Raw genomic sequence first — 56,029 nt, 5'->3', positions numbered from 1 at the left:
TAAACAGCGCCATGTCGGGACGGCCCCAGGGGCCATATACGGTAAAGAAGCGCAGGCCGGTCGTTGGCAGTCCATACAGATGCGAGTAGGTGTGCGACATCAGTTCGTTAGCTTTTTTAGTCGCGGCATACAGCGATACCGGATGATCAACGGAATCGTCGGTAGAGAAAGGCATCTTACGGTTTAGTCCGTAAACGGAGCTTGAAGATGCATATAGCAAGTGTTGCACCTTATTATGACGACAGCCTTCCAGCACGTTCAGATGACCTACCAGATTGGCTTCGGCATAGGCATGTGGGTTGTCCAGGGAATAACGTACGCCCGCCTGAGCGGCGAGATGGATCACGCGATCAAATTTTTCCGCAGCGAAGAGAGCAGCCATACCTTCACGATCTGCCAGATCAAGCTTATGGAAAGTAAAGTGCGCGGATGTTAGCAGATCAAGACGCGCCTGCTTCAGGTTCACATCGTAATAGTCATTGAGGTTGTCAATACCCACAACCTGATGCCCGGCGTCCAGCAGCCGCTTGCTGACATGTGCGCCGATAAAGCCTGCTGCGCCAGTGACCAGAAATTTCATAACTGTCCTCATCTGTTACTTATCATGCCCGGTGCGTTAAACACCGGATTTAAGGTATGATAACGCGATGCGCAGGGTTCCCAAACATCATATTTTCGATATGGCTAATCGGATTCCTATAGAAAATCCGTCAACAATCGATAAACTATATCTGAAACTTTATTATTTGCGCTTTTTGGCCTTCTAAGGATTATATGACGCAGAACAACAATAACGTGGTCACGCGAAGCAGTGACCCTGAGCAGATTGATTTGATTGATCTTTTGGTACAGCTGTGGCGTGGGAAATGGTTAATCGCTGCGTTTGTCGTTATCGCTCTAGTGGTTGCCGGTGCCTACCTGGCTTTTGCCAAAGAGAAGTGGACATCTACCGCGATCATCACCCAACCTGATGCAGCCCAAATTGGCAATTACAGCAACGCGCTAAATATCCTTTATGGTAGTAATGCGCCGAAATTAACCGATATTCAGGTGAGCGTGATCACTCGCTATAATGCCTCTTTCTCCGCATTATCCCAGACGCTGGAAAACAGGGCTGACGCTGAAAAGCTGACTATCGAGCCTACGGTAAAAGGCCAGGATATCCCTTTAAGTATCAAATATGTGAGTAGTTCGGCCGAAGCGGCTCAAAAGCAGGTGGCGCAATATATTCAGCAGGTTGATGAACAAATTCAAAAAGAGCTTGAAGTTGATCTTAACGATAACATCAAACAGCAAGTCATTAGCTTAAAGGATGTACTGAGTAACCAAGAGACGATTGCTCAGGAGCAGAAAGATTTGCGTATCAAGCAAGTTGCCGAAGCATTGAAGTATGCTGAGGCGGCAAACATTACCACTCCTAAAATCCAACAAACGCAGGATGTTACTCAGGAAACGATGTTCCTGTTAGGTACCGAAGCGTTGCAATCCATGATCGCCCATGAATCTTCGCGTCCATTAACGCTGTCCGACAGTTACTACCAGAATAAACAGAAATTGCTGGATATTCAGAAGCTGAAAATCGACCCGGCGTCAATTCATGCGTATCGCTATGTTATGAAGCCGGATCTGCCGATTCATCGTGATAGCCCCAAACGTTCATTAGTGCTGGTTCTGGCGGTACTGCTGGGCGGGATTATCGGCTCTGGCATTGTGTTAGGACGCAATGCCCTAAGCAATTATCAGAGCAGGGCGTAACAGCTAAAAAAAACCGGGTTTCCCCGGTTTTTTTATTTGTGTCGCTGTCGCAGATTCTCAATCACCGTCGTTAAATCCAGGTCCTGATCCTGCAGCAGCACCAGCAGGTGATACATCAGGTCAGAGGCTTCATTTGTCAGCTCAGCCCGGTCGTTAACGGTCGCGGCCAGGGCTGTCTCTACGCCTTCTTCGCCCACTTTCTGCGCTATGCGCTTGGTGCCGCTGGCATAGAGCTTCGCAGTGTAGGAGCTTTCCGGGTCGGCAGTTTTGCGCTCGGCCAGCAGTTGTTCCAGCTGATACAGGAACAGCCACTGGTGGCTGGCATCGCCAAAGCAGCTGCTGGTGCCCAGATGGCAGGTCGGCCCGATTGGGTTCACCAGTACCAGCAAGGTATCGTTATCGCAGTCCGGGGTGATGCTGACCACGTTCAGAAAATGGCCGGAGGTTTCGCCCTTGGTCCACAGACGCTGTTTAGTGCGCGAGAAAAAGGTCACTTTGCCGCTGTCGATGGTCTTCGCCAGCGCGTCCTGATTCATATAACCCAGCATCAGCACTTCACCGGATACCGCGTGCTGCACGACCACCGGCATTAAGCCGTCAGTTTTTTCCCAGTCCAGCTGCGCACGTTGTTGCTCTGTTAACATACCCTGATCTCCACGCCCTGATTTGCCAGGAACGTTTTTAACTCACCAATATTAATAATCTGCTTGTGGAACACCGAGGCCGCTAGCGCGCCGTCAACGTCGGCATCGCGGAAGGCTTCAAGGAAGTGCTCCATCGTACCCGCGCCGCCAGAGGCGATCAGCGGCACATGGCATACCTCGCGCACTTTTTTCAGCTGCGCCAGGTCATAGCCGTTACGTACGCCATCCTGGTTCATCATGTTCAGCACGATCTCACCCGCGCCGCGCTTCTGCACTTCCTGCACCCAGTCCAGCGTCTCCCACTGGGTGACGCGGGTACGGCTCTCATCGCCGGTATATTGATTGACGTGATATTTGCCGGTGGCGTCGTCAAACCAGGTATCAATCCCGACCACGATACACTGTACGCCAAAACGATCGGCCAGACGGGTGATGAGCTCAGGATCGGCCAGGGCAGGGGAGTTAATGGAAATTTTGTCGGCGCCGAAGGAGAGGATCTTTGACGCGTCGTCTGCCGATTTAATCCCACCCGCTACGCAGAAAGGAATATCAATCACTTCCGCAACGCGCGCGACCCAGCTTTTATCCACCACACGGCCATCGCTTGAGGCGGTAATATCGTAGAAGACCAGCTCATCCGCACCTTCCTCCGCATAGCGTTTTGCCAGGGGAACGATATCGCCGATAATCTCGTGGTTGCGAAACTGCACGCCTTTTACGACCTGACCATTACGCACGTCGAGACAAGGAATTATCCGTTTTGCCAGCATTGAATCGCCTCCTTAACCGTAAATTTTTCTTCCAGCAGGGCGCGCCCAACGATGACCCCACGTACACCAGTCCCGCGCAGGGCGGCAATATCATTCAAATCACCAATGCCGCCGGATGACTGGAACGCCACCTGCGGATAACGGGCACAGACCTCTTCATACAGCGACACGTTAGAACCGGCCAGCGTGCCGTCGCGGGAGATATCAGTGCACAAAACATGCTTCAGACCCACCGGCAGATAGCGCTCCACCAGCGCTTCCAGGGTCACGCCGGAGTTCTCCTGCCAGCCGCTGACCGCGACCTGTTTGTTACCCTGTTCGTCGATACGCACGTCCAGCGCCAGCACCAGCGCGTCGGCGCCAAAGCGCCTGAACCAGCCCTGTACCGTCTCAGGATCTTTTACCGCCGTAGAGCCCACCACCACGCGCGCTACGCCGGCTTCCAGCAGCGCTGCTACGTCCTCTTCGGTGCGCACGCCGCCGCCAACCTGGACCGGAACGTTCACGCCCGCGACCAGTTTTTTCAGCAGTGGGATCTGGCGTTTGGCCGGATCTTTCGCGCCGGTCAGGTCAACCAGGTGCAGCACCTCGGCTCCCTGCGCGGCATACTCCTGCAGACGCGGCAGCGGATCGTTGCCGTAGTCGCGTTGCTGGCCGTAATCGCCCTGGTGCAGACGGACAACAGTGCCGTCAATTAAATCTAAAGCGGGAATAATCATCACATCTCCAGGAAGTTTTTCAGCAACTGCGCGCCAGCGGCCCCGGAACGCTCCGGGTGGAACTGCACGCCGTAGAAATTGTCTTTCTGCACTGCGGCGGTGAAGGGCTCGCCGTAATGGCACTGGGCGATGGTATTCGCGTTTACCGGCATCGCGTAGCTGTGAACAAAATAGAAATACGCTCCGTCCTCAATACCGCGGAACAGTCGATCGCCCGCTTTGGGATAGACCCGGTTCCAGCCCATGTGTGGCAGTGGCAGGCCGTGGTCGGTCATTTTCGGCACGTCCTCGTCGATGATGCCCAGCAGATCCACGCCGTTGGACTCTTCACTGCGACGCCCCAGCAGCTGCATGCCCAGACAGATACCCAGCACCGGCTGGGTACAGGCTTTAATCAGATCCACCAGCTCACGCTGATGGATCTGATCCATCGCCGCCTGCGCCGTACCGACGCCCGGTAAAAAGAGTTTGCTTGCGTGCAGCACCACATCCGGATCGCGGCTGACCAGCGGGTCGTAACCGTGGCGGGCAATCGCGGATTTCACGGAGTTGAGGTTGGCGCAGCCGGTATCGAGGATCACCACGTTCATTACAGCACTCCTTTCGACGACGGCAGGGTATCGCCTTCCACGCGAATGGCCTGGCGCAGGGTGCGGCCGAAGGCCTTAAACAGGCTCTCCACGCGGTGGTGATCGTTCTTACCTTTGGTTTTCAGGTGCAGCGTCAGGCCCATGGTGTAGGAGAGGGAGCGGAAAAAATGCTCAACCATCTCGGTGCTCAGGTCGCCCACGCGCTGATAGGTAAAGTCGGCTTTATATTCCAGGTGCGGACGGCCGGAGATATCCAGCGCACAGCGAGCCAGGCACTCATCCATCGGCAGTACAAAGCCAAAACGGCTGATGCCGCGCTTGTCACCCAGCGCCAGCTTCAGCGCTTCGCCCAGCGCCAGGCCGGTATCTTCCACGGTGTGGTGATCGTCAATGTAGAGATCGCCTTTAACGCCGATCTCCATGCGGAAGCCCCCGTGGGTGGCGATCTGATCCAGCATATGATCGAAGAAGCCCACGCCGGTGTGGATCTTGCTGCCGCCTTCGCGATCCAGCCACACCTTGACGTCAATCTGCGTCTCTTTGGTATTGCGCTCCACGTGGGAGTAGCGGTCCCGTCTGGTCAGCTGATCGCCAATCATCGCCCAGTTCAGACCCTCACGCTGATAGCGCAGGCCGGTGATGCCCATGTTGGTCGCCAGCTCGATATCCGTGGCGCGATCGCCGATGACATAGCTATTGGCTTTATCCAGCGCCGTGTCTGCCAGGTACTGCTCAACCAGCTTCACTTTCGGCTTACGGCAGTCGCAGTTGTCGGCAGGCAGATGTGGACAAATCAACACCTCATCAAACACCACGCCCTGAGAGGTGAGGATCTGCATCATCAGATCGTGCGGGCCGTCAAAATCAGCCTGCGGGAAGCTATTAGTGCCGAGGCCGTCCTGATTAGTGATCATCACCAGCTTAAAACCGGCTTTCTGCAGTTTCAGCAGCACCGGAATAACGTCGGCTTCAAAGGCCAGCTTGTCGAAACGATCGACCTGATAATCACTGGGTGGTTCCGAAATGATAGTGCCGTCACGATCGATAAAGAGGTACTTCTGGCTCATACTTTCTCCGCATTCAGGGCGTCGATAACGCGCTGGCTCTCTTCCCGGGTGCCCACGGTAATGCGTAAGCAGCCACTCAAAGAGGATTGTTTGTTCTGGTCTCGTAAGATAATGCCCTGATCCCATAAAGATTTAAACACTGCACTCGAGGCGGTAAAACGCGCCAGAATATAGTTGGTTTCCGAGTCGAAAACCTGCTCCACGCAGGGGATAGTTTTTAACTGGCTGACTAGATACGTACGCTCGTCGACGATCTGCGCCACACGACGCCGCATGGCGGTGATGCCGTCTGGCGACAGCGCCTGGGCGGCGATATCCGCTACCGGCGTCGAGAGCGGATAAGGCGCAATCACCTTCATCAGCAGATCAATCACCTCTTTATTCGCCAGCGTAAAACCGCAGCGCAGCCCGGCCAGGGCGAAGGCTTTTGACAGGGTACGCAGGATCACCAGGTGCGGATACTCCGCCAGCCAGCCGGCAAGCGTCGCCTGCGGGCAAAACTCAATATAGGCTTCATCGGCCACCACCAGCGCTTTACCGCGGGTCATCTCCAGCAACGTGCGGATATCCTGCGGGTTAATCAACTGGCCGGTGGGGTTGTTCGGGCTGCAGACAAACACCACCTTCACGCCGTCGAGATTGTCGGCAATGCCCTGCAAATCGAGCTGCCAGTTTTCCAGAGCAGGCACTTTACGCAGCTCAACGTTAAAGGTTTCGGCGCTGACGCTGTACATCCCGTAGGTCGGCGGGCAGTAGAGCACTGCGTCTTTACCCGGCTCGCAGAAGGCGCGGATCAGCAGTTCGATGCCTTCATCCGCTCCGCGGCTGACCAGCACCTGCTCCGGCTGTACACCGGCATAGGCCGCATAGTTCTCGATCACCGCTTTCGGCTGACACTCCGGGTAGCGGTTCAGCGTCTGCTGGGTCAGCTCGAAGCTGACGGCAGTGGGGAATTCATTGGCGTTCAGCCAGACATCGCCATTACCACCCAGACGGCGGGCAGACTGATATGGGGTCAGGGCGCGAACGTTGTCGCGGGCTAACTCTTCAATACTCATGCTTGCTCCTTCAGGGCGGCAACGCGCAGCGTCACGGCATTTTTGTGGGCGGTCAGCCGTTCGGCGGCGGCCAGCGTTTCGATGGTAGAGGCCAGTGAGGCAAAGCCCTCGCGGGAAAGTTCCTGCACGGTCATGCGCTTCTGGAAATCCGCCAGTCCCAGACTGGAACAGGTGGCGGTATAGCCGTAGGTCGGCAGCACGTGGTTGGTTCCGGAGGCGTAATCGCCTGCGGATTCCGGGGACCAGTCACCAAGGAACACCGAACCGGCGCTGGTGATGCTGTCCACCAGCTCACGGGCGTTGCGGGTCTGAATGATCAGGTGCTCAGGGCCGTAGAGGTTGGAGATAGCGATGCACTGGGCCAGATCCCGGGCCACGATCAGGCGGCTGGCGGAGAGCGCCTGGCGGGCGGTTTCTGCGCGCGGCAGATCGGCCAGCTGACGTTCAACCGCTTCGCCCACGCGTTTTGCCATACCGGCATCCGGCGTCAGCAGGATCACCTGCGAGTCCGGGCCGTGCTCTGCCTGGGAGAGCAAATCGGAGGCCACGAAATCCGGCGTCGCGCCGCTGTCGGCGATGACCAGCACTTCCGACGGGCCGGCCGGCATATCGATGGCCGCGCCGTCCAGCCGCTGGCTGACCTGACGCTTGGCTTCGGTCACAAAGGCGTTGCCCGGCCCGAAGATTTTATCCACCCGCGGCACAGATTCGGTGCCCAGCGCCAGCGCCGCGATAGCCTGCGCCCCGCCGACGTTGAAAATCTCCTGCACGCCGCACAGCTGCGCGGCATACAGAATTTCATCGGCAATCGGCGGTGGAGAGCAGAGCACCACTTTGCGACAGCCGGCGATACGGGCAGGGGTCGCCAGCATCAATACGGTTGAGAAGAGGGGGGCGGAGCCACCCGGAATATACAAGCCCACCGAGTCGACCGGACGAGTTACCTGCTGACAGCGCACGCCGGGCAGGGTTTCCACATCGACGGTTTGCAGCTTCTGCGCGGTGTGGAAGGTATCAATGTTCTGCACCGCGACGGCCATTGCCTGCTTTAACTCATCGCTCAGACGCGCGGCGGCTTCGGCAATCGCCTGCTCGCTCACCTTCAGCGCGCCGACCTCGGTTTTATCGAATTTCGCGCTGTACTCCCGCAGGGCATCGTCGCCACGGGTTTTCACATTTTCCAGAATTTCCGCCACGGTGCGGGTAATGCTTTCCGACGCAGAGATGGCCGGGCGCATCAGCAATTCACGCTGCTGTTCTGCGCTACAGGTGTTCCAGTCGATAACGGTGTTAAAGGTCATGGTTGTTACTCCATCATCTTCTCAATCGGCAACACCAGGATTGAGCTGGCGCCCAGCGCTTTCAGTTTTTCCATAGTTTCCCAGAACAGGGTTTCGCTGCTGACCATATGCATCGCCACGCGCTGCTGATCCCCTGCCAGCGGCAGAATGGTTGGGCGTTCAGCGCCCGGCAACAGGGCAATGACTTCATCCAGACGCTCGGTCGGGGCGTGCATCATGATGTATTTCGATTCGCGGGCCTGGATCACCCCCTGAATACGGGTCAGCAGGCGGTCAATCAGCTGCTGTTTGGCTTCCGGCATCTCGCCGTCGCGCTGGATCAGGCAGGCTTTGGAGCGGTAGATCACTTCCACTTCGCGCAGGCCGTTGGCTTCCAGGGTGGCACCAGTGGAGACCAGGTCACAAATCGCGTCAGCCAGGCCGGCACGCGGGGCCACTTCGACAGAGCCATTCAGCAGGCAGGATTTGAACTGCACCCCTTTCTGATCGAGGTAACGCTTCAGCAGGTGAGGGTAGGAAGTCGCGATACGCTTGCCGTTCAGGGAAGCCGGACCGTCCCAGGGTTCGTCTGCCGCGGTCGCCAGCGACAGGCGGCAGCCGCCAAAGTCCAGGCGACGCAGGGTAAAGTAGCGCGGGTCTTCTCCCTGCGCGCGGCGGGTCAGGAGCTCTTCTTCCAGCACGTTTTCGCCAATAATGCCCAGATCCACTACGCCGTCCATGACCAGGCCCGGAATGTCGTCGTCACGCACGCGCAGAATATCAATCGGCATGTTCTCTGCCAGCGCAATCAGGCGCTGAGTGTGCAGGTTAATTTTAATGCCGCAGCGGGCCAGCAGTTCGCGGGAATCGTCGCTAAGACGACCTGATTTCTGCATAGCTATGCGTAAACGTGAATTATCTAACATTGTCGGTTCCTCATGATCCTGTTGTAACTTGCCTGAATACGGTCCAAGAAAAAGCCCCCGGAAGATGATCTTCCGGGGGCTTTTTCTTGCGTTCATGCACCGCTGGAAGATCTAACTGTCTTCCAGCACACATCGCCTGAAAGACTAGTCAGGATGATGGTGATGATGGTGGTGTTTAAATTGAACGCGTGTCATAAAATTCTCGATGAATGCTTATTCATGTGATGTCGTTTAACCTAAACCACTTGCGCTACATAAAGCAAGGGCTTTTTTTAATCATTAAATGATTTCATATTGGTGCTATCAATTGTCAGTTGCGTATGGCTGGCGTAGCCTTAAAGCAGAGGCGTAAACGTCAGGAGAAAACGCATGAAAAAGGTCGCAATTGTCGGTCTGGGATGGCTTGGAATGCCGCTGGCCATGTCGCTACTGGCGCGGGGCTGGGAGGTCACCGGCAGTAAAACCACAGCGGATGGGGTCGAAGCGGCGCGAATGTGCGGCATCGAAAGCGTTGAATTGCGCCTGGAGCCAGAGCTGGTGTGCAACACCGACGATCTGGATACGCTGATGAGTGATGTGGATGCGCTGGTGATCACGCTGCCGGCGCGTCGCACCGGGCCGGGGGAGTCTTATTATCTGCAGGCAGTCCAGGAAATTGTCGACAGCGCCCTGGCGTACCATATTCCCCGCATTATTTTCACCAGTTCCACGTCGGTATATGGCGATGTGGAAGGCGCGGTGAAAGAGAATATGCCGCGCCAGCCGGTAACGGCCAGCGGGCGGGTATTAAAAGAGCTGGAAGACTGGCTGCATAATTTACCCGGCACCCAGGTGGATATATTACGCCTGGCGGGGCTGGTGGGGCCCGGTCGTCATCCCGGTCGTTTTTTTGCCGGAAAATCAGCGCCTGATGGACAACATGGCGTCAATCTGGTGCATCTTGAAGACGTGATCGGCGCAATTACCCTGCTATTACAGGCCCCGAAGGGCGGGCACATCTATAATATATGTGCGCCCTCTCATCCAACACGCAGTACATTTTATCCGGTGATGTCGCGTCAGCTCGGCCTGGCACCGCCGCACTTCCACGATGCCCCCGGAGAGGGGAAGGGCAAATTGATTGATGGGAACCGCATCTGTCATGAACTGGGATTTGAGTATCTCTTTCCCGATCCGCTGGTTATGCCTATGGAGTAACGCCGCTGGCGGAGCGTAAGCGCACCACAAGGGGGTGAGCATGAAACCGCTGCTGGATGTCCTTATTATCCTTGATGCACTGGAAAAAGAGGGGAGCTTTGCTGCGGCCTCGGCGAAGCTCTTTAAAACCCCCTCAGCGCTCAGCTACACCGTTCACAAGCTCGAAAGCGATCTTAATATTCAGATCCTGGACCGCTCCGGCCACCGGGCGCGCTTTACCCGAACCGGGCAAATGCTGCTGGAGAAAGGGCGGGACGTACTGCATACGGTACGTGAGCTGGAAAAGCAGGCCGTTAAACTGCATCAGGGCTGGGAAAACGAGCTGATTATCGGAGTCGATGATACCTTTCCGTTTTCCCTGCTGGCACCGCTTATCGAGGCCTTCTACGAGCGACACAGCGTTACCCGTCTCAAGTTTATCAATGGCGTGCTGGCCGGCTCCTGGGAGTCGCTGGTGCAGGGGCGGGCGGATATTGTCGTCGGCGCACTGCATGAGCCGCCGCAGCTCAGCGATTTTGGCTTTGCCTGTCTCGGGCAACTGGAACAGGTATTTGTCATCGCTCCACACCATCCGCTGGCCCAGGAGCCGGAGCCGGTGAATCGCCGGACGATCAAAAATTATCGCGCTATCGTGGTGGGTGACAGTTCCTTACCCGGCTGCGCGGTCTCTTCCCAGCTACTGGACGATCAGGAAGCTATTACCGTATTTGATTATAAAACCAAGCTGGAGCTGCAAATTAGCGGCTTAGGCTGCGGCTATCTGCCACGTTATTTAGCCCAGCGCTTTATTGAAAGCGGTGCGCTGGTAGAGAAACAGGTCATCGCGCAATCCAGCTATGATTCCGTATGGATTGGCTGGAATGAGCAGACTGCGGGGCTTGCCAGTGCATGGTGGCGACAAGAAATTTTAGCAAATAGTGCTATCGCTGCCGTTTATGCACAGGGCGCCGCTGAGAAATCAGGCGATTAAATAAAAATTTAACTTTAGGATGCCTTTCGATCTCTTGCATTTTCACTATCATTTAGGGAAAATGCGCCGCAGCAAACATGGAATAATCGACGATATAAAAGGCGTCGGTTATTTTTTTTTGCATGTAAGAAAACCATTAAATCCAAGAGGCCGGGCTTCGTACCGGATAGATATTTACTAAAATCCGACAGTTGTTGTCGCTGAGGAAGAAAGAAATGGGGCAATCATTCGCTTACGTGGCGGTATTCACCGTAAAGGAGAATAACTATGTCGCATAACGCAACTCCAAAAACCTCTCGCGTGGAATTACGTAAAACGCTTACGTTGATTCCGGTTGTTATGATGGGCCTTGCCTATATGCAGCCGATGACGCTGTTCGATACGTTTGGTATCGTCTCAGGCCTCACTGACGGTCACGTTGCAACGGCATATGCCTTTGCGCTGATCGCGATCCTCTTTACCGCGCTGAGCTACGGCAAGCTGGTTCGCCGCTTCCCGTCCGCAGGCTCTGCGTACACCTATGCTCAGAAGTCCATTAGCCCGGCTGTCGGCTTTATGGTGGGCTGGTCATCCCTGCTGGACTACCTGTTCATGCCGATGATCAACATCCTTCTGGCGAAAATTTACTTCGAAGCGCTGGTGCCTTCCGTACCGTCGTGGATCTTCGTTGTGGCGCTGGTGGCCTTTATGACCATCTCTAACCTGCGCAGCATCAAGACCGTTGCCAACTTCAACACCCTGATTGTTATCCTGCAGATGGGGATTGTTGCGGTGATCGTAGGTCTGATCATTTACGGCGTTTCTCACGGTGAAGGCGCAGGTACGCTGACCAGCACCCGTCCATTCTGGTCTGAAGGCGCGCATGTGGTGCCGATGATCACCGGTGCGACTATCCTGTGCTTCTCGTTCCTCGGCTTCGACGGTATCTCTTCTCTGTCTGAAGAGACCAAAGACGCTGAGCGTGTGATTCCGCGCGCTATCTTCCTGACGGCATTGATTGGCGGCATCATCTTTATCGGTGCTTCTTACTTCCTGCAGCTGTACTTCCCGGATATCTCTCGCTTCAAAGATCCGGACGCGTCACAGCCAGAAATCATGCTGTATGTTGCCGGTAAAACCTTCCAGTGGGGCGTGCTGATCTTCTCCAGCGTCACCGTACTGGCATCCGGTATGGCGGCACACGCAGGCGTTTCCCGTCTGATGTACGTGATGGGCCGTGATGGCGTGTTCCCGACTCGCTTCTTCGGTTATGTTCATCCGAAATGGCGTACCCCGGCATGGAACGTGCTGCTGGTGGGTGCCATTGCGCTGCTGGCGATTAACTTCGACCTGGTTACCGCGACTGCGCTGATCAACTTCGGTGCGCTGGTTGCCTTTACCTTTGTTAACCTCTCCGTGATCTCTCAGTTCTGGATCCGTGAGAAGCGCAACAAAACGCTGAAAGACCACTTCAACTACCTGCTGCTGCCGGTATGTGGCGCGCTGACTGTAGGTGCGCTGTGGATCAACCTGGAAGAGAGCTCAATGGTTCTGGGTCTGATCTGGGGTGGTATCGGCCTGATTTACCTGGCATGCGTAACCAAAAGCTTCCGCAACCCGGTTCCTCAGTACGAAGACGTAGCATAACAAACCTCCAGGCCCGGCAAGCGTAGCGCCGCCGGGCAAAGCAAAAAAAACCGGAGAACATCGCCTCCGGTTTTTTTATATCCTGCGCTTACACAATCTCCTGCGCATACTGATACAGCGCCTTCAACAGCGCCTGCTTTTCAGCATTGCCTTCATACTCGCCGTAGAGCATCTCCAGCTCCTGGGCGTAAGCCTGCAAATACTCCGGCGTAAACACATTGCGGCGATGCTGCAACCACCGTTCCTGCTCGGCCTCATCCAGCGTGCCGGGGAAATTACGCGCCCGGTAGTTAAAGATCAGCTTGTTGATGCGCTGGTCGGCAAAGGTGATATCCAGTGCGGGCAGGTTACGGGGATCGGTCTGCAAAACGATATTCATGGCAGAGCGGTCAGCATCGCTGAAAAAGCCGTTATAGAGCTGGGCATCAACGTTCTCTGACGGGACAAACGGCTCCGCCTCGGCAAAAATCGCCACCACCTTTTCGCGCACCTGCGGGTTCTCACGCAGCCGTTTCAGGTTGTCCAGGCAGTGCTGACGGTCGATACCCAGCCGTTCGGCATCTTCCGGACGCAGGGTATTGGCGGGGGCCAATACCGGGCACTTGTTAATATGCACCAGCTTCACCGGCACGGCAGCATCGTCGCCCAGCGCCTCTTTCGGCGTGTACAGCCGCTCGCGCAGGGCGTCGCTTTCAAGCGTCAGCAGGGGGGTAATATCCCCGGCCAAATCCACCATAATCACCGCGTTGCGGTTTTCCGGGTGCCAGGCCAGCGGGGCCACCCAGCTGGTATTCCCGCGCCAGGCGCCAAACATCCCGGAGATGTGCATCAGCGGCTTCATCTGCGGCACGTCTATCAGGGTGGTGAGTTTCTGTTTACTGCGATGGCTGAGCAGGTACTCAAACAGCTTCGGCTGCCGGGTCTTCACCAGCTTCGCCATGGCGATCGTGGCGTAGACATCCGCCATCGCGTCATGGGCGTTGCTGTGTTCAATGCCGTTCGCGCGGGTCAGATGTTCCAGGCGGAAGCTGGGTAGCCCGTCTTCATTATCAGGCCAGATGATCCCCTCCGGGCGCAGGGCATAGCAGGCGCGCATCACGTCCAACAGATCCCAGCGTGAGTTCTTATTTTGCCAGCTCCAGGCATAGGGATCGTAGAAGTTGCGGTAAAAAATATGCCGGGTCACTTCGTCATCGAAGCGCACGTTGTTGTAGCCCACCACGCAGGTGTTGGGCACGGTAAACAGGTCGTGAATGCGACGGGCAAACTCCGCTTCATTCACCCCTTTCTCCCGGGCTTCCTGCGGCGTAATGCCGGTGACCATCACCGCACCGGGCTGGGGCAGATAGTCATCTGCGGGTTTGCAAAAGAACACCTCCGGCTCGCCGATGATATTGAAATCGGCATCGGTGCGGATCGCGGCAAACTGAGCAGGGCGATCCAGCGAGGGGCAGGTGCCAAAGGTTTCGTAATCGTGGAATAAAAATGTAGGCAGCGCGGCGGAGTCAGACACCAGTAATACCATCCTGTTTATGAGTGACACCACTATGGTAAACCATCCGGCCTGGCACGCCGAAGGAAAAGCGCCCTCAGCCTGCAAATTTGCGAGGCATCGTCCGGGAAAAACCTGCGTGCTGTCACATTTTTTTGCAATTATTCCAGGTATCCAGCGGAAAACTTCCGTAAAAAGGGCAACGATTTTAAATGACCTGAGGATATACCGTTGAAACGCCGTCTGTTTATTGCTGTTTCTTTACTCACTTTGAGCATTTCTTCCGCGCTGGCTGCCGATCCGATTAATTATGCGCCGCAGCCGCCAGCCATCCAGGCAGGCTCCTGGGTGCTGATGGATTATACGACGGGGCAGATTTTAACGGCGGGCAACGAACATCAGCAGCGTAATCCGGCCAGCCTGACCAAGCTCATGACCGGCTACGTGGTGGATCGCGCCATTGACAGCCATCGCATCACCCCGGACGATATGGTCACGGTTGGACAGGATGCCTGGGCCAAAGGCAATCCGGTGTTTAACGGCTCCTCGCTGATGTTCCTGAAGGCGGGCGAGCAGGTGTCGGTGCGCGATCTTAGCCGCGGTTTGATTGTCGACTCCGGCAACGACGCCTGCGTGGCGCTGGCCGATTACGTGGCGGGCGGACAGCCTCAGTTTGTCACCATGATGAACGACTACGTTAAAAAGCTGAATCTGCGCGATACCCATTTTGAAACGGTTCACGGTCTGGACGCCCCGGGCCAGCACAGCTCGGCGTACGACCTGGCGGTGCTTTCCCGTGCCATCATTCACGGTGAGCCGGCGTTTTATCACATGTATAGCGAGAAGAGCCTGACCTGGAACGGCATCACCCAGCAGAACCGTAACGGCCTGCTGTGGGATAAGTCCCTCAGCGTTGATGGCCTGAAAACCGGGCACACATCCGGTGCCGGCTTTAATCTGATCGCCTCTGCCGTGGACGGTCAGCGCCGCCTGATTGCCGTCATTATGGGGGCCGAGAGTCCAAAAGGTCGTGAGGATCAGGCGCGCAAGCTCCTGCACTGGGGACAGCAGAACTTCGATACCGTGCAGATCCTGCGTAACGGTAAGCAGGTAGGCATCGAGCGTATCTGGTACGGCGATAAAGAGCAGATTTCGCTGGGCACCGATCAGGACTTCTGGCTGGCGCTGCCGAAGGCGGAGCTGCCGAACATTAAAGCCAAATATGTGCTGGATAAAAAAGAGCTGGAAGCGCCAATTGCCGCGCATCAGCGGGTCGGGGAGATCGAGCTGTACGATCGCGATAAAGTAGTCGCCCACTGGCCGCTGGTGACCCTGGAAGGGGTGGGTAAAGGTGGGATGTTCTCACGCCTGAGCGACTATCTGCACCACAAAGCCTGACGGCAGGATGAGCAGGCTGGCGACTGTGCGAGCCTGCTCGCATAATAGACAGATCATCATTGTTAAACCGCTTTTCTCTGCATTACAGTGTATGTATATACAGTAAACAATCGGAGGCAGCATGGACTACAGCATCAAGCACCAGAATAAACGCAAAATCGCCGGTTTTCATATGGTTGGCCCCTGGGAGCAAACGGTTAAGCAGGGTTTTGAGCAGCTGGTGATGTGGGTAGACGGCAAGCATATTCAGCCGCTGGAGTGGGTGGCCGTCTACTATGATAATCCGGATGAAGTGCCCGCTGAAAAGTTACGCTGCGACACGGTGGTCACCGTGCCGGACGATTTTGTCATCCCCACCAACAGTGAAGGGGTGATCCTCACTGAAGTGGCCGAAGGCGAGTACGCGGTAGCCACCGCCCGCGTTGAGAATTATGACTTCGCCACCCCCTGGAACCTGTTTTTCGACAGCCTGCTTGAAGATGGCGATTACCAGATCGCACCGAAACCCTGCTTCGAACGTTACCTGAACGACGGTAACGCCGACGGCTACTGGGATATCGAGATGTTTATTCCGGTACAAAACCGGGTCGCGTAACGCTGCAGGTATGCTCAGTCTTCACAGGGTTTTTCTGCCGGGTGCCACCACTCCGGCAGAAAACGCAGTACAATCAGGGTTTGCCGTAATGCTGGAGAGCGTGTGCGCCCCGACAAAACTCTGACGCCTTTTGAAATTCGACTGTATCGCCATTACCGCACCGTACACGGGTGCCGTATCGCGCTGGCGTTTGTCCTTACCTTTTTACTGGTGCGTCTGCTGGACGTGCCGGAAGGGACATGGCCGCTGATTACCCTGGTGGTCATCATGGGGCCCATCTCCTTCTGGGGCAACGTGGTGCCGCGCGCGTTTGAGCGCATTGGCGGCACCATTCTGGGTTCGGCACTGGGGTTGATTGCCCTGAAGCTGGAGCTAATCTCTCTGCCGCTGATGCTGCTGTGGTGCGCGGCGGCGATGTTCCTCTGCGGCTGGCTGGCGCTGGGTAAGCGGCCCTATCAGTCGTTGCTTATCGGGATCACCCTTGCGGTGGTAATAGGCGCGCCCACCGGGGATATGCATACCGCCCTGTGGCGAAGCGGCGACGTGATCCTCGGTTCCCTGCTGGCGATGCTGTTTACCGGTATCTGGCCGCAGCGGGCGTTCCTGCACTGGCGTATCCAGATGGCGAACTATGTCACCGCCTTCAATCGGGTCTATCAGGCGGGCTTTTCCCCAAACCTGGTGGAACGTCCGCGGCTGGAAAAACATCTGCAATCCATCCTCAACGACGTGGTCAAAATGCGCGGACTGATTACTCCTGCCAGCAAAGAAACCCATATCCAGAAATCCATTTTCGAAGCTATCCAGACCGTCAGCCGCAACCTGGTCTGCATGCTGGAGCTGCAAATCAACGCCCACTGGGCCTCCCGGGCCAGCCATTTTGTGATGCTGAATGCCCGGACCTTAAAAGAGACGCAGCAGATGACGCAGCAGACGCTGCTCACCATCGCTCATGCGCTCTACGAAGGTAATCCGCAGCCGATTCTGGCCAATACCGAGCGGCTGAACGAAATCGTTGCCGAGCTGCGCCAGCTGATCAAGGATCAGTCCAGTGAAAACGTGGCGGAAACGCCCATTCACGGCTATGTATGGTTGAGCATGGAGCTTGCGCGTCAGCTGGAACTGTTGTCACATCTTATCTGCCGGGCATTGCGCAAATAAAAAGCGGCTATGCGTGGTTGTGTTGCCTGCTGCTTCGATTCAGCAGAAATTGAGGTTATGATAGGGACAAAGGAAAAATTATTGTCATCAGCAATCGCTGTCAGTAAGGTTAACGGCATCGCGGTTGTTTAAACGAATCCGAATCTCACATTATCAGGGGTGTAAAAATGGAAACTACCAAGCCTTCTTTCCAGGATGTTCTGGAATTCGTCCGCCTGTTCCGCCGCAAGAACAAACTGCAACGTGAAATCCAGGACGTTGAGAAAAAGATCCGTGACAACCAGAAGCGTGTTCTGCTGCTGGACAACCTGAGCGATTACATCAAACCAGGCATGAGCGTTGAAGCTATCCAGGGCATTATCGCCAGCATGAAAAGCGACTACGAAGATCGCGTAGACGACTACATCATCAAAAATGCTGAGATCTCTAAAGAGCGTCGTGAAATCTCGAAAAAGCTGAAAGTCATGGGCGAGATGAAGCACGCTGAAGCCAAAGGCGAATAAGCGTCGCTGAACAAACTAAGCCCTCCGACCTGTCGGGGGGCTTTTTTTTGTCCGCGGTTTGCCGAACCCGGAAAAGCAAAAAGCCTGCTCGAAAGCAGGCTTCTTAAATGTGGCTCCTCTGACTGGACTCGAACCAGTGACATACGGATTAACAGTCCGCCGTTCTACCGACTGAACTACAGAGGAATCGTTGTGGAGCGTTATCTTAGCGGCGAAAAAACTTTTGTCAAACCTGATCTTACCTGATTTCGATCAACTGCTGATTCCGTCGTCAGTTTGACGTAATTACCAACATATTTTTGTGGGAAATACTTTGCAGGATCTGCATTTCTCCCTCATCATTTGAAATGGAGTTTCAACTTTTCTCGCTAAGGTCCATTTTGAACGTCACCTCCGCTTTACGCCAGGCCGTGATGCGCACGCCCTGGTATACCAAACGTAAGAGCTACAAGGTTCTCTTCTGGCGCGAAATCACCCCCCTTGCCGTGCCTATCTTCCTGGAAAACACCTGTGTCCTGCTGATGGGGGTGCTTAGCACCTTCCTTGTCAGCTGGCTCGGCAAAGAGGCGATGGCGGGGGTTGGGCTGGCCGACAGCTTTAACATGGTGATCATTTCATTCTTTGCGGCGATCGATCTCGGAACCACGGTGGTGGTGGCCTTTAGCCTGGGGAAACGCGATCCACGACGGGCGAGGGCTGCTGCCAGGCAGTCGCTGGTGATCATGACCCTGTTCTCCATTGTGCTGGCGGCGGTGATCCACTATTTCGGTGAAGAGATCATCAACGTGGTGGCTGGCGAGGCCACCGGCGAGGTGAAAGCGCTGGCGCTGTCGTATCTCGAGATGACGGTGTTGAGCTATCCGGCCGCGGCAATTGCGCTGATTGGCAGCGGGGCACTGCGCGGAGCGGGGAACACCAAAATTCCGCTGCTGATTAACGGCGGGATGAACATCCTGAACATTATCATCAGCAGCGTGCTGATTTACGGCCTCTTCTCCTGGGACGGGCTCGGCTTTGTCGGGGCGGGTCTGGGGCTGACAATCTCGCGCTATATCGGTGCCATCGCCATCATCGTAGTGCTGGCGGTCGGTTTTAACCCGTCGCTGCGCATCAGCATTAAGAGCTATTTCAAACCGCTCAACTTCGCCATTATCTGGGAAGTGATGGGCATCGGCGTGCCTGCCAGCATTGAATCTGTGCTGTTTAACGGCGGCAAACTGCTGACCCAGATGTTCGTAGCAGGAATGGGTACCGACGTGATTGCCGGTAACTTTATCGCCTTCTCCATCGCGGCACTGATCAACCTGCCGGGCAACGCCCTCGGCTCGGCCTCCACCATTATCACCGGTAAACGGCTCGGTAAAGGCCAGATCGGCCAGGCGGAGCGTCAGCTGCGCCACGTCTTCTGGCTCTCGACCATCGGCCTGACCGCCATTGCGTGGGGAACCGCGCCGTTCGCCAGCCTGATGGCCTCGTTCTACACCCATGAGCAGGACGTTAAGGATGTGGTAGTGATCCTCATCTGGCTGAACGCCGCCTTTATGCCGATCTGGGCCGCCTCGTGGGTATTGCCTGCCGGGCTGAAAGGGGCGCGCGATGCCCGCTTTGCGATGTGGGTCTCGATGCTTGGGATGTGGGGCTGCCGCGTTGTGGCGGGTTACACCCTGGGGATCATGCTGGGGATGGGCGTCGTCGGGGTCTGGCTGGGGATGTTCCTCGACTGGGCGGTACGCGGAGCGCTGTTCTACTGGCGAATGGTCAGCGGCCGCTGGCTGAAGAAATACCCACGACCGCAGCGTGACAATGTGGCGGTTGTAGCCTCAAAACGGGTAGCAAATGCGCAAAGTGGGGAATAAATCGGCAAACGATGCAAAATCTGCATTCTGCCTTTGACAACGCCAGGTGGCATCGCTAATATTCGCCCCGTTCACACGATTCCTCTGTAGTTCAGTCGGTAGAACGGCGGACTGTTAATCCGTATGTCACTGGTTCGAGTCCAGTCAGAGGAGCCATATTTAAGAAGCCCGCTTAAGGAAACTTAAGCGGGCTTCTTGCTTTTGCAGGTTCGCCCTCACCCGGTGGGTGAGGGCGTCAGCCAGACTACCTCTGTACCGGTGCCGTCGCCGCAACCAGCCACGGTAGCGCATCGCTGTTAACGTGCGGCGAGAGCGTCTCGCGTACCTGCTGGTGATACGCATCCAGCCACTGGATCTCTTTTTCGCTCAGCAGATGCAGCTCCACCTGGCTCAGGTCAATCGGCGCCAGCGTCAGGGACGCGAAGCGGCAGAAGCCCGGCAGGCTCTCCACAATCTCCACCTGATTTTCAATGCGGATCCCATACGCATCGGCCAGATAATAGCCCGGCTCGATGGTGATGATATTGCCTGCCACCAGCGGCCACGGATTGACCTTCTTCGCAATACGCTGTGGATTCTCATGGATCAGCAGCTGATGGCCTACGCCGTGTCCGGTGCCATGATCAAAATCGAGCCCCAGCTCCCACAGCCCACGCCGTGCGAACGCATCTATCTGATGTCCGCAGGTCCCGGACGGGAACTGCAGGGAGATGAGCGATAAAAAGCCTTTCAGCACCGCGGTGTAGTGCAGACGACACTGGGCGCTCAGCGGGCCGAAGGCCAGCGTACGCGTGGCATCGGTGGTGCCGTTATGGTACTGGCCGCCGGAATCGTTCAGATAAAAGTGGTCGCGGGTAATGGCGGCATTGGTCTGCTCGCTGGAGTGGTAATGACACATCGCCGCATTGCTGGCCGAGGCGGAAATGGTGGCAAAACTCTGCTCGATAAAGCCTGGTCTCTGCTGGCGGAATGCCAGCTGCTGGGCCTGCGCTTCCAGCTCCGTAAGGGGATTGCCCGCGGCTTCACGGCGGGGCACCTCGTGCGCCAGCCAGGCCAGGAAGTTGACCCACGCCACGCCGTCCTGCTGATGGCTGTCGCGGTAGCCCGCCAGCTCGGTCGGGTTTTTATGGGCTTTCATAGCGGTGATCGGGTCGGCGTGCCAGACGATCTCCCCCTTCGGCTCAACGGCAAAGCGCAGGGCGACAGGCGCTGAATCGGCGTCCACCATCACGCGTTTCCCCGCACACAGCAGCTGGCTGCACGGCAGAAAATCGGCTTCAGGAGCCAGCACCAGGCTCTCCAGCAGCGATGCTGACAGACCCTGAGTTTTCCCCGGGATGACAAACCACTCCACCGCGCCCTCGCGGCTCAGCAGGGCAAACGAGTTAGGCACCGGACTGGTCGGAATATCGCTGCCGCGCACGTTCAGCAGCCAGGCAATGTTGTCCGGCTGGGTGATGGCCAGATAATCAGCATTCTGCCCGGCGAGAATGGCGGCGACGCGCTGGCGCTTGTCAGCGCTGCTCTCGCCGCTGATTTCCACCGGCATCTCGCGGATCGCGCCGACGGGCGGGGCCGGGCGATCCTGCCACAAACTGTCGAACGGCGAATCATTCAGGGCAATCAATTCGCAATGGCTGGCGTTCAGCGCCTCATACTGGGCATTGGTCATCAGCAGCGCTTCAAAGGCAATACGGGAGCCTGCTTCAACATGTCGATCCAGCCACTCCGCGAGCGGATCGTTGTGCAGATGCAGGATCTCAATCTTAGCCAGATCCACCTGTTCGCGGGCCTGTACCTGATAGCGTCCATCGACAAACAGCAGGGCGCGATCGCGCAGGATCAGGGCGTGGCCCGCCGAGCCGTCAAAGCCGGTCAGCCAGGCGAGAACATCGTCATGCGGGTGGCAATATTCGCTCTGAAAGGCATCGGTACGCGGAACGATAATGCCATCCAGCGCCTGGGTTTCCAGCCACTGGCGCAGGGCAGAGAGCGGGGATGTGGTTTGCATAACTTTCCTTTTTTATGATTAGCGGAACGGCGGCTCGTTGAAGGTACGCAGTTTGCGCGAGTGCAACCTATCGCCTTCGGCACGCAGCAGGTCGATGGCGCGAATGCCAATCTGCAGATGCTCAGAGATCGCCCCCTCGTAAAAACGGTTCGCCTGGCCGGGGAGTTTAATTTCACCGTGCAGCGGCTTATCAGAGACGCACAGCAGGGTGCCGTAAGGCACACGGAAGCGGTAGCCCTGGGCGGCGATGGTGGCGCTCTCCATGTCGATAGCCACCGCGCGACTTAAGTTAAAGCGTAGCGCCGAGGCCGAGTAGCGCAGCTCCCAGTTCCGGTCGTCGGTCGTGACCACCGTTCCGGTGCGCAGTCGCTGCTTAACTTCTTCGCCCGGCATGCCGCTCACCTCTTTGGTGGCGTCGTACAGCGCCCGCTGCACTTCAGCAATGCTCGGGATCGGAATGTCCGGCGGCAGCACCGCATCCAGGACGTGGTCGTCACGCAGGTAGGCGTGGGCCAGCACGTAATCGCCAATCAGCTGGCTTTCACGCAGCCCGCCGCAGTGGCCAATCATCAGCCAGACGTCCGGGCGCAGCACCGCGAGATGATCGCAGATGGTTTTGGCGTTCGAGGGGCCAACGCCGATGTTGATCAGGGTAATGCCCTGACCATCGGCGGTCACCAGGTGCCAGGCCGGCATCTGATGCTTCTTCCACGCCAGGTCGGAGATGGCCTGCTCCGGGGCTTCGGTTTCAGCGGTGATCCAGATCCCACCCGCGCAGGAGAGGGCGATGTACGGGCTGTCAGGATCGAGGATCTGGCTGCAACCCCAGCGCACAAACTCATCCACATAGCGGGTGTAGTTGGTGAACAGCACGAACGGCTGGAAATGTTCCGCCGGGGTGCCGGTGTAGTGACGCAGGCGCGCCAGGGAAAAATCGACGCGGCGGGCGTCAAAGTGCGAAAGCGGGGAAAACTCCGCCGGATGGTAGATCCCGTCGGCGGTCTCATCCCCGATCTGCGACAGCTCGGTGGTCGGGAAGTGGCGCGTCAGGCCCGCGCTCATGGAGCGGTCCAGCGTCAGCTCTGAGCCGTCGATAACATACGGATAGGGGATCTCATGGCGCGACGGCTCCACGGTGATATGGGCGCCGTAATCCTGATACAGCAGCGTCAGCTGCTCTTCCAGATACGGGCGAAACAGCGTCGGGCGGGTAATGGTGGTGGAGTAGCATCCCGCGTGGGTGAATCGCGCATAGGCGCGGGTCTTCGGCGTATTGGTGGCGCTACCATCCCAGGTCACTGAAAGCGATGGATAAACAAAGAGGCCATTGATTCTGGCCTCTGCATCGGGGAGCGTTCCGTCTTTAATATAGTCGCTGATGGCGCTGCGCAGGGCGTTGACCGCCTGGTCGTACAGCGCATCCAGCGTTTCCAGTGCCTGAGTCGGGGTCAGGCTGGAGCCCTTATTATTCATCTCTGTCTCCTTGTTCCACAGGTGTACGGCTTTCACCGATAGTATGTCACCTGGATGTGAAACTAAAGTATCAGGATGAAGCCTGTTTCATCAGCAGGGCCGTGGCGGCAGAGAGCAGACAACCGGCCAGCAGATAGATCGCCACGCTGTGCCAGTCGCCGCCGGAGAAGGTCACCAGCGCGGCGGCGATAAATGGCGTAAACCCGCCGCCCACCACGCTTGCTACCTGATAGCCAACGCCCGCGCCGCTGTAGCGGTAGCTCGCGCCAAACATCTCGGTGAACATCGGCTGCTGGACGCAGACCACCATGTCATGGGCGATATTCGCCAGCAGGATAGCGAATACCACAATCCAGACTATCGACTGGGCTTCGAGCGCCATAAAGAACGGGAAAGTGCTCAGGGCGCCGGTGAGCGCACCGGTGATATAGACCCGGCGGCGGCCAAAGCGGTCCGCCAGCCAGGCGAAACAGGGGATGGTCAGGCAGCTGATACCGCCCACCAGCAGACCAATATTGAGGAACAGCTCGCGGGGCAGGCCGAGATTCTGGGTGGAGTAGCTCAGGGCAAAGGCCGTGACGATGTACATGGTCAGCAACTCGCACAGGCGCAGGGCGATGATTTTTAAAAAGGCGCCCGGATGGCGGATCAACGCGTCCATCACCGGCAGGCGGCGCTTCTCAGCGGGCTGCTGACGCTGCTGCTCGAATTCGGCGGACTCGTCCATCCCCTTACGCACCCATAAAGCACCCAGCACCAGCACGATGCTGAACAGGAACGGGATCCGCCAGCCCCAGCTCAGGAACTGCTCGTCGGTGGTGAGCGTGCTGATCAGCGACACCAGCCCGGTGGAGAGCAGCAGGCCAACGCCATATCCCACCTGCACGCCGCTACTGTAGAACGCTTTTTTTCGTGCCGGGGCGCTTTCCACCGACAGCAGCGCTGCGCCGCCCCATTCGCCGCCGACGGCGAAGCCCTGAACGGCGCGCAGGGTGACCAGCAGAACCGGTGCCCACCAGCCAATCGTAGCAAAGGAGGGCAGGATACCAATCAGCGCGGTGGCGATGCCCATCATCCACACCGTCAGCATCAGCATCCGTTTGCGCCCCAGCTTGTCGCCAAAATGGCCAAAGATCACCCCGCCGAGCGGGCGGAACAGAAAGCCGACGCCAAAGGTGGCAAAGGCAGCGAGCGTACCCATTGCCGGGCTAATCTGCGGGAAAAATTCGCGGTTAAAGACCAGCGCGGCGGTAATGCCGTACAGCAGAAAATCGTACCAGTCGACTACCGCACCGGCAAAACTGCCGAGGGCCGCGCGGCGCGCACGATTTAGCGATGGTGTTGCCCCGTCGGGGGACGAGGATGCGAGGGTGGTGTCCATAGTGGTCCTGTCTGACGTTATTTTTTTATTGGTATAGGAAGAAGATCACTCACATTGCGGTCGCCTGAAAATAGCGACGGGTATGAGACTACCCCGACAGCGGGCAGGTGAAAACGTTTTTATCCCCGAGTGAGCTAAACGGGTGATATTTATCGACATGATGATTTGTTATCTGGCGATAAACGCAGCAACAAGGCTATGCTTGTCTGATACGTGGAGCGACAGAGGAAGGGAATGATGCGTCGTAGTACTATTTTGGGCTGTTTTGCAGCATTACTGGTCAGTCAGAGCGCGCTGGCGGTGAGCTACCCGTTGCCGCCTGAAGGCAGTCGTCTGGTGGGAAGCCCACAGACGATCACCGTTCCGGCTGACAACAGGTTGCCGCTCGAAGCCTTTGCGGCGCAGTACGGGCAGGGGCTGAGCAATATGCTGGAGGCCAACCCGGGAGCCGATCCGTTTTTACCTAAATCAGGCTCGCAGCTGATCGTCCCACAGCAGATCATCTTACCGCCGACCGTGCGGGAGGGGATTGTGGTGAACGTGGCGGAAATGCGCCTGTACTACTACCCCAAAGAGGGCAATACCGTTGAGATCTTCCCTATCGGCATAGGCGAGGCCGGACGGGAAACGCCGCGTAACTGGGTCACTGCTGTCGAGCGTAAGCAGGACGGGCCAACCTGGTCGCCAACGCCAAACACCCGTCGCGCCTACGCCAAAGAGGGCAAGACCCTGCCCGCATTTGTTCCCGCGGGCCCGGACAACCCGATGGGGCTGTATGCTCTCTATATCGGCAGGTTGTATGCCATTCATGGCACCAATGCGAACTTTGGCATCGGGCTGCGCGTCAGCCAAGGCTGTATTCGTCTGCGGAACGACGATATTAAGTATCTGTTCGATAATGTCCCGGTCGGAACCCGTGTCCAGCTGATCGATCAGCCGGTGAAAGTCACCACCGAGCGGGACGGCAGTCGCTGGGTGGAAGTCCACGAACCGCTGTCGCGTAATCGTGCAGAGTTTGAATCGACGAATAAAGTGCCGCTGCCGATGACGCCAGGATTACGCGCGCAGATTAACGGTGGGGATGTGGACGCCGTGCGCGTTAGCGAGGCGCTGGAGCGCCGGTCGGGAATGCCGGTGAATATCAGTTGGGGTGCCCGGAGTGCGCCACTGCTATAGGAGTACTCGCTGAGTCGTCGCCTGAATTCAGGCGACTCATGCCGCGCTTGTACCCACGATTGCCTATTTCCAGGCACGATTAAGAATTCATACATATTGATTACGGCGTATAGCTGACGGATATCTATTATTCAGAATTACCGTTGGCTCCTCTTTCTCACCTTAAATCGGTGGGCCACTCTCATTACGTCATTTTTAGCGTTGAGATATTGCAGGTTGTTTGTCAGCTGTTGGAACTGACGGCATCGCAAGTATTCCTCTACCACATCAGTGAGAAGAGATACGATGAAAAGTTACCAGCCGATCTCCCCGCTGCCAAAACCCCCTGTGCGGCGACTCAATGTTTATGCTTTCGATCCACAATCTTCCGTGGAGCTTAAAACCGCGGTTATTAACAATACGGTTATTGAGCTTCCCTGGGAAACCCGTTGGGAGGATCAGTTAGAAACCGGCCCCATCAATGATTATCTTGAAGTAATTGATTACGATCCCAGCTCAGGACTCTTTTACACTCCAACCGATCTCAATGATCCTTTTTTGCTGGCACAGGATGGATTACCCCCTTCCGAAGGCAACCCGCAGTACCATCAGCAGATGGTATTCGCCGTTGCAATGCGAACTATACGTAATTTCGAGCGTGCGCTAGGACGTCTTGTTTTGTGGGCGGGCGATCGTAACGCACCGAAATCCTCACCGGAACGTAATTTTACGCGACGGCTACGTATTTATCCCCATGCTCTGCGTGAAATGAATGCCTATTACAGCCCCACTAAGCGGGCTTTATTATTTGGATACTTTAAGCACCCGGAAGGCGATGTCGCCTCCTGCTCCTGGGTTTTTACCTGCCTTTCGCAGGATATCATTGCCCATGAGACCACACATGCCATTCTCCATGGCATGCAACAGCGTTCGATTGAAGCCTCCAATCTGGACTCTCTGGCTTTTCATGAAGCCTTCGCAGATATCATCGCATTACTACAGCATTTCAGCATGACAAACGTCGTCCGGCACCAGTTGGCGCAGAATAAAGGTTCGCTGCGTGAACCTGGATTATTAAACGGACTTGCGCTTCAGTTCGGTCATGCAACGGGTTGTCACGGTGCTTTACGTTATGCGCTGCAATACTTGAGTACCTCTGCGACAGCGACTGAAGGAGGAGAGCATAACGCTCTCAGCCCGCCCAAAAAATTGTCTGAAACCTTTGAGTCGCATGAGCGGGGCGGGTTTCTCGTTGCTGCTATCTTCGATGCCTTCGTCACGATTTATGAGCAAAGGACCGCCGACCTTTTTCGCCTGGCGTTCTCTGGGGCCGCCTCAAACCAGGATTATCTCCCAACGGAATTGGTTAATCGCCTTGCCATTGAAGCAGCAAAAGCTGCGGATCAAGTGCTACGTATGTGTGTGCGTGCCCTGGACTATATTCCGCCCGTCGATTTACATTTTGGCGAATATTTACGCGCAATTATTACGGCTGATACCGATCTGGTGGCGCATGATCCAATGCGCTATCGCATTGCTTTCGTTGAAGCCTTTAAAAAACGAGGCATAACTGTGCCTGGCTGCATTTCGATGGCACCTGAGAGTCTGTTATGGGATGAACCTGATCTTACGGAAGCTCCCGAATTTGGTTCCAGGGGTCGTAGCCCTGAAGAGGGGTTGAGTAATGTTTTCTCCGGGCTGCTGAATACACTCGAATTATCAGGTTCGATCAAGCCAGGGGAGCCGGGAGCGACGGGCGGCGGGAGACGTAATCTCCGGGAAGCCGCAATGTTATCAATCCAGCGCAATCAGGCACGCATTCACGCCTGGTTCGAGCAGGATAGCCCGTTTGACGAAGGATGGGAAAAGCTGTTGGGTATGCGGCTCATTGCTTTCGATAATCCTATACGTAAGTCGCCCGTCCCCCTTGTTGCTACCCTGTGGACGGGGAGAGCAACACAGAATGGTGAATTTTCTAACGTCCCCACTTTCGAGGTTCATTCTGCACGTATTGCGCGTCGTGTTGGGCCGGAAGGTCAAGAGACGCATCAACTTATCATACAGATCACCCAGAAACGGCGTGGATTTGATGATCCGGCCGATCAGGAGAAAGCGGATGCGGGGAATATCGCACTTTTAACTCGGGATCCTGATTTCTGGTTCCGCGGCGGTGCGACGATCCACATCGACCTGCGAGATGGAAAATTAATCCGCATCATTAGAAAGAATGTTTGCGACAACAAAAGGTTAGCGGTTCAGCGGGCATTCAGGACGGGGCAAACCCTGGGGCTGGCACCAGGGTTATATTCACATGCGAACTGCGAGCCATTCGCCTTCCTGCACAGGGGGCTATGATGACGCAACCAACAATAACGGTTCGCATGTACCGCGCATTAGGCGGTGAGGGTAGTGATTATCGCGGTTATCTGGGCGATTGCTTTCTCATTAGGGTGGCGAACGAACTTAATCCCCCTGCGCATATATTGATCGATTTTGGCGTTCTGATGGGCACGACACAAGCCCATGAGCGAATGCGGAAAATCGCGACTGATATCGTCATTATGACCGGGGGAAAATTCGATGATGAGGGCAAGATAACCCAAAAAGGGACTTTGGATCTGTTAGTGATAACCCATGAACACTGGGATCATCTCTCAGGCTTTTCACAGGCGCAGGATATTATTTTTAGCGGTCTGGCGATCCAGCAACTCTGGATGGCCTGGACCGAGGATGATAATGATGCCTTAGCCAATCAGTTACGTCAGGAGCGGGACCGACGCACACTTTCATTAGCCGCTCTTTCTGAAATGATCCAAAAGGTTGCGGAGGGTCTGAATCCCTCACCACTGGCGGCTGACAGGCAGATTGCGCTTTCCGGGCTTGATGCCTTTTTAGGTCCTTTGGTAGAACCGGTTGAGCAAGAAAGGGCGGATAACGGGCTGGCCGCCAGAACTACCGCACCACGACGCCTTCAAAGCCGGGAGATTATCGCTAAATTAAAAACCGAGGCGGTAAGTAAGGCATTCCTGTCGCCCGGTCAGGTGGTTACCGCACCGGGAGGAATAAAAACCTATGTGCTGGGGCCACCACGTAATATTTCTCGACTGAAAAAGGACAAGCCGTCAGGTACAGCAAAAGAGACCTATTTCGATAATCAGGCGTTAGAGGAAAGGCTGTTCCGAATTGTTGACAATACGCCTCTCGATCCGGATAACGACCAGCCTTTCGCCAAACGTTTCAATTGTTTCCATGTTGAGCAGGTGCATGCGTCGAATGAGGCATCTGCAGGCAGCGACTGGAGTACCTTTCTCTGGTTCAAAGAACACTATTTCGCTCAGACATCCGAAGACGGATGCGATCTGTCGCGCCGAACGATTGATTCGGACTGGATGGGCGCAGCGGGTCAACTGGCCCTCAAGCTCGACGCTGATACCAATAATACCAGCCTTGTCCTGGCTTTTGAGCTTCCTGACGGAACCTTTATGCTTTTCCCGGGGGATGCTCAGGTAGGTAACTGGTTATCGTGGCACGACCAATCATACCTATATGGACATCAGGAGCTTACTGCGGCTGACATTCTTGGCCGCGTGCGATTTTACAAGGTTTCGCATCATGGCAGCGATAACGCCACGATCAAGGAGAGAGGCCTTGGCCTGATGACTCACCCCGATCTGGTCGCGGCAATCTCTACGGATGAGGCTTTTGGCAAGCAACAGGGTGTTAAGGGATGGCATATGCCAGACGCGCGGTTAAATGATGCTCTTCTGGCAGCAACGAAAGGGCGAGTTTTTCGTAACGATGACCCAACAGATACGCTTTACCCGCATTTCGATAATCGGCTGAGTTCCTGCGAACTCTACCTTGAGTACACCGTGTATAACGCAACGGAGTAGACATCATGGTCTTCGATCAAGAGTATGCACAGCGTTTTATTGTGAATGCCTCTTTACCCTCAAAACCCGAGCTGTTCGGTATTGATAAAGGAATGGGAATGCCGGATTTAAAAACATCCAGCAAACAGTCGCTGGTTGTCGGCTCAAATGTTGTTTCTTTCATGGCTGGGGTAGAGGCGGAATTGCGGCAGGCCATTACAGACTCGTCCCTTTTCGCACAGCTCGCCGCGGCGAAAAGCGTTAACGCGGATCCTGATCCGCTGAAGTTCTTTGATGCCTATTTCACCAATCTGGCGGTACTTGGCTGGGTTATTGAGGAAAAAGAAAGTATGGAGCTTCATTATGAGGGAGATACGCTCGACGTTCATCAGGCGATAATTGGCGTGATTACTTCTTTTTTAAGCCCTGTAGCCGGAGCAGTAGAAGCTGTTCTCGCTGTATTGAATGGATTGCGTAGCATGACCAACCATGCGCCATTCATCACCCTTTTTAATCAACAAAGTCGACATGACAATATTGGCCGTTTCCAGTTCACCTGTATATATTCCAGGCCGAATCAAGGTCTCACAGCAAGTGCAATGGCTTTTTCTCTTCGAGCGGATAATACCTTGACGCAGGTTCTGTTTTTTAAACTGCAAAAAGGTCAGGCCTCATTGCGCCAACGCACAGGCGTGCTTTCTATTGATGCTTACGCAATGAAAACGCTGCAATCACAACTGAAAGCGAAATTGGGAGCATATCGCAGCGCGTATATAGCTAATGTTGAACTTGGCACTCTTTGAGAGGAGAAAGATCATGGCAATTTGCCCATTTTCTGAACAGCATACCATCACCGGTAGCAGTGGAAAATATACGGGAGGTATATTCAAAATTGTTCATCACACGACAGAAGGCGGAAGCGCTGAAGGTGCATTTGCTGCGTTTAAGGCTCATCGATCCGATCCGCACTTCACCGTTGATGCCAACAAAATCTATCAGCACATTGATACTGACGTGGCGGCGCGCTCATTACGAAATGCGGCCGGTGGGGTAGAGACCAACCGGGATCGTGCATTACAGATTGAAGTTGTAGGTTTTGCCGGGAAGACAAAGAACAAGGCGACGATGAAGAATCTTGCTCGTCTGTGCCGTTGGCTCGAAGAAACGCATCATATTCCTTTAGTTTGGCCTGCTGGCCTCCCCAAACCAGCCCGGAATGGCAAAGATCCGGGGGGACATGTGCGTAGCACCGAGGCATGGGCAAAAGGCGGGCATTTTGGTCATTGCCATGTGCCTGAAAATACGCACTGGGATCCCGCCTATACGAAGACTGAAGCCGCTTATCTGATGGCCGCAAGATTTGACGCTGCCGGGAAACTCATCAATGCGCAGGATCCCGCCGTACTCGCTCTGGAGCAGCAACCGATCGCGATGGACGGCGACGCAGCGTTCGCGATCATGAACGATCATGCGGACGTTGGCGATGCGAATACGGACACTGTCGAACCCGTTAATGCTGCCGTGCATAAACAGCCGGAACAGGTGCCGCTTTTAATACAACCCGGCGGCGGTCTGTGCCTGTCAGGTGGTGGCTACCGGGCCATGCTTTTTCATGCGGGAAGTTTGCTTCGGCTTTATGAAACGGGTCATCTTTACTCCCTGCAACGTATTTCTAGCGTTTCAGGGGGATCAATCACCAGTGCAGTTCTGGCGCTGGCCTGGAGGCATCTCCCGTTTGATGGCGAACGAGCGTCATTCGAAGCCCGGATAATTATTCCGATAAGAGATCTTGCCCGACGGACCCTCGATGCTGAAGCAATCCTGACGGGACTGCTGCTACCTGGTACCATTGGCGAGCAAATCGCTGCTGCGTACGACAAGTACCTGTTTCATGGTGCAACATTGCAGAACCTGCCCGTCACGCCGCGTTTTATTATTAATGCAACGAATGTGCAATCCGGCATACTGTGGCGTTTTTCCAGGCCCTATATGGGAGACTATCGGGTTGGCCGTATTGAGAATCCTGAATTCTCGCTAGCCAGCGCAGTTGCCGCTTCCTCCGCATTTCCGCCTGTGTTATCACCGCTTACTATTGGACTTTCTCCAGCCTCCTTTAAATCCGGTTCGGGCGATGATTTGCAGCGGTTCCCGTATACATCTGATGTCGTACTGGCAGATGGCGGCGTTTATGACAACCTGGGCCTGGAGACGGTCTGGAAACGTTACGAGACGGTACTGGTCAGTGATGCGGGGGCCAAAATAAAACCGGAGGAAGAGCCTAAAAAAGACTGGGCACGTCATGCTTATCGTATTCTTGATATCATTGATAATCAGGTACGTAGCTTGCGAAAACGCACGCTCATTGCAAGCTATCAGGCCCTGCCTGACGATCCCGCAAAACGCAAGGGGGCTTACTGGGGGATCGGTGCGGAATATGATCATTATGACAAGCGAGCGCTGAACCTGCATTGTACGCCGGAACGTGTTCAGGAGCTGGCTACTATCGCGACGCGTTTAAAGAAACTGGATGATGAACTGCAGGAGAGGTTAATTAATTGGGGCTACGCCATAACCGATGCTGCATTACGCACTTATGTTGATCCCGAATTGCCTGAACCTGCGGCCTTTCCCTATCCAAAGAGTGGTGTCTGACTCTTGCATCACAATCAGGGGACAAGATTAAAGGATGGGTAAACGCGTAATGTAAAAGCAAAAAGCCCGCTTAAGTTTCCTTAAGCGGGCTTCTTAAATATGGCTCCTCTGACTGGACTCGAACCAGTGACATACGGATTAACAGTCCGCCGTTCTACCGACTGAACTACAGAGGAATCGTGTGAACGGGGCGAATATTAGCGGCGTCACCTGCACTTGTCAAAGGGTGATCCCGCCTGCGTGGATCGTTTGCTGACAAAATCAGCAAGGTGGCGGTTTCAGCAACAAATTGCACGTTTTTGGTGCGCCTATACCCCGAATGGGGCAGATCATAAACCGCTGTTTCATGTTTGAAACCGACGGCAGTGATTAGATTTCCTTATTTTCCGCCGCTTAGCGCACATATCGGACCTCTTCGCAAAACTGGCAAGCATCTTGCAAAACCCTCAGTACATTCGCGCCGGAACCGGCAACGCATTTCGTACAGGGGGCAAAATGAACTTAAGACGACTGAAATACTTCGTAAAAATCGTCGATATCGGCAGCCTGACCCAGGCCGCTGAGGTGTTGCATATCGCACAGCCGGCACTGAGCCAGCAGGTGGCCACTCTGGAAGGTGAGCTGGATCAGCAGCTGTTGATCCGCACGAAACGCGGCGTGACTCCTACCGAAGCGGGCAAGATCCTCTACACCCACGCACGTACCATTCTGCGCCAGTGCGAACAGGCGCAGCTGGCGGTGGGTAATGTCGGGCAGACGCTGAGCGGGCAGGTGTCGATCGGACTGGCACCGGGCACGGCAGCCTCGTCAGTCACCATGCCGCTGCTGCAGGCGGTGCGCGCGGAGCTGCCGGAGGTGCTGGTCTATCTGCACGAGAACAGCGGTTCGGCGCTGAACGATAAATTGCTCGGCGGGCAACTGGATATGGCGGTGCTCTACGATCGCTCGCCCGTGGCGGGGATCACCAGCCAGCCGCTGCTGAAAGAAGATCTCTTCCTGGTGGGAACGCGCGACTGCCCGGGGCAGAGCGTGGATTTGACCGCGGTGGCCGAGATGAATCTGTTTCTGCCTCGCGATTACAGCGCCGTGCGGTTACGCGTCGATGAAGCTTTCTCCCTGCGCCGTCTGACGGCCAAAATCATTGGTGAGATTGACTCTATCTCCACGCTGACCGCCGCTATCGCCAGCGGGATGGGCGTGACTGTATTGCCTGAATCGGCAGCCCGATCGCTCTCCAGCGCCGCTAACGGCTGGATGGCGAGGATCTCCTCGCCGTCGATGAGCCTGCCGCTGTCGCTGAACGTCTCGGCACGCGGCGCGCTGTCACCGCAGGCGCAGGCGGTAAAAGAGATCCTGATGTCGCTGGTAAGTCGTCCATCGCTGGAGAACCGTGAGCTACAACTGGTCAGCTGATATTCCATAAAGGTATAAGTTGCGGGTTTTTATTATTTGTTCTCACGACGAGCACACTCTAACAATAGCGTTATGTCAGATGCGCCGGAGTGAATCGTGAATTTCCAGCAACTTAAAATTATTCGTGAGGCGGCCCGTCGGGATTACAACCTGACCGAGGTCGCCAACATGCTCTATACCTCCCAGTCGGGCGTCAGCCGTCATATCCGCGAGCTGGAGGAAGAGTTGGGTATTGAGATCTTCATTCGTCGTGGCAAGCGCCTGCTGGGGATGACCGAACCCGGCAAGGCGCTGTTGACCATTGCCGAACGCATTCTCAATGAAGCCAGCAACGTGCGTCGGCTGGCCGATCTCTTTACCAATGATGCCTCCGGCGTGTTGACCATCGCCACCACTCACACTCAGGCCCGCTACAGCCTGCCGCCGGTGATAAAGGCGTTCCGCGAGCTGTTCCCGGACGTGCGTCTGGAACTGATCCAGGGCACGCCTCAGGAGATTGAAGTCCTGCTGCAAAACGGCGGGGCGGATATCGGCATCGCCAGCGAGCGCTTAAGCAACGACCCGCTGCTGGCCGCATTCCCGTGGTTCCGCTGGCATCACAGCCTGCTGCTGCCGGTCGACCATCCGCTGACCCAGGTCTCCCCGCTGACGCTGGACGCTATCGCCAAATGGCCGCTCATTACCTATCGTCAGGGCATTACCGGGCGTTCCCGTATTGATGAGGCCTTTAACCGCAAAGGCCTGACGCCGGATGTGGTGCTCAGCGCGCAGGATTCCGACGTGATCCGCACCTACGTCGAGCTGGGGCTGGGGATTGGGCTGGTGGCGGAACAGTCCGGCGGCGAGCGCGAGCAGGGGAGCCTGGTGCGCCTTGATACCCGTCATCTGTTTGATGCCAATACCGTCTGGCTCGGGCTTAAGCGCGGCCAGCTGCAGCGCAACTATGTCTGGCGCTTTATCGAACTCTGCAACGCCGGGCTCTCGGTGGATGAGATCAAACGCCAGGTCATGGAGCCGGAAGAAGTGGCGATTGACTACCAGATTTAGGCCAACCAACCCCGCATCGCGGGGTTTTTTCTCTGAAGCGTTTTCGCATTTCTTGTAAAACCTGATTCTGCCTGGAAAATGTACATCATTAAATTCCAATGTTATATTTAAATATAATATCTGGAGGAGTTTTATGTACATAACACGTCTGAAAAAAGTGGGTGGCTCTGTCATGCTGGCAGTCCCTCCAGCGATTTTGAAAACGCTCGACCTGCAACCAGACAGCGAGGTCGGCGTCACTATCGACAACGGCTGCCTGATAGTTGAACCGCAAAAACGCCCGCATTATTCACTTGCTGAACTGCTGGCGCAGTGCGATCCGCAGGCCGAACTCAGTGAAGAAGATCGAGAATGGGTTGATGCGCCAGCTGCAGGCAAGGAGCTCCTGTAAATGGATAGAGGGGAAATCTGGCTCGTTTCACTTGATCCTATTGCCGGGCATGAGCAAAGCGGAAAACGTCCGGTGCTTATCGTGTCGAAGGCTGCGTTCAATCATCTCACCCGCCTGCCTGTTGTGGTTCCTGTCACCACCGGCGGCAAGTTTGCCCGTACTGCGGGTTTTGCCGTATCCCTGGATGAAGCGGGCTCAAAAACCAGGGGCGTGATTCGCTGCGATCAGCCTCGTACCATAGATATGGGAGCACGGCATGGCATAAAGTTGGAGCGTGTGCCGGATAGCGTAATGAATGAGGTACTTGCGAAGTTGGGTGCTTTGTTAACCTGATGTCGTGCTTAGAAATATCCAAAATAGCAAAAAGCCCGCTTAAGTTTCCTTAAGCGGGCTTCTTAAATATGGCTCCTCTGACTGGACTCGAACCAGTGACATACGGATTAACAGTCCGCCGTTCTACCGACTGAACTACAGAGGAATCGTGTGAACGAGGCGCATGTTAATGGCCCCGCTAGTTTGTGTCAACACTAAATTCAACGCGCTGATTCAATTGATTAATTAAGCCTCAGAGTGCTGATTTAGTGTACTTGCGTGGCAGGATCATCGCTCTGGCCGTCATTTTCACGTAACCGCTGCAGCGGGTCCTGCTGGTAAAACTGACAAAAACGCTGCCAAAGCGCCGGGAAGCGGGGGGCGAAAAGCTCGGGTGCGCTGAAGAAATATTCTGATAACACCGCAAAGCACTCAGCAGGATCGGTGGCGGCATAGGCATCAATGCTGGCTGCGCTTTCGCCCACCAGATCGATCTCATCCTGGATGTTGTTCATCGCAGCGTGCAAATCGTGCTCCCAGCCCGCCACTTCACGCAGGGGGATAAACGGCACGCCGCTGGCGCGATCGCCGTTGCGGGTGTCCAGCTTATGCGCCACTTCATGAACAATGAGATTGAAACCGGAGGCGTCGAACGAGTCCTGAATGTCCAGCCAGTTAAGAATGATCGGTCCCTGCTGCCAGCTTTGACCGGACTGCACCATTCGCTGACTGTGCACCAGCCCAATGTCGTCCTCCCATTCGTCGTCCACCACAAACGGCGCTGGATAGATCAGCACTTCATGGAAACCGTCCAGCCATTCGATACCCAGTTCCAGAACCGGCAGGCAGAAGAGCAGGGCAATGCGGGTGCTCTTGCGATCGTCGAGTTCAAAACCCTGCAGCGGGACCAGGCGTTTTTGCTGTAGGAATCGCACGGCAAGCTGCACCAGACGCGATTTATCCTCATCCGATAAAGTGGACAGGACGGGGATCGCCAGCGCCTCTTCCCACGGCAGCGCCGCGCTTCGGGCGGATTCATTCGATTTCCAGGGCCACTTAATCATCGCTTTGCTCGCAAACTCGTCACTTGAACAAAATTGACCGGTTATGGTCTGTTAAAATGCCAAATTACCCGGCATGATGGCAACCATCAAAACGGCGAGATGCCGGAGCGGCTGAACGGACTGGTCTCGAAAACCAGAGTAGGGGCAACTCTACCGGGGGTTCAAATCCCCCTCTCTCCGCCACTTCATCTCTTCAGTCAGTCTTCCTGCTAGCTTTCTCGTCAGACATCCTGTGCGCTGGGTACCTTATCATTCCACTTACGGGAAGTAACAGCCCTTTACCGCTTCAAAACAATATATGTGAACTAAATCAGGATGTTTACCTGAATAGGTTGTATTGCGGGCGTTACTCCTGGTGGCAATATTGCCGAAGCAGGGCAACCTGCTCGGGGCGCAGACGATAGCGATACACGGGCCGGCCGGTGGTGCCATAGTGAATGCTGGTGTGCAGAATGTTGACCTGCGCCAGCCAAATCAGGTATTTGCGGCAGGACACCCGGGAAATATTGACTGCGCTAGCCAGATCGTCGGTCGAAAATTCCGTCCCCGGATGGGCGTCAATCCACAGGCACAGCGTGCGCAGCGTCTGCGGGGTGAGCCCTTTCGGCAGGCGTCGACTGTCCGCCAGCCCTGGCGCGCCGCCGCGCAGCAGCCGGTCAACATCGGCCTGGTCATGATACTGATGCGATCCCATCAGGGCTTTTTTCTCACGCCAGCCGTTCAACGCCTCTTCGAAGCGCGGGAACTGGAACGGTTTGATCAAATAGTCCACCACCCCGTAATGCATGGCGGTCTGAATAGTCGCGGCATCGGAAGCCGAGGTGATCATGATGACATCGGTGTCACGTCCGGATGCCCGGATAACCGGTAGCAGGCTCAGGCCATTGTCACGCTGCATGTAGACATCCAGCAGGATCAGATCGACCTGCCGGGCGGGGGCGTTCAGCACGGCCCCGGCCTCTGCCAGCGACGTGGCAATGCCGCAGCAGCAAAAACCGTCGACCCGGTTTACGTACTGGCGGTTAAGATCGGCCACCATGGCATCATCATCAACAATCAAAACATGTATCACGCGCTTTTCCTTTCACTGTCCCAGGGGAGCTGAACAAAAAACTGGGTAAATACGCCCGGCTCAGATTCTACGGCGATCTCCCCGCCCAGGTTTTCGATTTGCTGGCGGGCGAGGAACAGCCCCACCCCCCGGTTTTCCCCTTTGGTGGAAAATCCTTTGTTAAAAATGGCCTGCAGATGGTCAGGGGCGATGCCCGGCCCGTCGTCACTCACTTCGGCACTCAGCCAGCCCTGCTGATAGTGCAGGAGGAGGCTGATTTCCCCCTCGGACTGCGCGGCCATCGCATCCAGCGCATTCTCGATCAGATTACCGAGCACGGTGATCAGCCCCGCGACCTGCTGTTCATTTGGGTTATCCGGCACCAGGCTGGCATCCGAAAGCGTCAGGCTAAATCCCAGCTCTCTTGCGCGGCTGATCTTACTCAGCAGAAAACCGGCCACCACCGGCGATTTCACGTTGCGCTGCAGCGTGCCGACGTCGCTCTGCCAGGCATTGGCGGTCAACAGGACGTACTCTTCCAGTTTGGCATAGTGCTTCATATGCAGTAGCCCGAGGATCACATGCAGCTTGTTCATAAACTCATGGGAATGGCTGCGCAGCACATCCAGATAACTCACCATCCCGTCCAGCCTCTGCAACAGCTGGCTGATCTCGGTCTTATCACGGAAGGTGGTGATGGCGCCCATCAGCTGATTCTCGCTTTTGACGGGCAGGGTGTTGCAGAGCAACAGCCGGCCGTGACAGTTGATCTCCTGATCCTGCCGCGGCAGCCCGGTTTGTAATACCTCGCGCAGGTTCGCCAGCAGCGGCGCCTCGTGCAGGGTATGACTGCTGGCGCTGGCATTCAGGATCTGCCGGGCAGCATGGTTTATCATCGTCACATGCCCCTGCTGATCCACCGCGATCACCCCCTCGCGCAGGGATTGCAGCATCGCCTGGCGCTGCTCCAGCAAGGCTGAAATTTGATACGGTTCGAGGCCAAACAGCACGCGCTTCAGCATCCGCACCAGCCCCCATGCGCCGAGCGCGCCCATCAGGGCGCTGAACAGCACCAGCCAGATGGCATCCCAGCGGTTGCGGGCGATTTGCTGCTCTACTTTAATCAGGGAGATCCCCACCGCAACCACGCCAATCTGCTGATGCTGTGCGTTATAGACAGGCGTAAACACCCGCAGCGCCTCGTCGAGTACCCCGTGGTTGACAGCAACATTCTCTTTATCTTCCAGCGCAGGCCGAAGGTCGTCCCCAATAAAGGCTTTGCCGAGCAGGGCGCTGTTGGGATGCGAATAGCGGATCCCCCGCATGTCGGTGACAACGGCAAACAGCAGGTTGTTGCGCTGCATCACCGCCCGGGCGACAGGCTGGATGATGTTACTGTCCGGGGGCAGGGACAAGCCGCGGGTCACCTCCGGGCTATCAGCCAGGGTTCTGGCGACCGCCAGGGCGGTATCCCGCACGCCATCGCGCGTAGCCCGGGTGATTTGCGCAAAATAGAGGACAAAAATCACCAGCAGAATCGCGCCCGTCACGCTGTAGACCATCAGCGTGACCAGGGTGTTCAGTTTCATTGGGCGCTTGCGCGTAGGAGGGAGGGGCGGCAAATCGCGCATTGAAACTCCAGGACATACAGAAAGTGGGCATTATGGCTGATGGCGCTAATTTGTTAAAGCTATGTAAATCTGGTGGCGGTTAAAAAGCAAAAAGCCCGCTTCGTAGCGGGCTTACAGAGTCTTGCCGGACAATCAGAACTGGTAAACGATACCCAGCGCGAACTGGTCGTCAGCAGGCATGCCGGTACGGGCCGCGTCATCATCATCCAGCAGGTTGAATTTATACGCAGTGTAGACGTTCATGTTCTTGTTGAAGTAGTACCAGGCACCCAGTTCAACATAGTTCACGAGGTCGGCATTCACGCCGCGAACGCCGTTGCGTTCATCCAGATCTTTGCCTGTGGAGTAGACGTAGCCCAGGGAGGGACGCAGGCCAAAGTCAAACTGGTACTGCACCACGGCTTCAACGTTCTGCGTTTTGTTGGCAAAACCTTTATTGCTCACATAGGTCATGTTGCGGGTTTCACCGTACATCACCGCAGCGTAGAGGTTGTTGGCATCATACTTCGCGGCCAGCGACCAGACTTCAGCGGTATCGCCAAAGCCGTCCAGGGACTGTTTGTTGGTACGGTCAGACTTGCCGTAGACGCCGACGAAGCCAAAGCCATCGAAGTTGTAGGCGAGGGAGGTGCTGTAACCGTCACCGTTGGCTTTTTTCACCTGGCTATCGTGGTTTTTACCCTGGTACTGCAGCGCAAAATCCAGCCCTTCAACCGCGCCGAAGAAGTCCGTGTTGCGATAAGTCGCCACGCCGGTGGTACGGCCAGTCATAAAGTTATCGGTGTGAACCCAGGAATCGCCACCCCATTCCACGAGCATATCGGTGTACGCCCCGGCGTCGTAAGCCACACCGTAGTTGCGGCCATAGTCAAACGAACCGTAGTCACCGAATCTCAGACCTGCGAACGCCAGACGGCTACTCTCATCCTGTTCGCCTTCCGGGGCGCTGGCACCCATGTTGTACTCAAACTGACCGAAACCGGTCAGGTCGTTGTTGATTTGTGTTTCGCCTTTAATGCCGAAACGGGCGTAGGAGTCATCAAAGTTTTCGCTGTTGCTATCGTCGGTATTGTTCCAGATGCGCTTTCCGACCATTTTTCCGTAAAGATCGAATTTATTGCCGTCCTTGTTGTAGATTTCAGCCGCATTTACCGCGCCAGCGCTCAACAAAACAGGGACGAGAACTGCCAGAACTTTTCTTTTCATTATATATTCCCTTGAATGTATTTTTTTAATGAATATACGCAACCCCCTCCGGGTTACGGGCTCAATACTATTTCAGGGTGGGTTTTTACTGTTTAAAAATAAATGTAACTAAATCATTTAGATTATTTCAAAATATTAATTACGGTGTCATTATATTTTATATTTATGATTCTTAGAAATGTATTATTACTTTTTATTGATATTTATTTCAATGAGTTATTGATTTTAAGGAATCTATTGATGAAGAAGGGGGTTCCCTGCGGCAATGACAATAAAAAGCCCGATAATAGTATCGGGCAAAAATAAAGGGGTAATTTAAGAGTATTTAATAGTGAAGCGATAAAAAAGCACATAACCCCGTCATCATTGCACAGTTATCCGCTTTGGAAAATATGTTCCTTGAATAATAAGAGTGAAATAACGCATTTACAGCCTTGCTTTAGGCTATGACATTTTCCTGACTGCATAAATACTGTGGAATTATAATTATAAACAATACAAAATTGCGAAAGATCAACTTAACGCAAATCGACAGGGGAAAGTTTTACAGGTAGCGTGTTTTTCATCAGAAAATGTGATTTATTTACCGGTTCGAATTGGCGATGTGAATGCGACGGCCAACGTGCCGTGAAAAAGGAAAGGACAACATGGAACAAAAACACGATCGCAGCCTGGGAGGCAAGCTGGCCCTGTGGGTTTTTTACGCCTTTTGCGGCTATTTCATCTGGGCGATGGCGCGCTATTTGTGGATCGTCAGCAAAGTCACCTCGGTATCAGGGCCGCTGATTGAGGACGATCTCGGCTCAACGTCCGGGAAATGGCTCAGTGCCCTGTGCGGTTTTCTGCTTTTAAGCGCGGTGGGGGGAATCCTGGGTGCCATTGCCTGGTACACCCGGCCGCGTGATGTGTCAGAAGAGTAAATAATTGCTATTGTACGGCTTTTCACTTTCTGGAAAGCCGATATGGAACTCGTGCAGTGGCAGCAACGCTTTGAAAATTGGCTGAAGGCGCATCATGCCACCGATGATACCGCCCATGATATCTCCCATTTCCGTCGTGTCTGGAACACCGCACAGCGGTTGATGAAAGATTTGCCGGTCGATCCCCTGATCATCCTGACGGCCTGTTATTTTCACGATATCGTCAGCCTGCCGAAAAACCATCCGCAGCGCGGCCGCTCGTCGCAGTTGGCCGCCGAAAGAACGATGGCCATCCTGCGCGACGACTTTGCCGATTTTCCTGCCCATCACTATGCCGCGATCCAGCATGCCATCGAGGCGCACAGCTTCAGCGCGGGCATTACGCCGCTTACCGATGAAGCCAAAATCGTGCAGGACGCCGACCGGCTGGAGGCCCTGGGCGCGATTGGCCTGGCGCGCGTCTTTGCCGTGTCCGGCGCGCTGGGGGTTCCGATGTTCGACCCGGAGGATCCCTTTGCTGATGCGCGCGAGCTGAACGACCGGGCATACGCCCTGGACCATTTCCAGAGCAAACTGCTCCGCCTGCCCGGGACGATGCAGACCGCCGCCGGTCGGCAGCTTGCGCGACAGAGTGCCGATGTGCTGATTCAGTTTATGGCCCGGCTCAGCGCCGAGCTACGCGGCGATTACGAGGGTATTGACGCCGCGGTAGTGCAGCGTTTCCGCGACAGTCTGTAATGCCTTTCTGTGTTACTCTCTCTTAAGTCTTTTTTGGCCCGGTTAAATGTATGCAGGAAAATGTATCAGTGACGGAGTCGGCGCTTGTGCTGGCAGATAAATCAACGGCGTCAGTTCAGGCGTTATTGAGCCAGCTTCTGGAAATTTACGATGCCAGAACGCTGGCTCATCTTCTGGTTGCTCAGGGTGACAGCCACTGGAGCCCGGCGATCCTCAAACGACTGGTGACCAGCGAGCGGGCAGGACATCGCCTTAGCGACGGTGAATACCGCTTCCTGCAAAACCTGCTGCCGCGTCCTCCGGCCTGTCATCCTCACTATGCGTTCCGCTTTGTCGATCTGTTCGCCGGGATCGGCGGCATCCGTCATGGATTTGAGGCGATTGGCGGCCAGTGCGTATTTACCAGTGAGTGGAACAAACATGCGGTACGCACCTACAAGGCCAACTGGTACTGCGATCCGGATGCGCACCAGTTTAATGATGACATCCGCGAAGTGACGCTCAGCCACCAGAGCGGCGTGACGGACGACGAGGCGGCGCAGCACATCCGCAACGCCATTCCGGCGCACGACGTGCTGCTCGCAGGCTTCCCGTGCCAGCCGTTTTCGCTGGCCGGCGTATCAAAGAAGAACGCTCTGGGTCGCGCGCACGGTTTTGCCTGCGACACTCAGGGCACGTTGTTCTTTGACGTGGCGCGCATTATTGACGCCCGCCGCCCGGCAATCTTTGTGCTGGAGAACGTGAAAAACCTGAAGAGCCATGACGGCGGTAAAACGTTCCGCATCATCATGCAGACCCTGGACGACCTGGGGTATGACGTGGCGGATGCCGCGGAGAGCGGGCCAGACGATCCGAAGATTATCGATGGAAAACACTTCCTGCCCCAGCACCGCGAGCGCATTGTGCTGGTGGGCTTTCGTCGCGATCTCAACCTGCGGGGCAACTTCACCCTGCGCGATCTCCCGGGGCTGTGGCCGGCACGGCGACCCACAATTGCCGATCTGCTCGAGCCCGTCGTGGACGCAAAATTCATTCTCACCCCGGTGCTGTGGAAGTATCTCTATCGCTATGCGCAGAAGCATCAGGCGAAGGGCAACGGGTTTGGCTTCGGGATGGTCGATCCGACGAACCCGAACAGCGTCGCCCGCACCCTGTCGGCACGCTATTACAAAGATGGCGCGGAGATCCTTATCGACCGGGGCTGGGACAAAGCCCTTGGCGAGCGGGATTTCGACGATCCTGAAAACCAGCGTCATCGGCCGCGCCGTCTGACGCCGCGCGAATGTGCTCGTCTGATGGGCTTTGAAACCCCGCAGGGCTACCAATTCCGTATCCCGGTGTCTGACACCCAGGCCTACCGTCAGTTTGGCAATTCGGTAGTGGTACCGGCGTTTGCCGCCGTCGCCCGACTGCTGGAGTCGCGTATTCTGCAGGCGGTAGCGCAACGTAAGGCTGAGACTGTCAATGGCGGACGTACATAATAAGGCCACCCGCAGCAAAAACATGCGCGCCATCGGCACGCGGGATACGGCCATTGAAAAACGGCTGGCTGGTCTGCTGGCGCAGGTCGGCTTTGAGTTCCGTGTGCAGGATGCCAGCCTTGCCGGGCGACCTGATTTTGTGATTGATAGCCACCAGTGCGTGATCTTCACGCATGGCTGTTTCTGGCATCGCCACGACTGCTATCTGTTTAAGGTCCCGGCGACCCGCACCGACTTCTGGCTGGAGAAGATTGGTAAAAACGTTATTCGCGACAACCGCGATATCGCGCTGTTACAGCAGCAGGGCTGGCGGGTGCTGGTAGTGTGGGAATGCGCGCTGCGCGGCAGGCTGAAGCTGGATGACAGGGCGCTTACTGAGCGTCTGGAAGAGTGGATCTGCGGCGGCGGCGAGACCGCGCAGATCGACACCCTTGGCATTCGCCCGCTTAAGGTTTCTCCGCCTGACACGGCGTAACCACCGGTTTGGCCGGGAACAGATATTTGCCTAAGGTCACCAGCACCACCGCCATAATAATGATCCCCAGCGCCATCCACTCAACCGGGGAGAGCGATTCTCCGCCGAGGCCCGTACCCAGCAGCACGGCGACCACCGGGTTCACGTAGGCATAGCTGGTGGCAACCGCCGGAGAGACGTTGCGGATCAGGAACATATAGGCATTAATCGCGATCACCGAGCCGAATATCGCCAGATAGCCCACCGCCAGGAAGCCTGACAGGTCGGGAAGGGCAGTCAGCTTCTCGCCGGAAAGCATCGACGCCACCAGCAGCACAATCCCCGCGGTGACCATCTCAATGGCCCCGGCCATCATCCCGGTGGGTAATTCAATGCGCGAGCCGTACACCGAACCAAACGCCCAGCTCATCGACCCGATCAGGATGAGCAGCGCACCCCACGGATTGCCGCTCAGGTTTCCGCCGCTGTTGAGCAGAATAATGCCTGCCATCCCGATGGCGATCCCCAGCCACTCCAGCTTGCGCGTTTTGATGCCAAACAGGCGGCTGAAGCAGAGGGTGAACAGCGGAACGGTCGCCACCACCACCGCCGCGATCCCGGAGGGCACGTTTTGATGTTCCGCGACGGTAACAAAGCCGTTCCCGACAGCCAGCAGCAGGACGCCGATCAGAGCGGCGTTGAGAAGCGGGCGCAGCGGCGGCAGCTTATGGCCGCGCAGGAATAAAAACGCCAGCAGCAGCACGCCCGCAGAAAGAAAACGCACTCCGGCCATCATCAGGGGCGGCCAGCTCTCCACGCCGATACGGATCACGAAATAGGTGGAACCCCAGATGATATAGAGCGCAAACAGCGCGCCCGCTAATGGTAAAACGTGCCTGAAACGCATACTCCCTCACAATGAAATAATTCGGTCGCATAGAGTTAACGTGAAAACTATCGCGCTGGCGAGCGCTTTAATTGTGTTACATAAGTGAATTATTTGTTGACTTAAACGGGATAGTTTCGGGGTTCCGGGTTTTACTCCATACTGTTCAGGTTATTAACAAAAAAGAAGGAACGTTATTTTGGCGGGAAGTAGCTTATTAACACTGCTGGATGATATTGCCACGCTGCTGGACGATATTTCGCTGATGGGAAAACTGGCGGCCAAGAAAACCGCGGGCGTGCTGGGGGACGATCTCTCTCTCAATGCCCAACAGGTCTCGGGCGTGCGCGCCAATCGCGAGCTGCCAGTAGTCTGGGCCGTGGCGAAGGGTTCACTGCTCAATAAAGTGATCCTCGTGCCGCTGGCGTTGCTGATCAGCGCCTTTATTCCGTGGGCCATCACGCCGCTGCTGATGGTTGGCGGGGCATTTCTCTGCTTTGAAGGGGCAGAGAAAATATTACACTCCCTCGAATCGCGTAAAAATAAAGGGAAGGAGAGCCCGGAAGCGCGGCAACAGCGTCTGGAAGCGCTGGCCGCACAGGACCCTGTCACCTTTGAGCGGGATAAAATCAAGGGCGCGATCCGTACCGACTTTATCCTGTCGGCGGAAATTGTGGCTATTACCCTGGGGATTGTGGCGGATGCGCCGCTGCTGAACCAGGTGCTGGTGCTGTCCGGGATCGCCTTTGTGGTCACCCTGGGCGTCTACGGCCTGGTGGGCATCATCGTCAAACTGGATGACGTCGGCTACTGGCTGAGTGATAAAACCAGCGCGCTGGCGAAGATGACGGGTAAAGCCCTGCTGGTGGTGGCCCCCTGGCTGATGAAGTCCCTGTCGGTAATCGGCACCCTGGCCATGTTCCTCGTCGGCGGCGGGATTGTGGTGCATGGCATTGCGCCGCTGCATCATGCCATCGAGCATTTTTCTGAGGCTCAAGGTGCTGTTATTGCAACTGTTTTACCCACCTTATTGAATCTGGTGCTCGGGTTGATTATTGGCCTCGTGGTGGTCGCGGTGGTGAAACTCGTGGAAAAAATGCGAGGTCGCTCACATTAATAACTTCTGGCTATACCAGGCATAACTGTTATTCCTCGACTAAATTGATACAGTTTCACACTGATAAAGGAGGCGGTTATGGTCTTTCTGGTCAGCGATGAAGTTAAGCCAAAAAACGGCGGTCCACGTATGGTCGTCACCGGCTATGCAAGCGGAATGGTGGAGTGTCGCTGGTACGACGGTTACGGCATCAAGCAGGAAGCGTTTCGTGAAGAAGAGCTTCAGCATGGTGACGGCACCCGGCGAAAGGACAAGGCTTAAGTCACGCTACGCCCGGCAATGCCGGGCGTTTTTGTGCGCTATAATCGCTTACAGGCAGTAACATTGCCGTCCCCGCCCATGCGGATGGCGCAGGTGGCTTTCAGGGAGTGTGTGTGCAGCCCGACGATATTGTAAGAAAAGAGGTTTTTTCGGCACGTCATCGTTTTCATCCGGGCCGGGTTGTAAATATTTGCTTTATTGCTGTCCTCATCGTCTCCACGTTACTGACCTGGCGCGAGGCTGTGGTGCTGGAAGACGCCTACGCCGCGACTCAGCACACCCATCTTGAGAACGTGGTCAACTCGCTGGATCGCCAGCTGCAGTTCAGCGTCGAAAAGCTGCTCTTCTTTCGTAACGGCATGCAGGATGCCCTTGAAACTCCGCTGGCCGCGCCTGTGCTGCACGACACGGTCTCCCGTTTCAATGACCTGCGAAACAAACCTTTCTGGCAGTTGGCCTTCGACGAGCGGCGTACTTTACCGCTGAACGGCATTTCCGATGCGTTTGTACAGCAGACCACCAGCCTGATACGCGACGACGAACGGCTCGAAAAGGAGATGAGCGCTGCCTTTGAAATGGGCTATTTGCTGCGGATTAATGCCCCGGCGGCGCACGCGAAGCGCATCGTTTATGTCTCGCGTGCGGGGTTTTATGTCTCGACCGATCCAATCGATACCGTACGCGACATTCCCACCCGCTATTATCAGCTGGTGACCAGCCCGTGGTTTACCCAACAATCAGAGCGCGATAATCGGTCCCGCAGCGTGCGTTGGCTTACGCTGATAAATGAAAAAATCGTTAACGTCAGCGTGCCGGTCGACTATCAACGTGACTGGTACGGCGTGCTGGCGATTGATTTTACCTTCCAGGGGCTTAAGAAACTGCTCCAGGATGCGGTAGGGGATAACGGCGAAGGGGAGTTCCAGCTCTACGACAACAGTTTTACTCTGCTCGCCACCTCGGAGAGCGTCGCCAGTCATGTGAACCATTTTGACGAGCGTGAGCGGGCGCAAATTGCCAGCACGCTTGAGAACGATACCGTAGGAGAGATCCGGCTGGGGAGCCGTTACGTTAACTGGCAGCATCTGGACCACTTCGACGGTGTTCTGCTGCGCATTCACACCTTACGGGAAGGGGCGCACGGCGATTTTGGCAGCATTACGATTGCCCTGACGCTGCTGTGGCTGCTGTTCACCGCGATGCTGATTGGTTCATGGTTTGTGATCCGCCGGATGGTCAGCAACATGTACCGGCTGCAACACTCGCTCCAGTGGCAGGCATGGCACGACCCTCTGACGCGGATCAATAACCGCGGCGCGCTGTTTGAGCGGGCGAAAGCGCTGGCGAAAAGATGCGAACAGCAGCATCAGCCCTACTCGGTAATGCAGTTGGATCTTGACCATTTTAAAAGCATTAACGACAGATATGGTCATCAGGCGGGCGACAAGGTGCTCACCCATGCGGCCAGGTTAATCACCAGCACGATACGGGAGGCGGACGTCGCCGGGCGCGTGGGGGGCGAAGAGTTTTGCGTCGTCCTGCCGGGGGCCGGGCCTGAAGAGGCGATGCGGATTGCAGAGCGGATCCGCGCGCGCATCAACGACCGCGAAATCCTGGTGAAAAAGAGCCAGACGGCGCGCATCAGCGTGTCGATCGGCGTCAGCAGCGCCCGTGAAAGCGATAATTATGACTTTGAGCAGCTGCAGTCCATCGCTGACGCCCGTCTCTACCAGGCGAAACAGCGAGGACGCAACCAGGTTGTTGGTCAGGACGAGAAGAAGTGATCCAGCCCTTCACGCCAGCCCGCGGGGCCGGGCTGTTGGGTATGGTAAACCCGCTCAGGATCGTCGTTTTTCAGCTGTACGCCCTGGCGGTTAATCCCTTTGACCACCACCGCCAGGTCCACGCTGTCCAGCAGAGGGGCATCGTTTGGCCCGTCACCCAGGCCTAAGGTTGTAGGAAGCATGCCGTCGCGCTGCAGGTACTGCTCGTTGAGCCAGCTGATGGCCTGATCTTTACCGCCCCGGGCATCGAGGATGTGCCAGAAGCGTGCGCCCTGAACAAACTTCAGCCCCAGTTCTACCAGCGCCGCCTCAAAGGCCGCCATTTTTTCGTCGCTGTCGCGCCAGATCAGCGTTACCGAGGCTTCGTGCAGCCGCGCCAGCATCGCGCGTTCGCGGCTGAGCCCGGTCCACTCGCTAATCACCCGATCGTCGACATCATCGAAGGTAGTGAACCTGTAGCCTGCATCGTCGCGCAGCTGATTGATTACCTGGACGATGTCGGTATGGGGAACGCCGTTGATCAGCCGGGGGGCGTCGGGATGGTCGTTCCAGCGTACATCCAGCTGGATCACCGCGCCGTTTTCGGCAATAAAGGGCAGGCCATCCAGCCCGAGATCGTTCTGGATCTCCAGCATTTCAGCCGCCGTTTTGCTGCTGCAGAGAACGATCGGGATTTGATGGTCCTGCAACCTCTCCAGCCAGCCGGCCGCAGGCTGCCAGTCATAGGTATGAATATCCAGTAGCGTGCCATCCAGATCGCTATAGATGAGCAGCGGGTCCTCAAGTGAAGGCATAGCATCTCCCGTAACAGATGAAGGTTGCAGATAAGATTTATCTTAAAAAAACAGAGCGGAAAAGTTTCTCTTATGGAACCGATCCCGTTCAGGCCGCGTCCCAGGCTCGTTGGCAACCATAACTAAAACTTTAATTTCGTGTAGTAACTATAAATGTGAAAAATATATCCTTGTCTTACAAAAATTTTGCAGATAATGTCATCACGACATCAGATTTCCTGGTGTAACGAATTTACAAGTGCTTCTTGCATAAGCAAGTTTGATCCCGGTCACCCCATGACCGGGATTTTTTTCGCCTCAGCGATTAACTTCCGTCACGCTAAAATCATGGATATCGAGCTCGAAGGCCTCAGCCAGCTCGCGCCAGGTGTGATAATCCCGGTCATTCACTCTCACGCGGGTAGGGTCATCCTCGATCCGTTTTACCTCACTCTCGCTGATTTCATTGATCGCGGCGAGCAGGGCATCGACGTCAACGTTCACTTCGCGTTTTGCCGTTTCGCTGTACTCTTTTGCGGTCTTCATCACTTACTCCTCATTTCACGGGGTGAAGTTATTAGTATAGACCGCCGATAAAAGCGCCAATCACGCGGCAACACGCTGCCAGTTTTCACGTTTTGTTCTACACTGGCTCAAAACCAGAGGAGGATTCTATGAAGGTTAACGATCGGGTGACAGTCAAAACGGACGGCGGGCCGCGCCGCCCGGGTGTTGTCCTGGCAGTTGAGCAGTTTAATGAAGGCACGATGTATCTGGTCTCACTGGAAGATTATCCGCTCGGGATCTGGTTCTTTAACGAGCTTGGCCACCCTGACGGCATTTTCGTCGAAAGCCAGGAGTAAGGCCCGTGTCGGGTAGCGCGGGCTGGCCCGACCCGTTTACAGCAGGGAAAAATCTCTGGCATAGCCAGAGATCGGGGAATAATTGAAAAGGGGAGGGGGTTAACGCAGGTTAACGTAGATTCCGTTGGTCACATTGTCTGTCAGACGGACGACATGATAGATCACTTGCTTATTATGCGTTTTTATCTTCCTTTTAATATTTCCTTTATGTGACGAAACGGTCTTGGCTTTGATATTCATCTGATCGGATATCTGAATGGTTCCCTGTCCTGCCATCCACATTCGCAGCATACTGGATTCAGTCCGGCTTAATGATAAAGTCGGAAAATTAAATTCCGCTACATTCTTTATCTCTTTGCTTAAATAATCCCCCACCAGGTCATCCAGTGACTCGGGCTTAATGGATTTCGAACTAATCAGAAGATTCTGACGTACCCGTAAATATTCGTCGAAATGAAGATTGGCAATTGCCATAAATACAATAAACAGCGTGCCGGGATGTTGATTAATGATGTGCTTTATTTGCTGACTGTTGGCAGGATCGTGAATGAAACAGTCCTCATTAATAAACACCACACCTGGCGCCAGGGCCTCACACGCGGCGGCAAGTTCGTCAACGTTATGTACGTCGTTGATGTCTTTTTTCTTTACCCCTCTGCTGGCCAGATACCCGGTTAACCCTAGCCGGGTGTAACTGCATAAATCCATAATGATCGTTGACATGGCATACCCTCACTCAATGCATAACGATAATTTACCATCGGCCTGAGAGCTCTATAACAGCCATACGGGATGGAATAAATAATTACCTGTGAGCATTACAAGGACTTTCAGGCGAACTCACTATCCCGTAAAGTTACGTATAATTTGCCAGGAAACATCTTAAAGTAAAGTAAATGTTTAATATTGTGAGGTGGGTAAAAACATTCAGGCCGCACCAGATATATCCTGGCAGATGTTTCTCAATTCTTATTTTAGGAATATCCTCAAAGAGACAATATAAAACACAGGGGTTATTACTTTGTCGACAGTTCGCTCAGGATATTGCTCAGCAGATTAAATACCTCACTGAATAAGCGTTCGCAGAAAGGTGCAATAAGGGGCATTAGCAGGGAAATAAGCAAAAGACCGACAGTCAGGGTGATCGGGAAACCAATAACAAACACCGAGAGCTGGGGAGCCATACGGTTCAGTAAACCCAACGCGAGGTTGACGGTCAGTAGCAGGGTGATAACAGGTAGCGCCAGCATCAGGCCATTGAGGAAGATCATTCCGGCCGCGCGGGTCAGGGCCATAAAGGCGTTGCTGTTCACCGGCTCGCCGCCAATCGGCAGGCTATGGAATGTGTCCACCAGTATCGAAATCAGCCACAGATGACCATCAAAGGCCAGAAACAGCAGCATTGCCAGCAGGTCGATAATACGGGCGATGATCGGCATGTTAAGCCTGCTGCCCGGGTCGAAGAAGGTGGCGAACGACAGGCCCATCTGCAAACCGATCAGCTCTCCGGCAGTACGCACGGCGGCAAAGGCAAACTGCATGGTAAAGCCGATGGCCACGCCAATCAGGATCTGCTGCAGCCCAACCCACAGCGCCGGGGCCGAAAAAATCGGCACGTTCACCGGCGGCAGGCTCGGGGCAACGATGATGGTAATAAGAATGCCAAGGCCGATTTTTACCCGCTTGGGGATCGCCCGTTCACTGAAGATCGGCGCGGTGGAGATCAGGGCCAGAATGCGCAGCAGGGGCCAGAAGTAGAGGCCGAGCCACTCAAGCCATTGATCGCTGGTGATTTGCAGCATAGCTAGCCGATGATGTACGGCAGGTTGGTAAACAGATTACGCATGTAATCCAGCATCAGGTTCAGCATCCACGGCCCGGCAACAATGATCGCCACGAACACGGCGATGATTTTCGGGATAAATGACAGGGTCATTTCGTTAATCTGCGTGGCGGCCTGCAGGATACTGATAATCAGACCGGTGACCAGGGCCACCAGCAGCAGGGGAGCGGCAACGGAGATCGCGACCTTCATCGCTTCCGTGCCCATCATCATGACCGATTCTGGCGTCATTGCGCGCTCCTTAACTGTAGAAACTTTGCGCCAGCGAGCCGACCAGCAGCTGCCAGCCGTCCACCAGCACAAACAGCATCAGCTTGAAGGGCAGGGCAATGGTTGCCGGAGGCACCATCATCATCCCCAGCGCCATCAGCACGCTGGCGATCACCAGGTCGATAATCAAAAACGGAATGAAGATCGTAAAACCAATCTGGAAGGCGGTTTTCAGCTCGCTGGTGACGTAGGCGGGCAGCAGAATGCGCATCGGCACCGCTTCCGGACCCTGAATCGGCCCGGCGTTGGCCAGACGGGCAAACAGGGCCAGGTCTGATTCGCGGGTCTGACGCAGCATAAATTCTCGCAGCGGCTGCGCCCCTTTCTCCAGCGCCACCTGCATTGAGATCTTGTCTTCGCTGAACGGCTGATACGCATCGACATAAATCTTGTCGATCACCGGCGACATAATGAAGAAGGTCAAAAACAGGGACAGACCGAGCAGAACCTGGTTCGGCGGTGCCGAAGGGGTGCCCAGGGCATTACGCAGCAGACCAAAGACGATGATGATGCGGGTGAAGCTGGTCATCATCAGCAGGATTGCCGGGATAAAGGTGAGCGAGGTGATAAACACCAGCGTCTGAACCGGCAGGGTCCAGCTCTGGCCGCCCCCGGCCATCGGCGTGGAGATCAGGCCTGGCAACTGGGCGTACACGGCGGGAGCAAACAGGCCAAGGCCTGCAAGCGCAAGAGATAAAACAGGGCGCATCACGATCTCCCGGAACGCTTAAGCAAACTCTTCATCACGGACTGAAAATCCGGTGGAACCTCTGGGCTGCTCCCTTCAGAGACCGGCGCAGGCGGCAATGTATGCAGGATATTGATTTGCGAGGCGGTCACACCCAGCACCAGCCGGGCGTCTTCCACTTCCACGATCACCACGCGTTCGCGCGGCCCCAGCGAGGTGCTGGCCGTAAGCTTCAGCCCGCGCGCACCGGCGGTTTTACCCGCCAGGCCGACGCGTTTTGCCAGCCAGGCGACGATCAAAATAAAAGCAATGATCCCCAGCAGCGCACCGCTGACCTGCAGCAGCGGCGAACCGGGCACTGCAGAGGGTTGAGAGACGGTGGCCTGGGTCTTCATGTTTAGCGGCTCAGACGACGCATACGTTCGGACGGGGTGATGATGTCGGTAATACGCACGCCGTATTTATCGGCGACAACCACGACTTCACCCTGGGCAATCAGGTAGCCGTTGATCAGAATATCCAGCGGCTCACCGGCCAGACCATCCAGCGCCACCACGGATCCCTGCGTCAGGCGCAGCAGCTCTTTGATGGTCATTCGGGTACGACCCAGCTCCACGGTCAGCTTGACCGGGATATCCATAATCAGATCGATATCCTGCAGCGTGCCGCTGACGTCACCGCCGCCCAGCTGCTTGAACACCGCATCGGCAACGCTTTTGCTGGCCGGTGCTTTTTGTTCGTTTAACGCCTCAGCCCACAGATCGTCCAGTGCTCCGTTGTTGTCATCGGACGGATTGTTCATATCACTCATTTGGGCTGTTCCTCATTCAGAGAATTCAAAATCGGGTTAATCAGGTGCTCAACGCGTAACGCGTATTGATTGTTCACGGTGCCATACTGGCTGGTCAGCACGGGCACGCCATCCACATGGGCAATGATGCGATCGGGTTTTTCGATCGGCAGCACATCGCCGGGTTTTAATTTTAAGATCTGCGATAAACGCAGCGGGACGTCGGCAAAGTTCGCTACCAGTTCCAGCTGGGAGTGCTGTACCTGGCGCACCAGGTTCTCGCGCCAGTTCTGATCTTCATGGCGGGAGTTTTCCAGCGGCGGGTTCACCAGTACTTCGCGCAGCGGTTCAATCATGCTGAACGGCAGGCAGATATTGAACTCACCGGTCAGGTTGCCGATCTCCACGTGGAACGGGGTGTTAACCACGATGTCGTTTGGCGAGGTGGTGATGTTGGTGAACTTCACCTGCATCTCGGAACGGACATACTCCACGTCCAGCGGATGAATCGCTTTCCACGCGTCGCTATAGCCTTCAAGGGCCAGCTTCAGCATGCGGTTGATGACGCGCTGTTCGGTATGGGTAAACTCGCGGCCTTCCACTTTGGTCGGGAAACGTCCGTCGCCGCCGAACAGGTTATCCACGGCGATAAACACCAGGCTTGGCGAGAAGACGAACAGACCCGTGCCGCGCAGGGGTTTCAGATGGATCAGGTTGAGGTTCGTCGGTACCGGCAGGTTACGGGCGAACTCATGATACGGCTGAATGCGGATCGCGCCGACGGTGATATCCGGGCTACGACGCAGCAGGTTAAACAGCCCCATACGGAACTGACGGGCAAAACGTTCGTTGATGATCTCCAGCGCCTGCAGACGCTCGCGCACCACGCGACGCTGGGTATTGGGATCGTAGGGGCGAATGTCACTTTCGCCCACTTTACCCGGTTTTGGATCGTCGGTCTTATCGCTGTCGCCGTTAAGCAGCGCATCGATTTCCGCCTGAGAAAGAATACTGTCGCCCATGTCGTTACCGCAGAATGAAAGCTGTATACAGAACGTCAGTGACTTCCTGCTTAGGTTGACCGCTTATCAGAGGCGCGGCCAGCGTTTGCTTAATGTCTACCACCAGTTTTTGTTTACCTTCATCGGTAGACAACTGCGCGGCATCCTGGCGCGAGAACAGCAGCAGCAGACGGCTGCGCACTTCCGGCAGATATTCACTCAGACGGGCGCGCGTGGCCTCGTCTTTCAGACGCAGCGTAATGCCCACGTAGAACACGTGCTCGGCATCACCCAGATTAACGGTAAAAGTATCCAGTGCGAAAAAGACCGGGGCCGCCGGCGGTGCTGGCTCCGCTTTGGCTGCGGCTGACGGTGCTTTATTCATGCGCCAGTAGCTGTAACCTGCTGTAGCGCAGGCGGCGAGCGTAATTAACACCAGAAGCGGGATCCAGATGGAACGCTTACTTTTCTTGGTGATGGCGGAGTCAGTCATCTGATTCGTGCTTCCTGTTTCGGGACTGCTAATGGGGTGATTATCCCGTGTCCGCTCGCCGTCAAAGGGTCGAAAAGACGGGGATAATCACGCTACCTCTGGCGTTTAGGTTTAGGCGAAGATATCGACAGCGTTGTTTCCACGTGCCGCGGACTGCAGGGAGGCAGGCACTGCCAGCAGCTCATCGCTCTCTTCATCAAATCCACCCGGCGCCCCGGAGCGGGATGTTTGCTGCTGATGCTGAGAGGAGGCCTGCTGTTGGCCATTAAAGTTTTCACTGCTGATGCTGCTTTGCGTCAGCTCAATGCCGTTTTCCGCCAGCTGGGTACGCAGCACCGGCAGGGCCGCTTCCAGCGCCGCACGAACGTGGCTATGGCCTGACACCATCTGCAGCTGCGCCTGGTTATCATCCAGCTTAAGCGTAATTTGTACCTGACCCAGATCCTCCGGATGCAGACGCAGCTCGGCGCTCTGCTGGCCCTGGCGGGTGAACAGGGTGATGTGCTGGCTGATGGTCTGCTGCCACTCGTTGCTGCCCAGCTGGGCGCTGACCACGGGCGCTGCGGCAAAGGTCGGCTGCGCCGAGGTAAGATTGCTGACAATCGGCCCCATAGTGACGGTTGGCCCGGTCGGGGACGGCGCGCTCTCTGCCGCCTGCTTTGTGGTGGACGCGGCAACGGCTGGCGTCAGCTGAGAGTCGGAGGCTAATGCCGCATCTTTATCCTGGGCTACGGCTTTGGCGCTGCGCAGGGCATCGGTATCCAGCGCAGGCTGACGGCCACGATCGCTGGTCAGGGTTGCATCAACGTCCAGGCCCCCGGCGCTCACCGGTTGAGGTGCGGCGGCGGTGGCCGTCTGCTGGTGAGGCAGCATTGCCATCAGGGCGCTTAATCCCGCCAGCTCGTCATCGCTAAGCTCGGTTTTGCTGTCGGCCTCTTTGGCCGCCTGGGTCAGGCTCTTCAGTACGTCACCTTTAAGCGCGGGCAGCAGGCCGGTGCTCAGACCGGGCTGGGTGACGCCCTCGTCGGTGACGCTGAGATCCTGATGCGCCAGCAGTTCGGCCAGCTTTCCGGCATCGGTATCAGCATCGATGGCGTCGGCTTTCAGCGCCTCGCTTGCCCGCTTGCCGCCCGCTGTCTGCAGATCGTTCAGCGTCAGCCCGGCCTCTTTGCCCTGGCCTTTGGCATCGCTTAACGCGCCCGCCAGCAGGGCAAGAAAGTCCTGCGCGCCGTCGGCCGCTTTTCCGCCCCGGACCCCGCCCGTAAGGTCGGTGTCGCCCGAAAGCAGTTGTTGAAGGGTGATCATTCCGGTGTCCTCATTGTTGCGCGCTGGGCAAATTCATCCATTTTTTTCTGATCGAGACGGCTTTCCGCCAGGGTTGCTGCGGCAAGCTGGCGATCC

General features: G+C 55.8%; 57 protein-coding genes, 5 tRNA genes, 1 pseudogene and 1 other annotated feature (2 of these 64 cut by a window edge). Of the genes and pseudogenes, 29 read left to right on the top strand and 34 right to left on the bottom strand.

Annotated features, from left to right (window positions below; translation table 11 throughout):
- A protein-coding gene (locus tag ES815_RS01925) for an NAD-dependent epimerase (RefSeq protein WP_142486358.1) crosses the window boundary here: on the bottom strand, positions 1–580 show its 5' portion. The gene continues 425 nt to the left of window position 1, outside the view; the window shows 580 of its 1,005 coding nt (coding positions 1–580); it begins with the start codon at positions 578–580; its stop codon lies off the left edge, out of view.
- Positions 581–774: 194 nt separating this feature from the next.
- Between ES815_RS01925 and wzzB the strand changes: the two genes are divergently transcribed.
- Positions 775–1,755 (top strand): LPS O-antigen chain length determinant protein WzzB, encoded by a 981-nt coding sequence (wzzB, locus tag ES815_RS01920; protein ID WP_142486357.1) that lies wholly within the window; start codon positions 775–777, stop codon positions 1,753–1,755.
- A gap of 32 nt (positions 1,756–1,787) precedes the next feature.
- Here wzzB and hisIE read toward each other — a convergent pair whose 3' ends face one another.
- The 9 genes from hisIE to hisL form a co-directional block, all read right to left on the bottom strand.
- The gene (gene hisIE, locus ES815_RS01915; protein ID WP_142486356.1) at positions 1,788–2,399 is read right to left on the bottom strand and encodes a bifunctional phosphoribosyl-AMP cyclohydrolase/phosphoribosyl-ATP diphosphatase HisIE; all 612 of its coding nucleotides are present in this window, start codon (positions 2,397–2,399) and stop codon (positions 1,788–1,790) included.
- Positions 2,393–3,169, bottom strand: coding sequence for an imidazole glycerol phosphate synthase subunit HisF (gene hisF / locus ES815_RS01910; RefSeq protein WP_142486355.1), 777 nt, complete (start codon positions 3,167–3,169; stop codon positions 2,393–2,395). The genes hisIE and hisF overlap by 7 nt, the downstream gene beginning before the upstream one ends.
- Positions 3,151–3,888, bottom strand: coding sequence for a 1-(5-phosphoribosyl)-5-[(5-phosphoribosylamino)methylideneamino]imidazole-4-carboxamide isomerase (gene hisA / locus ES815_RS01905; protein WP_142486354.1), 738 nt, complete (start codon positions 3,886–3,888; stop codon positions 3,151–3,153). The genes hisF and hisA overlap by 19 nt, the downstream gene beginning before the upstream one ends.
- Complete coding sequence (gene hisH, locus ES815_RS01900; RefSeq protein ID WP_142486353.1) at positions 3,888–4,478, bottom strand: imidazole glycerol phosphate synthase subunit HisH; 591 nt, start codon at positions 4,476–4,478, stop codon at positions 3,888–3,890. The genes hisA and hisH overlap by 1 nt, the downstream gene beginning before the upstream one ends.
- Positions 4,478–5,545: a bifunctional histidinol-phosphatase/imidazoleglycerol-phosphate dehydratase HisB gene (gene hisB, locus ES815_RS01895; protein WP_142486352.1), complete on the bottom strand. Its 1,068-nt coding sequence runs from the start codon at positions 5,543–5,545 to the stop codon at positions 4,478–4,480. The genes hisH and hisB overlap by 1 nt, the downstream gene beginning before the upstream one ends.
- The gene (gene hisC, locus ES815_RS01890) at positions 5,542–6,603 is read right to left on the bottom strand and encodes a histidinol-phosphate transaminase (protein WP_142486351.1); all 1,062 of its coding nucleotides are present in this window, start codon (positions 6,601–6,603) and stop codon (positions 5,542–5,544) included. The genes hisB and hisC overlap by 4 nt, the downstream gene beginning before the upstream one ends.
- A complete protein-coding gene (gene hisD / locus ES815_RS01885) occupies positions 6,600–7,904 on the bottom strand; it encodes a histidinol dehydrogenase (protein WP_142486350.1) in 1,305 nt (434 codons plus the stop codon). Before hisD ends, hisC begins: the two co-directional genes overlap by 4 nt.
- Positions 7,905–7,909: 5 nt before the next feature.
- A complete protein-coding gene (hisG, locus tag ES815_RS01880; RefSeq protein ID WP_103180189.1) occupies positions 7,910–8,809 on the bottom strand; it encodes an ATP phosphoribosyltransferase in 900 nt (299 codons plus the stop codon).
- A 45-nt stretch (positions 8,810–8,854) separates the two neighbouring features.
- Positions 8,855–8,978, bottom strand: a sequence feature (His leader region).
- On the bottom strand, positions 8,954–9,004 hold the full coding sequence (hisL, locus tag ES815_RS01875) for a his operon leader peptide (RefSeq protein WP_001364200.1): 51 nt from the start codon (positions 9,002–9,004) through the stop codon (positions 8,954–8,956). Its footprint overlaps the feature before it by 25 nt.
- Positions 9,005–9,178: 174 nt before the next feature.
- Here hisL and ES815_RS01870 point away from each other — a divergent pair, with 174 nt between their 5' ends.
- The 4 genes and pseudogenes from ES815_RS01870 (at position 9,179) to ES815_RS01855 (ending at position 12,602) form a co-directional block, all read left to right on the top strand.
- Positions 9,179–10,006: an SDR family oxidoreductase gene (locus ES815_RS01870; RefSeq protein WP_142486349.1), complete on the top strand. Its 828-nt coding sequence runs from the start codon at positions 9,179–9,181 to the stop codon at positions 10,004–10,006.
- Positions 10,007–10,046: 40 nt separating this feature from the next.
- Positions 10,047–11,032: pseudogene (locus tag ES815_RS01865) on the top strand (LysR family transcriptional regulator).
- Between the two features lie 159 nt (positions 11,033–11,191).
- Positions 11,192–11,254, top strand: a complete 63-nt coding sequence (gene yoeI, locus ES815_RS24100) for a membrane protein YoeI (protein ID WP_138370007.1) — start codon at positions 11,192–11,194, stop codon at positions 11,252–11,254.
- Complete coding sequence (locus ES815_RS01855) at positions 11,244–12,602, top strand: APC family permease (RefSeq protein ID WP_185902373.1); 1,359 nt, start codon at positions 11,244–11,246, stop codon at positions 12,600–12,602. The genes yoeI and ES815_RS01855 overlap by 11 nt, the downstream gene beginning before the upstream one ends.
- A gap of 88 nt (positions 12,603–12,690) precedes the next feature.
- Here ES815_RS01855 and sbcB read toward each other — a convergent pair whose 3' ends face one another.
- Positions 12,691–14,115 (bottom strand): exodeoxyribonuclease I, encoded by a 1,425-nt coding sequence (gene sbcB, locus ES815_RS01850; RefSeq protein WP_142486346.1) that lies wholly within the window; start codon positions 14,113–14,115, stop codon positions 12,691–12,693.
- A 204-nt stretch (positions 14,116–14,319) separates the two neighbouring features.
- Here sbcB and dacD point away from each other — a divergent pair, with 204 nt between their 5' ends.
- From dacD to ES815_RS01830, 4 genes are all read left to right on the top strand, one after another.
- Positions 14,320–15,492, top strand: a complete 1,173-nt coding sequence (gene dacD, locus ES815_RS01845; protein ID WP_142486345.1) for a serine-type D-Ala-D-Ala carboxypeptidase DacD — start codon at positions 14,320–14,322, stop codon at positions 15,490–15,492.
- A 121-nt stretch (positions 15,493–15,613) separates the two neighbouring features.
- On the top strand, positions 15,614–16,087 hold the full coding sequence (gene sbmC, locus ES815_RS01840) for a DNA gyrase inhibitor SbmC (protein ID WP_142486344.1): 474 nt from the start codon (positions 15,614–15,616) through the stop codon (positions 16,085–16,087).
- Between the two features lie 102 nt (positions 16,088–16,189).
- Positions 16,190–17,248 (top strand): FUSC family protein, encoded by a 1,059-nt coding sequence (locus ES815_RS01835; protein WP_142486343.1) that lies wholly within the window; start codon positions 16,190–16,192, stop codon positions 17,246–17,248.
- 167 nt (positions 17,249–17,415) lie between these two features.
- Complete coding sequence (locus ES815_RS01830; RefSeq protein ID WP_103180181.1) at positions 17,416–17,751, top strand: DUF496 family protein; 336 nt, start codon at positions 17,416–17,418, stop codon at positions 17,749–17,751.
- A gap of 110 nt (positions 17,752–17,861) precedes the next feature.
- Here ES815_RS01830 and ES815_RS01825 read toward each other — a convergent pair.
- A tRNA-Asn gene (locus tag ES815_RS01825) sits at positions 17,862–17,937 on the bottom strand.
- A gap of 161 nt (positions 17,938–18,098) precedes the next feature.
- On the opposite strand from ES815_RS01825, the gene ES815_RS01820 reads away from it, so the two are divergent.
- Together ES815_RS01820 and ES815_RS01815 are read left to right on the top strand one after the other, a co-directional pair.
- A complete protein-coding gene (locus ES815_RS01820; RefSeq protein WP_142486342.1) occupies positions 18,099–19,607 on the top strand; it encodes an EmmdR/YeeO family multidrug/toxin efflux MATE transporter in 1,509 nt (502 codons plus the stop codon).
- An 80-nt stretch (positions 19,608–19,687) separates the two neighbouring features.
- Positions 19,688–19,763: transfer RNA gene (locus ES815_RS01815), tRNA-Asn, on the top strand.
- 88 nt (positions 19,764–19,851) lie between these two features.
- Here the strand turns inward: ES815_RS01815 and ES815_RS01810 are convergent.
- The 3 genes from ES815_RS01810 to shiA all read right to left on the bottom strand — a co-directional run bounded on the left by ES815_RS01810 (position 19,852) and on the right by shiA (position 24,472).
- Positions 19,852–21,618 carry an aminopeptidase P family protein gene (locus ES815_RS01810; protein WP_142486341.1) on the bottom strand — a complete coding sequence of 589 codons (1,767 nt, stop codon included), beginning with the start codon at positions 21,616–21,618 and terminating at the stop codon, positions 19,852–19,854.
- Positions 21,619–21,636: 18 nt separating this feature from the next.
- Positions 21,637–23,091: an AMP nucleosidase gene (locus tag ES815_RS01805; protein WP_142486340.1), complete on the bottom strand. Its 1,455-nt coding sequence runs from the start codon at positions 23,089–23,091 to the stop codon at positions 21,637–21,639.
- A 70-nt stretch (positions 23,092–23,161) separates the two neighbouring features.
- On the bottom strand, positions 23,162–24,472 hold the full coding sequence (gene shiA / locus ES815_RS01800; protein ID WP_142486339.1) for a shikimate transporter: 1,311 nt from the start codon (positions 24,470–24,472) through the stop codon (positions 23,162–23,164).
- A 234-nt stretch (positions 24,473–24,706) separates the two neighbouring features.
- On the opposite strand from shiA, the gene ldtA reads away from it, so the two are divergent.
- The 5 genes from ldtA to ES815_RS01775 all read left to right on the top strand — a co-directional run bounded on the left by ldtA (position 24,707) and on the right by ES815_RS01775 (position 32,151).
- Positions 24,707–25,648 carry a L,D-transpeptidase gene (gene ldtA, locus ES815_RS01795; protein WP_142486338.1) on the top strand — a complete coding sequence of 314 codons (942 nt, stop codon included), beginning with the start codon at positions 24,707–24,709 and terminating at the stop codon, positions 25,646–25,648.
- A gap of 285 nt (positions 25,649–25,933) precedes the next feature.
- The gene (locus tag ES815_RS01790; protein WP_142486337.1) at positions 25,934–27,982 is read left to right on the top strand and encodes a hypothetical protein; all 2,049 of its coding nucleotides are present in this window, start codon (positions 25,934–25,936) and stop codon (positions 27,980–27,982) included.
- Positions 27,982–29,520, top strand: coding sequence for a hypothetical protein (locus tag ES815_RS01785; RefSeq protein WP_221888530.1), 1,539 nt, complete (start codon positions 27,982–27,984; stop codon positions 29,518–29,520). Before ES815_RS01790 ends, ES815_RS01785 begins: the two co-directional genes overlap by 1 nt.
- Positions 29,521–29,525: 5 nt before the next feature.
- Positions 29,526–30,302 carry a hypothetical protein gene (locus ES815_RS01780; protein WP_142486335.1) on the top strand — a complete coding sequence of 259 codons (777 nt, stop codon included), beginning with the start codon at positions 29,526–29,528 and terminating at the stop codon, positions 30,300–30,302.
- Positions 30,303–30,315: 13 nt separating this feature from the next.
- Positions 30,316–32,151 (top strand): patatin-like phospholipase family protein, encoded by a 1,836-nt coding sequence (locus ES815_RS01775; protein WP_142486334.1) that lies wholly within the window; start codon positions 30,316–30,318, stop codon positions 32,149–32,151.
- A gap of 100 nt (positions 32,152–32,251) precedes the next feature.
- Here ES815_RS01775 and ES815_RS01770 read toward each other — a convergent pair.
- Positions 32,252–32,327 (bottom strand) — tRNA-Asn (locus tag ES815_RS01770).
- Positions 32,328–32,646: 319 nt separating this feature from the next.
- On the opposite strand from ES815_RS01770, the gene nac reads away from it, so the two are divergent.
- The 4 genes from nac to ES815_RS01750 all read left to right on the top strand — a co-directional run bounded on the left by nac (position 32,647) and on the right by ES815_RS01750 (position 35,335).
- Positions 32,647–33,564 (top strand): nitrogen assimilation transcriptional regulator NAC, encoded by a 918-nt coding sequence (gene nac, locus ES815_RS01765; RefSeq protein ID WP_142486333.1) that lies wholly within the window; start codon positions 32,647–32,649, stop codon positions 33,562–33,564.
- Positions 33,565–33,660: 96 nt separating this feature from the next.
- The gene (gene cbl, locus ES815_RS01760; RefSeq protein WP_142486332.1) at positions 33,661–34,611 is read left to right on the top strand and encodes an HTH-type transcriptional regulator Cbl; all 951 of its coding nucleotides are present in this window, start codon (positions 33,661–33,663) and stop codon (positions 34,609–34,611) included.
- Between the two features lie 133 nt (positions 34,612–34,744).
- Positions 34,745–35,002 carry an AbrB/MazE/SpoVT family DNA-binding domain-containing protein gene (locus ES815_RS01755; RefSeq protein WP_142486331.1) on the top strand — a complete coding sequence of 86 codons (258 nt, stop codon included), beginning with the start codon at positions 34,745–34,747 and terminating at the stop codon, positions 35,000–35,002.
- Positions 35,003–35,335: a type II toxin-antitoxin system PemK/MazF family toxin gene (locus ES815_RS01750; protein WP_142486330.1), complete on the top strand. Its 333-nt coding sequence runs from the start codon at positions 35,003–35,005 to the stop codon at positions 35,333–35,335.
- 69 nt (positions 35,336–35,404) lie between these two features.
- Here ES815_RS01750 and ES815_RS01745 read toward each other — a convergent pair.
- Together ES815_RS01745 and mtfA are read right to left on the bottom strand one after the other, a co-directional pair.
- Positions 35,405–35,480, bottom strand: a tRNA-Asn gene (locus ES815_RS01745).
- A 100-nt stretch (positions 35,481–35,580) separates the two neighbouring features.
- On the bottom strand, positions 35,581–36,378 hold the full coding sequence (gene mtfA / locus ES815_RS01740) for a DgsA anti-repressor MtfA (protein ID WP_142486329.1): 798 nt from the start codon (positions 36,376–36,378) through the stop codon (positions 35,581–35,583).
- A 93-nt stretch (positions 36,379–36,471) separates the two neighbouring features.
- Here mtfA and ES815_RS01735 point away from each other — a divergent pair.
- Positions 36,472–36,561, top strand: a tRNA-Ser gene (locus ES815_RS01735).
- A 163-nt stretch (positions 36,562–36,724) separates the two neighbouring features.
- Here ES815_RS01735 and dcuR read toward each other — a convergent pair.
- The 3 genes from dcuR to ES815_RS01720 all read right to left on the bottom strand — a co-directional run bounded on the left by dcuR (position 36,725) and on the right by ES815_RS01720 (position 40,266).
- A complete protein-coding gene (gene dcuR, locus ES815_RS01730; protein ID WP_142486328.1) occupies positions 36,725–37,450 on the bottom strand; it encodes a two-component system response regulator DcuR in 726 nt (241 codons plus the stop codon).
- On the bottom strand, positions 37,447–39,060 hold the full coding sequence (locus tag ES815_RS01725) for a sensor histidine kinase (RefSeq protein ID WP_142486327.1): 1,614 nt from the start codon (positions 39,058–39,060) through the stop codon (positions 37,447–37,449). The genes dcuR and ES815_RS01725 overlap by 4 nt, the downstream gene beginning before the upstream one ends.
- A gap of 132 nt (positions 39,061–39,192) precedes the next feature.
- A complete protein-coding gene (locus ES815_RS01720) occupies positions 39,193–40,266 on the bottom strand; it encodes a porin (protein ID WP_142486326.1) in 1,074 nt (357 codons plus the stop codon).
- Positions 40,267–40,913: 647 nt separating this feature from the next.
- Between ES815_RS01720 and drpB the strand changes: the two genes are divergently transcribed.
- From drpB to ES815_RS01700, 4 genes are read left to right on the top strand one after another with little or no spacing between them, the layout of a single operon-like run.
- Positions 40,914–41,186, top strand: a complete 273-nt coding sequence (gene drpB / locus ES815_RS01715; protein WP_142486325.1) for a cell division protein DrpB — start codon at positions 40,914–40,916, stop codon at positions 41,184–41,186.
- 42 nt (positions 41,187–41,228) lie between these two features.
- A complete protein-coding gene (locus ES815_RS01710; RefSeq protein ID WP_142486324.1) occupies positions 41,229–41,924 on the top strand; it encodes a phosphohydrolase in 696 nt (231 codons plus the stop codon).
- 50 nt (positions 41,925–41,974) lie between these two features.
- A complete protein-coding gene (locus ES815_RS01705; protein ID WP_185902372.1) occupies positions 41,975–43,405 on the top strand; it encodes a DNA cytosine methyltransferase in 1,431 nt (476 codons plus the stop codon).
- On the top strand, positions 43,389–43,880 hold the full coding sequence (locus tag ES815_RS01700) for a very short patch repair endonuclease (protein WP_142486323.1): 492 nt from the start codon (positions 43,389–43,391) through the stop codon (positions 43,878–43,880). Before ES815_RS01705 ends, ES815_RS01700 begins: the two co-directional genes overlap by 17 nt.
- Here ES815_RS01700 and yedA read toward each other — a convergent pair.
- Entirely contained in the window at positions 43,852–44,766 is a 915-nt protein-coding gene (gene yedA, locus ES815_RS01695) for a drug/metabolite exporter YedA (protein WP_142486322.1), read from the bottom strand. The two genes, ES815_RS01700 and yedA, sit on opposite strands and share 29 nt — an antisense overlap.
- Before the next feature lie 178 nt (positions 44,767–44,944).
- Between yedA and ES815_RS01690 the strand changes: the two genes are divergently transcribed.
- The 3 genes from ES815_RS01690 (at position 44,945) to dgcQ (ending at position 47,907) form a co-directional block, all read left to right on the top strand.
- Positions 44,945–45,862, top strand: a complete 918-nt coding sequence (locus tag ES815_RS01690; RefSeq protein WP_142486321.1) for a DUF808 family protein — start codon at positions 44,945–44,947, stop codon at positions 45,860–45,862.
- A 78-nt stretch (positions 45,863–45,940) separates the two neighbouring features.
- Entirely contained in the window at positions 45,941–46,123 is a 183-nt protein-coding gene (locus tag ES815_RS01685) for a YodC family protein (protein ID WP_142486320.1), read from the top strand.
- Positions 46,124–46,236: 113 nt separating this feature from the next.
- Positions 46,237–47,907 (top strand): cellulose biosynthesis regulator diguanylate cyclase DgcQ, encoded by a 1,671-nt coding sequence (gene dgcQ, locus ES815_RS01680; RefSeq protein WP_409518821.1) that lies wholly within the window; start codon positions 46,237–46,239, stop codon positions 47,905–47,907.
- Here dgcQ and ES815_RS01675 read toward each other — a convergent pair.
- Both ES815_RS01675 and yodD read right to left on the bottom strand, forming a co-directional pair.
- On the bottom strand, positions 47,889–48,701 hold the full coding sequence (locus ES815_RS01675; protein ID WP_142486318.1) for a mannosyl-3-phosphoglycerate phosphatase-related protein: 813 nt from the start codon (positions 48,699–48,701) through the stop codon (positions 47,889–47,891). The genes dgcQ and ES815_RS01675 overlap by 19 nt on opposite strands.
- 297 nt (positions 48,702–48,998) lie before the next feature.
- Positions 48,999–49,226, bottom strand: a complete 228-nt coding sequence (gene yodD, locus ES815_RS01670) for a YodD family peroxide/acid resistance protein (protein ID WP_039032546.1) — start codon at positions 49,224–49,226, stop codon at positions 48,999–49,001.
- 128 nt (positions 49,227–49,354) lie between these two features.
- Between yodD and dsrB the strand changes: the two genes are divergently transcribed.
- Positions 49,355–49,543, top strand: a complete 189-nt coding sequence (dsrB, locus tag ES815_RS01665) for a protein DsrB (RefSeq protein ID WP_185902371.1) — start codon at positions 49,355–49,357, stop codon at positions 49,541–49,543.
- Positions 49,544–49,642: 99 nt separating this feature from the next.
- Here the strand turns inward: dsrB and rcsA are convergent, their stop codons facing one another.
- The 10 genes from rcsA to fliJ all read right to left on the bottom strand — a co-directional run.
- Complete coding sequence (rcsA, locus tag ES815_RS01660) at positions 49,643–50,266, bottom strand: transcriptional regulator RcsA (protein WP_142486316.1); 624 nt, start codon at positions 50,264–50,266, stop codon at positions 49,643–49,645.
- A 293-nt stretch (positions 50,267–50,559) separates the two neighbouring features.
- Positions 50,560–51,345, bottom strand: coding sequence for a flagellar biosynthetic protein FliR (gene fliR / locus ES815_RS01655; RefSeq protein WP_142486315.1), 786 nt, complete (start codon positions 51,343–51,345; stop codon positions 50,560–50,562).
- 2 nt (positions 51,346–51,347) lie between these two features.
- The gene (gene fliQ / locus ES815_RS01650) at positions 51,348–51,617 is read right to left on the bottom strand and encodes a flagellar biosynthesis protein FliQ (RefSeq protein WP_142486314.1); all 270 of its coding nucleotides are present in this window, start codon (positions 51,615–51,617) and stop codon (positions 51,348–51,350) included.
- A 10-nt stretch (positions 51,618–51,627) separates the two neighbouring features.
- A complete protein-coding gene (gene fliP / locus ES815_RS01645) occupies positions 51,628–52,365 on the bottom strand; it encodes a flagellar type III secretion system pore protein FliP (RefSeq protein ID WP_142486313.1) in 738 nt (245 codons plus the stop codon).
- A complete protein-coding gene (gene fliO / locus ES815_RS01640) occupies positions 52,365–52,739 on the bottom strand; it encodes a flagellar biosynthetic protein FliO (protein ID WP_142486312.1) in 375 nt (124 codons plus the stop codon). The genes fliP and fliO overlap by 1 nt, the downstream gene beginning before the upstream one ends.
- A 2-nt stretch (positions 52,740–52,741) precedes the next feature.
- Positions 52,742–53,155: a flagellar motor switch protein FliN gene (gene fliN, locus ES815_RS01635; protein ID WP_142486311.1), complete on the bottom strand. Its 414-nt coding sequence runs from the start codon at positions 53,153–53,155 to the stop codon at positions 52,742–52,744.
- Positions 53,152–54,156 (bottom strand): flagellar motor switch protein FliM, encoded by a 1,005-nt coding sequence (gene fliM, locus ES815_RS01630; protein WP_142486310.1) that lies wholly within the window; start codon positions 54,154–54,156, stop codon positions 53,152–53,154. The genes fliN and fliM overlap by 4 nt, the downstream gene beginning before the upstream one ends.
- A gap of 4 nt (positions 54,157–54,160) precedes the next feature.
- Positions 54,161–54,628, bottom strand: coding sequence for a flagellar basal body-associated protein FliL (gene fliL, locus ES815_RS01625; protein ID WP_142486309.1), 468 nt, complete (start codon positions 54,626–54,628; stop codon positions 54,161–54,163).
- Between the two features lie 111 nt (positions 54,629–54,739).
- Positions 54,740–55,933 (bottom strand): flagellar hook length control protein FliK, encoded by a 1,194-nt coding sequence (fliK, locus tag ES815_RS01620; RefSeq protein WP_142486308.1) that lies wholly within the window; start codon positions 55,931–55,933, stop codon positions 54,740–54,742.
- Positions 55,930–56,029, bottom strand: the end of a protein-coding gene (gene fliJ, locus ES815_RS01615) for a flagellar export protein FliJ (protein ID WP_142486307.1). Its footprint extends 344 nt past the window's final position; only the last 100 of its 444 coding nucleotides appear in the window; the start codon falls outside the window, past its right edge; it ends in the stop codon at positions 55,930–55,932. Before fliJ ends, fliK begins: the two co-directional genes overlap by 4 nt.

Source organism: Leclercia adecarboxylata, from assembly GCF_006874705.1.
Taxonomy (GTDB): Bacteria; Pseudomonadota; Gammaproteobacteria; order Enterobacterales; family Enterobacteriaceae; genus Enterobacter; species Enterobacter adecarboxylatus_C.
Note: the sequence above shows the minus strand (reverse complement) of the source record. Positions and strands in the feature narration are given on the sequence as shown.

Coding starts and splice junctions, on each gene's coding strand:
- wzzB (WP_142486357.1), top strand. CDS start 775: ATGACGCAGAACAACAATAACGTGGTCACGCGAAGCAGTGACCCTGAG.
- hisIE (WP_142486356.1), bottom strand. CDS start 2,399: ATGTTAACAGAGCAACAACGTGCGCAGCTGGACTGGGAAAAAACTGAC.
- hisF (WP_142486355.1), bottom strand. CDS start 3,169: ATGCTGGCAAAACGGATAATTCCTTGTCTCGACGTGCGTAATGGTCAG.
- hisA (WP_142486354.1), bottom strand. CDS start 3,888: ATGATTATTCCCGCTTTAGATTTAATTGACGGCACTGTTGTCCGTCTG.
- hisH (WP_142486353.1), bottom strand. CDS start 4,478: ATGAACGTGGTGATCCTCGATACCGGCTGCGCCAACCTCAACTCCGTG.
- hisB (WP_142486352.1), bottom strand. CDS start 5,545: ATGAGCCAGAAGTACCTCTTTATCGATCGTGACGGCACTATCATTTCG.
- hisC (WP_142486351.1), bottom strand. CDS start 6,603: ATGAGTATTGAAGAGTTAGCCCGCGACAACGTTCGCGCCCTGACCCCA.
- hisD (WP_142486350.1), bottom strand. CDS start 7,904: ATGACCTTTAACACCGTTATCGACTGGAACACCTGTAGCGCAGAACAG.
- hisG (WP_103180189.1), bottom strand. CDS start 8,809: ATGTTAGATAATTCACGTTTACGCATAGCTATGCAGAAATCAGGTCGT.
- ES815_RS01870 (WP_142486349.1), top strand. CDS start 9,179: ATGAAAAAGGTCGCAATTGTCGGTCTGGGATGGCTTGGAATGCCGCTG.
- ES815_RS01855 (WP_185902373.1), top strand. CDS start 11,244: ATGTCGCATAACGCAACTCCAAAAACCTCTCGCGTGGAATTACGTAAA.
- sbmC (WP_142486344.1), top strand. CDS start 15,614: ATGGACTACAGCATCAAGCACCAGAATAAACGCAAAATCGCCGGTTTT.
- ES815_RS01830 (WP_103180181.1), top strand. CDS start 17,416: ATGGAAACTACCAAGCCTTCTTTCCAGGATGTTCTGGAATTCGTCCGC.
- ES815_RS01820 (WP_142486342.1), top strand. CDS start 18,099: ATGGAGTTTCAACTTTTCTCGCTAAGGTCCATTTTGAACGTCACCTCC.
- ES815_RS01810 (WP_142486341.1), bottom strand. CDS start 21,618: ATGCAAACCACATCCCCGCTCTCTGCCCTGCGCCAGTGGCTGGAAACC.
- ES815_RS01805 (WP_142486340.1), bottom strand. CDS start 23,091: ATGAATAATAAGGGCTCCAGCCTGACCCCGACTCAGGCACTGGAAACG.
- shiA (WP_142486339.1), bottom strand. CDS start 24,472: ATGGACACCACCCTCGCATCCTCGTCCCCCGACGGGGCAACACCATCG.
- ldtA (WP_142486338.1), top strand. CDS start 24,707: ATGATGCGTCGTAGTACTATTTTGGGCTGTTTTGCAGCATTACTGGTC.
- ES815_RS01790 (WP_142486337.1), top strand. CDS start 25,934: ATGAAAAGTTACCAGCCGATCTCCCCGCTGCCAAAACCCCCTGTGCGG.
- ES815_RS01785 (WP_221888530.1), top strand. CDS start 27,982: ATGACGCAACCAACAATAACGGTTCGCATGTACCGCGCATTAGGCGGT.
- ES815_RS01780 (WP_142486335.1), top strand. CDS start 29,526: ATGGTCTTCGATCAAGAGTATGCACAGCGTTTTATTGTGAATGCCTCT.
- ES815_RS01775 (WP_142486334.1), top strand. CDS start 30,316: ATGGCAATTTGCCCATTTTCTGAACAGCATACCATCACCGGTAGCAGT.
- nac (WP_142486333.1), top strand. CDS start 32,647: ATGAACTTAAGACGACTGAAATACTTCGTAAAAATCGTCGATATCGGC.
- ES815_RS01755 (WP_142486331.1), top strand. CDS start 34,745: ATGTACATAACACGTCTGAAAAAAGTGGGTGGCTCTGTCATGCTGGCA.
- ES815_RS01750 (WP_142486330.1), top strand. CDS start 35,003: ATGGATAGAGGGGAAATCTGGCTCGTTTCACTTGATCCTATTGCCGGG.
- mtfA (WP_142486329.1), bottom strand. CDS start 36,378: ATGATTAAGTGGCCCTGGAAATCGAATGAATCCGCCCGAAGCGCGGCG.
- ES815_RS01725 (WP_142486327.1), bottom strand. CDS start 39,060: ATGCGCGATTTGCCGCCCCTCCCTCCTACGCGCAAGCGCCCAATGAAA.
- ES815_RS01720 (WP_142486326.1), bottom strand. CDS start 40,266: ATGAAAAGAAAAGTTCTGGCAGTTCTCGTCCCTGTTTTGTTGAGCGCT.
- drpB (WP_142486325.1), top strand. CDS start 40,914: ATGGAACAAAAACACGATCGCAGCCTGGGAGGCAAGCTGGCCCTGTGG.
- ES815_RS01710 (WP_142486324.1), top strand. CDS start 41,229: ATGGAACTCGTGCAGTGGCAGCAACGCTTTGAAAATTGGCTGAAGGCG.
- ES815_RS01705 (WP_185902372.1), top strand. CDS start 41,975: ATGCAGGAAAATGTATCAGTGACGGAGTCGGCGCTTGTGCTGGCAGAT.
- ES815_RS01700 (WP_142486323.1), top strand. CDS start 43,389: ATGGCGGACGTACATAATAAGGCCACCCGCAGCAAAAACATGCGCGCC.
- yedA (WP_142486322.1), bottom strand. CDS start 44,766: ATGCGTTTCAGGCACGTTTTACCATTAGCGGGCGCGCTGTTTGCGCTC.
- ES815_RS01685 (WP_142486320.1), top strand. CDS start 45,941: ATGGTCTTTCTGGTCAGCGATGAAGTTAAGCCAAAAAACGGCGGTCCA.
- ES815_RS01675 (WP_142486318.1), bottom strand. CDS start 48,701: ATGCCTTCACTTGAGGACCCGCTGCTCATCTATAGCGATCTGGATGGC.
- yodD (WP_039032546.1), bottom strand. CDS start 49,226: ATGAAGACCGCAAAAGAGTACAGCGAAACGGCAAAACGCGAAGTGAAC.
- dsrB (WP_185902371.1), top strand. CDS start 49,355: ATGAAGGTTAACGATCGGGTGACAGTCAAAACGGACGGCGGGCCGCGC.
- rcsA (WP_142486316.1), bottom strand. CDS start 50,266: ATGTCAACGATCATTATGGATTTATGCAGTTACACCCGGCTAGGGTTA.
- fliR (WP_142486315.1), bottom strand. CDS start 51,345: ATGCTGCAAATCACCAGCGATCAATGGCTTGAGTGGCTCGGCCTCTAC.
- fliQ (WP_142486314.1), bottom strand. CDS start 51,617: ATGACGCCAGAATCGGTCATGATGATGGGCACGGAAGCGATGAAGGTC.
- fliP (WP_142486313.1), bottom strand. CDS start 52,365: ATGCGCCCTGTTTTATCTCTTGCGCTTGCAGGCCTTGGCCTGTTTGCT.
- fliO (WP_142486312.1), bottom strand. CDS start 52,739: ATGAAGACCCAGGCCACCGTCTCTCAACCCTCTGCAGTGCCCGGTTCG.
- fliN (WP_142486311.1), bottom strand. CDS start 53,155: ATGAGTGATATGAACAATCCGTCCGATGACAACAACGGAGCACTGGAC.
- fliM (WP_142486310.1), bottom strand. CDS start 54,156: ATGGGCGACAGTATTCTTTCTCAGGCGGAAATCGATGCGCTGCTTAAC.
- fliL (WP_142486309.1), bottom strand. CDS start 54,628: ATGACTGACTCCGCCATCACCAAGAAAAGTAAGCGTTCCATCTGGATC.
- fliK (WP_142486308.1), bottom strand. CDS start 55,933: ATGATCACCCTTCAACAACTGCTTTCGGGCGACACCGACCTTACGGGC.